The organism is Vibrio qingdaonensis (genome assembly GCF_026191675.1).
GTDB lineage: Bacteria > Pseudomonadota > Gammaproteobacteria > Enterobacterales > Vibrionaceae > Vibrio > Vibrio qingdaonensis.
Genome location: NZ_JAKRRY010000045.1, coordinates 1 through 40,997 on the forward strand (window position 1 = coordinate 1; position 40,997 = coordinate 40,997).

The 40,997-nt window shown below is 46.5% G+C and carries 53 protein-coding genes and 1 pseudogene; 9 read left to right on the forward strand and 45 right to left on the reverse strand.

From position 1 onward, the window contains the following. The 3 genes from MD535_RS22150 to MD535_RS22160 form a co-directional block, all read left to right on the forward strand. On the forward strand, positions 1-245 hold a 245-nt coding region (locus MD535_RS22150; protein WP_265677271.1), incomplete at its 5' end, for a hypothetical protein. A gap of 106 nt (positions 246-351) precedes the next feature. Further along, complete coding sequence (locus MD535_RS22155) at positions 352-1,245, forward strand: ArdC family protein (RefSeq protein WP_265677274.1); 894 nt, start codon at positions 352-354, stop codon at positions 1,243-1,245. A 157-nt stretch (positions 1,246-1,402) separates the two neighbouring features. Beyond that, positions 1,403-1,729, forward strand: coding sequence for a hypothetical protein (locus MD535_RS22160; RefSeq protein ID WP_265677277.1), 327 nt, complete (start codon positions 1,403-1,405; stop codon positions 1,727-1,729). A gap of 456 nt (positions 1,730-2,185) precedes the next feature. Here MD535_RS22160 and MD535_RS22165 read toward each other — a convergent pair whose 3' ends face one another. From MD535_RS22165 to MD535_RS22195, 7 genes are all read right to left on the reverse strand, one after another. Beyond that, positions 2,186-2,401 (reverse strand): hypothetical protein, encoded by a 216-nt coding sequence (locus tag MD535_RS22165; protein WP_029837338.1) that lies wholly within the window; start codon positions 2,399-2,401, stop codon positions 2,186-2,188. A 325-nt stretch (positions 2,402-2,726) separates the two neighbouring features. Further along, positions 2,727-2,882: a hypothetical protein gene (locus MD535_RS22170; protein ID WP_265677288.1), complete on the reverse strand. Its 156-nt coding sequence runs from the start codon at positions 2,880-2,882 to the stop codon at positions 2,727-2,729. Positions 2,883-3,016: 134 nt separating this feature from the next. Further along, the gene (locus tag MD535_RS22175) at positions 3,017-3,244 is read right to left on the reverse strand and encodes a hypothetical protein (RefSeq protein ID WP_265677289.1); all 228 of its coding nucleotides are present in this window, start codon (positions 3,242-3,244) and stop codon (positions 3,017-3,019) included. Continuing rightward, positions 3,244-5,460, reverse strand: a complete 2,217-nt coding sequence (locus tag MD535_RS22180; RefSeq protein ID WP_265677290.1) for a DNA topoisomerase — start codon at positions 5,458-5,460, stop codon at positions 3,244-3,246. Before MD535_RS22180 ends, MD535_RS22175 begins: the two co-directional genes overlap by 1 nt. 65 nt (positions 5,461-5,525) lie before the next feature. Then, positions 5,526-6,275, reverse strand: a complete 750-nt coding sequence (mobC, locus tag MD535_RS22185) for a MobC family replication-relaxation protein (RefSeq protein WP_265677291.1) — start codon at positions 6,273-6,275, stop codon at positions 5,526-5,528. Between the two features lie 2 nt (positions 6,276-6,277). Continuing rightward, positions 6,278-6,793: a hypothetical protein gene (locus MD535_RS22190; protein ID WP_265677292.1), complete on the reverse strand. Its 516-nt coding sequence runs from the start codon at positions 6,791-6,793 to the stop codon at positions 6,278-6,280. Beyond that, entirely contained in the window at positions 6,777-8,915 is a 2,139-nt protein-coding gene (locus MD535_RS22195; RefSeq protein ID WP_265677297.1) for a TraM recognition domain-containing protein, read from the reverse strand. Before MD535_RS22195 ends, MD535_RS22190 begins: the two co-directional genes overlap by 17 nt. Positions 8,916-9,124: 209 nt before the next feature. Here MD535_RS22195 and MD535_RS22200 point away from each other — a divergent pair, with 209 nt between their 5' ends. Next, entirely contained in the window at positions 9,125-9,541 is a 417-nt protein-coding gene (locus MD535_RS22200) for a hypothetical protein (RefSeq protein WP_265677299.1), read from the forward strand. Positions 9,542-9,872: 331 nt separating this feature from the next. On the opposite strand, the gene MD535_RS22205 is transcribed toward MD535_RS22200, so the two are convergent. From MD535_RS22205 to MD535_RS22235, 7 genes are all read right to left on the reverse strand, one after another. Continuing rightward, positions 9,873-10,280 carry an H-NS family histone-like protein gene (locus MD535_RS22205; protein WP_265677300.1) on the reverse strand — a complete coding sequence of 136 codons (408 nt, stop codon included), beginning with the start codon at positions 10,278-10,280 and terminating at the stop codon, positions 9,873-9,875. 9 nt (positions 10,281-10,289) lie between these two features. Further along, a complete protein-coding gene (locus tag MD535_RS22210; protein WP_265677301.1) occupies positions 10,290-10,532 on the reverse strand; it encodes a hypothetical protein in 243 nt (80 codons plus the stop codon). A 42-nt stretch (positions 10,533-10,574) separates the two neighbouring features. Then, positions 10,575-11,486, reverse strand: a complete 912-nt coding sequence (locus MD535_RS22215; RefSeq protein ID WP_265677302.1) for a hypothetical protein — start codon at positions 11,484-11,486, stop codon at positions 10,575-10,577. After that, positions 11,458-11,790: a hypothetical protein gene (locus MD535_RS22220; RefSeq protein ID WP_265677304.1), complete on the reverse strand. Its 333-nt coding sequence runs from the start codon at positions 11,788-11,790 to the stop codon at positions 11,458-11,460. Before MD535_RS22220 ends, MD535_RS22215 begins: the two co-directional genes overlap by 29 nt. Before the next feature lie 155 nt (positions 11,791-11,945). Next, on the reverse strand, positions 11,946-12,716 hold the full coding sequence (locus MD535_RS22225; protein WP_265677306.1) for a hypothetical protein: 771 nt from the start codon (positions 12,714-12,716) through the stop codon (positions 11,946-11,948). Further along, entirely contained in the window at positions 12,706-13,086 is a 381-nt protein-coding gene (locus MD535_RS22230; RefSeq protein WP_265677308.1) for a hypothetical protein, read from the reverse strand. Before MD535_RS22230 ends, MD535_RS22225 begins: the two co-directional genes overlap by 11 nt. A gap of 269 nt (positions 13,087-13,355) precedes the next feature. Continuing rightward, a complete protein-coding gene (locus MD535_RS22235; protein ID WP_265677309.1) occupies positions 13,356-14,387 on the reverse strand; it encodes a CpaF family protein in 1,032 nt (343 codons plus the stop codon). 258 nt (positions 14,388-14,645) lie between these two features. Between MD535_RS22235 and MD535_RS22240 the strand changes: the two genes are divergently transcribed. Next, entirely contained in the window at positions 14,646-14,951 is a 306-nt protein-coding gene (locus MD535_RS22240; RefSeq protein ID WP_265677310.1) for a plasmid fertility inhibition factor family protein, read from the forward strand. Between the two features lie 324 nt (positions 14,952-15,275). Here MD535_RS22240 and MD535_RS22245 read toward each other — a convergent pair whose 3' ends face one another. From MD535_RS22245 to MD535_RS22260, 4 genes are read right to left on the reverse strand one after another with little or no spacing between them, the layout of a single operon-like run. Continuing rightward, entirely contained in the window at positions 15,276-15,785 is a 510-nt protein-coding gene (locus MD535_RS22245) for a hypothetical protein (RefSeq protein ID WP_265677312.1), read from the reverse strand. 12 nt (positions 15,786-15,797) lie between these two features. Beyond that, on the reverse strand, positions 15,798-16,304 hold the full coding sequence (locus tag MD535_RS22250; protein WP_265677314.1) for a hypothetical protein: 507 nt from the start codon (positions 16,302-16,304) through the stop codon (positions 15,798-15,800). Positions 16,305-16,315: 11 nt separating this feature from the next. Further along, complete coding sequence (locus MD535_RS22255) at positions 16,316-16,501, reverse strand: hypothetical protein (protein ID WP_265677315.1); 186 nt, start codon at positions 16,499-16,501, stop codon at positions 16,316-16,318. Between the two features lie 3 nt (positions 16,502-16,504). Continuing rightward, a complete protein-coding gene (locus MD535_RS22260) occupies positions 16,505-17,035 on the reverse strand; it encodes a lytic transglycosylase domain-containing protein (RefSeq protein WP_265677316.1) in 531 nt (176 codons plus the stop codon). Between the two features lie 164 nt (positions 17,036-17,199). Between MD535_RS22260 and MD535_RS22265 the strand changes: the two genes are divergently transcribed. Beyond that, a complete protein-coding gene (locus tag MD535_RS22265) occupies positions 17,200-17,505 on the forward strand; it encodes a hypothetical protein (protein ID WP_265677317.1) in 306 nt (101 codons plus the stop codon). 37 nt (positions 17,506-17,542) lie between these two features. Here MD535_RS22265 and MD535_RS22270 read toward each other — a convergent pair whose 3' ends face one another. After that, positions 17,543-17,752 (reverse strand): hypothetical protein, encoded by a 210-nt coding sequence (locus tag MD535_RS22270; RefSeq protein WP_265677318.1) that lies wholly within the window; start codon positions 17,750-17,752, stop codon positions 17,543-17,545. 1 nt (position 17,753) lies between these two features. After that, a complete protein-coding gene (locus MD535_RS22275) occupies positions 17,754-17,939 on the reverse strand; it encodes a hypothetical protein (protein ID WP_265677319.1) in 186 nt (61 codons plus the stop codon). 1 nt (position 17,940) lies between these two features. Here MD535_RS22275 and MD535_RS22280 point away from each other — a divergent pair, with 1 nt between their 5' ends. After that, a complete protein-coding gene (locus tag MD535_RS22280; protein ID WP_265677320.1) occupies positions 17,941-18,099 on the forward strand; it encodes a hypothetical protein in 159 nt (52 codons plus the stop codon). 111 nt (positions 18,100-18,210) lie between these two features. Here MD535_RS22280 and MD535_RS22285 read toward each other — a convergent pair whose 3' ends face one another. The 25 genes from MD535_RS22285 to MD535_RS22405 form a co-directional block, all read right to left on the reverse strand. Continuing rightward, a complete protein-coding gene (locus MD535_RS22285; protein WP_265677321.1) occupies positions 18,211-18,816 on the reverse strand; it encodes a hypothetical protein in 606 nt (201 codons plus the stop codon). A gap of 113 nt (positions 18,817-18,929) precedes the next feature. Next, entirely contained in the window at positions 18,930-19,124 is a 195-nt protein-coding gene (locus MD535_RS22290; RefSeq protein ID WP_096444153.1) for a YqaE/Pmp3 family membrane protein, read from the reverse strand. Positions 19,125-19,165: 41 nt separating this feature from the next. After that, positions 19,166-19,411 carry an ANR family transcriptional regulator gene (locus MD535_RS22295; protein ID WP_265677325.1) on the reverse strand — a complete coding sequence of 82 codons (246 nt, stop codon included), beginning with the start codon at positions 19,409-19,411 and terminating at the stop codon, positions 19,166-19,168. 3 nt (positions 19,412-19,414) lie between these two features. After that, positions 19,415-20,419 carry a trypsin-like serine protease gene (locus MD535_RS22300; protein WP_265677326.1) on the reverse strand — a complete coding sequence of 335 codons (1,005 nt, stop codon included), beginning with the start codon at positions 20,417-20,419 and terminating at the stop codon, positions 19,415-19,417. Positions 20,420-20,585: 166 nt separating this feature from the next. Further along, the gene (locus tag MD535_RS22305) at positions 20,586-21,032 is read right to left on the reverse strand and encodes a hypothetical protein (protein WP_265677327.1); all 447 of its coding nucleotides are present in this window, start codon (positions 21,030-21,032) and stop codon (positions 20,586-20,588) included. A 17-nt stretch (positions 21,033-21,049) separates the two neighbouring features. Next, positions 21,050-22,000, reverse strand: a complete 951-nt coding sequence (locus MD535_RS22310) for a hypothetical protein (RefSeq protein WP_265677329.1) — start codon at positions 21,998-22,000, stop codon at positions 21,050-21,052. Positions 22,001-22,041: 41 nt separating this feature from the next. Next, complete coding sequence (locus MD535_RS22315) at positions 22,042-22,506, reverse strand: hypothetical protein (RefSeq protein ID WP_265677331.1); 465 nt, start codon at positions 22,504-22,506, stop codon at positions 22,042-22,044. 15 nt (positions 22,507-22,521) lie between these two features. Further along, positions 22,522-23,016, reverse strand: a complete 495-nt coding sequence (locus MD535_RS22320) for a hypothetical protein (protein WP_265677332.1) — start codon at positions 23,014-23,016, stop codon at positions 22,522-22,524. A 68-nt stretch (positions 23,017-23,084) separates the two neighbouring features. Then, the gene (locus MD535_RS22325; protein ID WP_265677333.1) at positions 23,085-24,095 is read right to left on the reverse strand and encodes a type II secretion system F family protein; all 1,011 of its coding nucleotides are present in this window, start codon (positions 24,093-24,095) and stop codon (positions 23,085-23,087) included. After that, the gene (locus MD535_RS22330) at positions 24,055-25,671 is read right to left on the reverse strand and encodes a GspE/PulE family protein (RefSeq protein WP_265677334.1); all 1,617 of its coding nucleotides are present in this window, start codon (positions 25,669-25,671) and stop codon (positions 24,055-24,057) included. Before MD535_RS22330 ends, MD535_RS22325 begins: the two co-directional genes overlap by 41 nt. Next, positions 25,658-26,356, reverse strand: coding sequence for a hypothetical protein (locus MD535_RS22335; RefSeq protein WP_265677335.1), 699 nt, complete (start codon positions 26,354-26,356; stop codon positions 25,658-25,660). The genes MD535_RS22330 and MD535_RS22335 overlap by 14 nt, the downstream gene beginning before the upstream one ends. Continuing rightward, positions 26,328-27,557, reverse strand: coding sequence for a hypothetical protein (locus tag MD535_RS22340; RefSeq protein ID WP_265677336.1), 1,230 nt, complete (start codon positions 27,555-27,557; stop codon positions 26,328-26,330). The genes MD535_RS22335 and MD535_RS22340 overlap by 29 nt, the downstream gene beginning before the upstream one ends. Positions 27,558-27,583: 26 nt before the next feature. Beyond that, positions 27,584-27,739, reverse strand: coding sequence for a hypothetical protein (locus tag MD535_RS22345; protein ID WP_265677338.1), 156 nt, complete (start codon positions 27,737-27,739; stop codon positions 27,584-27,586). Between the two features lie 9 nt (positions 27,740-27,748). Further along, positions 27,749-29,203, reverse strand: coding sequence for a type II secretion system protein GspD (locus MD535_RS22350; RefSeq protein WP_265677339.1), 1,455 nt, complete (start codon positions 29,201-29,203; stop codon positions 27,749-27,751). Between the two features lie 20 nt (positions 29,204-29,223). Continuing rightward, a complete protein-coding gene (locus MD535_RS22355; RefSeq protein ID WP_265677340.1) occupies positions 29,224-29,970 on the reverse strand; it encodes a hypothetical protein in 747 nt (248 codons plus the stop codon). Next, positions 29,970-30,197: a hypothetical protein gene (locus MD535_RS22360; protein ID WP_265677341.1), complete on the reverse strand. Its 228-nt coding sequence runs from the start codon at positions 30,195-30,197 to the stop codon at positions 29,970-29,972. Before MD535_RS22360 ends, MD535_RS22355 begins: the two co-directional genes overlap by 1 nt. A 140-nt stretch (positions 30,198-30,337) precedes the next feature. Then, positions 30,338-31,444, reverse strand: coding sequence for a TrbI/VirB10 family protein (locus MD535_RS22365; protein ID WP_265677342.1), 1,107 nt, complete (start codon positions 31,442-31,444; stop codon positions 30,338-30,340). A gap of 137 nt (positions 31,445-31,581) precedes the next feature. Next, a complete protein-coding gene (locus MD535_RS22370; RefSeq protein ID WP_265677343.1) occupies positions 31,582-32,430 on the reverse strand; it encodes a TrbG/VirB9 family P-type conjugative transfer protein in 849 nt (282 codons plus the stop codon). A 33-nt stretch (positions 32,431-32,463) separates the two neighbouring features. Next, the gene (locus tag MD535_RS22375; protein WP_265677344.1) at positions 32,464-33,183 is read right to left on the reverse strand and encodes a VirB8/TrbF family protein; all 720 of its coding nucleotides are present in this window, start codon (positions 33,181-33,183) and stop codon (positions 32,464-32,466) included. 12 nt (positions 33,184-33,195) lie between these two features. After that, the gene (locus tag MD535_RS22380; protein ID WP_265677345.1) at positions 33,196-34,125 is read right to left on the reverse strand and encodes a hypothetical protein; all 930 of its coding nucleotides are present in this window, start codon (positions 34,123-34,125) and stop codon (positions 33,196-33,198) included. After that, the gene (locus tag MD535_RS22385) at positions 34,122-34,931 is read right to left on the reverse strand and encodes a hypothetical protein (protein WP_265677347.1); all 810 of its coding nucleotides are present in this window, start codon (positions 34,929-34,931) and stop codon (positions 34,122-34,124) included. Before MD535_RS22385 ends, MD535_RS22380 begins: the two co-directional genes overlap by 4 nt. A 26-nt stretch (positions 34,932-34,957) precedes the next feature. Continuing rightward, positions 34,958-37,453, reverse strand: coding sequence for a VirB4 family type IV secretion system protein (locus MD535_RS22390; RefSeq protein ID WP_265677348.1), 2,496 nt, complete (start codon positions 37,451-37,453; stop codon positions 34,958-34,960). A 1-nt stretch (position 37,454) separates the two neighbouring features. After that, positions 37,455-37,760 carry a hypothetical protein gene (locus MD535_RS22395; protein WP_265677351.1) on the reverse strand — a complete coding sequence of 102 codons (306 nt, stop codon included), beginning with the start codon at positions 37,758-37,760 and terminating at the stop codon, positions 37,455-37,457. Next, the gene (locus MD535_RS22400; protein ID WP_265677352.1) at positions 37,757-38,101 is read right to left on the reverse strand and encodes a hypothetical protein; all 345 of its coding nucleotides are present in this window, start codon (positions 38,099-38,101) and stop codon (positions 37,757-37,759) included. The genes MD535_RS22395 and MD535_RS22400 overlap by 4 nt, the downstream gene beginning before the upstream one ends. A 28-nt stretch (positions 38,102-38,129) precedes the next feature. Beyond that, complete coding sequence (locus MD535_RS22405) at positions 38,130-38,576, reverse strand: hypothetical protein (protein WP_265677355.1); 447 nt, start codon at positions 38,574-38,576, stop codon at positions 38,130-38,132. A gap of 911 nt (positions 38,577-39,487) precedes the next feature. Between MD535_RS22405 and MD535_RS22410 the strand changes: the two genes are divergently transcribed. Both MD535_RS22410 and MD535_RS22415 read left to right on the forward strand, forming a co-directional pair. Beyond that, the gene (locus MD535_RS22410; RefSeq protein ID WP_265677356.1) at positions 39,488-40,129 is read left to right on the forward strand and encodes a helix-turn-helix domain-containing protein; all 642 of its coding nucleotides are present in this window, start codon (positions 39,488-39,490) and stop codon (positions 40,127-40,129) included. Between the two features lie 421 nt (positions 40,130-40,550). Continuing rightward, positions 40,551-40,997, forward strand: a pseudogene (locus tag MD535_RS22415) (hypothetical protein); the annotation flags it as partial.

Below are 40,997 nucleotides of genomic sequence, written 5' to 3' on the forward strand. Positions count from 1 at the left end.
TTGCCTTTCCAAATGCGGACGTGGGGTATGACATGACGCCACGCTCTTTGGGAATGGCTATCATGCTGTTTCTTTTTGAGAAGTTCTACCGTAGTGCAAGGAAACACGGTTTAAAAGCCGAAACCAAGCACTTTGAGACTCTGTTAAATCAATTATCAAATTATGTGTACCAACTTCCCAATATGGACGAGATTTTTCGTGTTCATTGGGCGTTGAGTTGGGAAGACCGACTGAAACACGCATAACAACAATCATTTGTAGCGGAACACTCCGCAAGGCAATGCCAGTTCGTCTGGCATTGGCCAGCCGAATTAGCCCTTTATTAAATGACTAATTCAAGGAGTGGTTCTTATGACTACACACCAATCAAAAACAGACTTTTACCAGGAAGTGACAAACCAAATCATAGAAGCGTTGGAGCAAGGCATTAAGCCATGGTCATGCCCTTGGGACGTGTCTCAAGCGTCAGGTATTCCAAGCAATTTTTCGACGCATTCAGAGTATCAAGGCATGAATATCATGCTGCTTTGGATGAGTGCTCAACTGCATCGTTTTTCGTCGTCGCAGTGGCTGACTTTCAAGCAAGCGAAAGCACTTGAGGGACAGGTACGAAAAGGCGAGAAAGGAACGCATATATTTTTTTACAAAACGGTAGAAAAAACGAGTGTGAATGAAAAAGGCAAGGAAGTGGAGGAAAGCTATCCGATGTTGAAAACGTATTGCGTTTTCAACCTTGACCAGGTGGAAGGGATTGAGCGTCCAGCCTCTATTGAGGCAGAGGGCAACCATGACATAGAAACGTTGGACAATGTGGAAGCATTTATTGCACAGACTGGCGCGTCGTTAAGTTATCACGGTCAGAAAGCGTTTTTCAGACCATCGACAGACGAGATAGTGATACCAGAGCGTGAGCGATTCCATCATACGGCGGATTTGTATGCCACAATCATGCACGAGTTAACGCACTGGACGGGTCATAAGAGCCGTCTAAATCGCGATAGCAAAGGTAGATTTGGGAGTAAGGATTACGCGTTTGAGGAGTTAGTGGCAGAGTTAGGCGCGGCGTTTTTAATGGCGGACTTTGGCATAACTGGAGAAGTACAGCACGAATCGTACATTGCAAGTTGGTTAGAGGTATTGAAGAATGACAAGCGTTATATCTTCAAAGCAGCGACCCAAGCGAGCAAAGCACATCAATATTTGAAAGCGTTTCTAAACGACCACAAGACGTTAGAAGCGGCATAATAAAAATGCCCGATAGTTCACACTATCGGGTTTTTTACGTTTGATAGCAGGTTAAATGATATTGAGAATGTTCCCTAAGTGAGTTGATATACATCGGTTGAATGACTGCAATAAGAACGATAATCTAGTGACACTCGTGACTGGTAGGGACTTTGTGATGGCTTTTAATGAAGAAAAATACGATAACATCCAGGATAAACTGTCTTCTGAGGATTTTACGAGCTTGAACCGGCTCGCTTATCAAGCTGGTATCCGTGATCTGATTGACGAAACAGAAATTATGAGTGGCATTGCTCGGAAAGCATTGGATTATGCGCTTGATGAGAACACCAAGTCGCATCTAGAAGACTTACATGAAAAAGTTGAAGTGTTAAGTATGGAGGTGTCAGGGTTAATTGACACGCTTGAAAAAATTAACGAAAAACTGGCCGAAGCTGAACAGGTTCTTCTTGATAATGTCTATGACGATGATGAATGGGATTAACCTATGTGTGATGGGAGCAGGTAAAAAAACCGATAGCGAACACGTAAACTATCGGTTTTTTGTTCAGTGGATTGAGGACCAATGTCACTTTTGTCTTGCAGGCCGCCACTGCCCCTCAGATTTGTGAGCAACAACCAACCCCAAAATGTCCTTAATTGTCGTCGAACATTAAAGTTTGGAACTCGACAATAAAGACTAGAACTATGACAATATAGTTCGAAACTTTTCGATGCTTTTTGTATTCGTTTATTTTCGCTCTGAGAAGGTTTTGCCCTAAGTGTGCTATGATTAAAACTGGTAATTCATATAGTTAGGTATTTTTGCTATACAGTAAGTAATAGCGAAAGGAATTACTTGGTTCATAGTTGCACGTATAGCTAACAACGACAAAAGGGACCTGATGCAGCAGTGAAGAACGCCTCCTCATAGGAGACGTCTTTCATCTACATTTCCGCGTTAAGCTGGATCTTTCAAATTCGGCTTATCGGCTATAACAAAGGGCTTAAATTCAGTGTGTGTAATGCGCGTTTTGTCCAGTTTATTCTTTGCCGTCCATTGAGTGTTATCTCTTAGATATTTTCTGTTGTATTCAGATTTCGATTTACCAACCAGCCCTAAATGATAATCCATTTCATGATCTTCGCTAAAATTCACGTAATCCCAATCGTTCATCGGAAAACCTCTTTTTAAGTTTATGCAATATTGCGTATATGGATATGTGGGGCTTGGAGGGATTTTCAAGGAGGAGCACATGTTTTTTTAAGATGATTATTGATTATATGGAATATTGGGGGGTCCTATACTTGAACTAATGCAAATATTACTAAATTAGAAAGATTGCTATCACGGAAATGTCCAAAAGTGAATTTCGAACTTTGTTACCACACTTTCTTTGGATAGCCACGTTGACTGAGTCTAAGTTTCGATCTTTATTGTCATTATTGGCTTCTAGTTGCCACGATTGGAACACACTTTGGAAGTAGAAAAGTTTCAAACTTTAATGTCCACCGACATTAATTTCGATAAACGCAGCACATTCAGGGGCTGCATTACTGGCTGACGTTTTTGCACCACTTAGCGACTTCATGTGAATTGTTTCTTCACTCAAGTACTGTTGATCTTTATCTCGATAGGTAACGGTATAAGCGGGCATAACTATCCTTATTAACTGAATTTTCCCTGTAATTTATCAGGTTTTCATTGGTATCAAAAAGCAGATTTTGGATAGTGAGGAACACGAGCCGCCCAAAGTGCCCGATAGTTTATACTATCGGGCTTTCTTTTGAGTTAAGCACAGTGGTCAATTGGGGATGGGTAGAGCGTGTGGCCATCTGAAAATGACAAACTGGCTATATGGGATACATTGACCTGATGAAGCAAGTCTTTAGGGAGGGTTGTACTCATAAAAGTACAATACAGATGGCGTGAGGCGGTATCAGCCTGATGGAGCAATCCTTGTAATTGCTCTGGAGTCAGCGCCACAATAAAGTGGCACTCTTCGATAGTGCTAGACATTACAACTCACCTTTGTCTCTATCTGGGCGCCCATCTTTGTCAAAATAACGAACCTGACAACTAGGGAAGCCAGAGCATCCCCACCAAAAGTTGCCAGGCTTTTTCGTCGGACGCTGGATTAACGGTTTGCCACATTGACCACACGCTTCATCTTCACGTACCGTGCCGCTATTTTGTTTGGGCTTGGGGTTAAGATTCGGCTTCCCATTATCGTCAGGAAATGTGGTTTTGCAATCGGGGTAACGATTACAAGCCCAGAATGCCCCGTTTTTGCCGTTACGTTTCAACAATCGCCCTTGTTGACATGTAGGACAAGTGATCCCTTCCTTTGCTGTGATGGGGACGCCATGCTCTTTGACATGCTCGACCTGGTGCTCGATGTACTTATCCACCGCCGCGATAAAGCGCTCTAAGTCATACTCTTGCTTTGCGATTAAATCAAAATCCCCTTCCCAAATCGCAGAGATGTCGGGCATGATGATTTCAGATGGAAGTAGGGCACAAAACTCTTGTCCTGCTTCGGTGGTTTTAAAGACAGGGTTTTTGTAGCCTTTCTCTTTGCCAACCTGTATCAAATGTTTCAAGCTACGCAATTTTTCGATGTGACCACTTCGCGTCGCCTCTGTCCCAATTGAGCCATTTTCTCCACGGGTGTTTTTATCTTTGGCTTCCAATTGCTTACGCAGCGCCACGTCTTTAACGAACTTCGCCGCTTCGGTCATCGCCTTGAGCAAACTGGCGTCATCGAAGAGTTTCGGCGGTTTAGTGTCTTTCTCGATGACCTCGACCGCGTGACAAGGTCCCGTTTCGTCTTTTGACAGCGTAGTGAGATCCCCCTGCTGCGCATTGGGCTTGTCCTGGTGTTCGCCTTTAAAGAGGACTTCCCAGCCTTGAGTGAGCAATGTGGATTGCGTGGCGCGATAGATACGGCTCATGACGCAGCCCACATCGACGGTGGTCTTTTCTCTGACGGATTCAGGATAGAACAACCCAATGAAGTGCTTGGCGACCAGTTCATAAATACGCTGCTCTTTTTCAGATAGCGTTGACGCATCGCCTTGTTTTTCCGTTGGGATAATGGCGTGGTGCGCTTCAATTTTAGAGGCGTTAAACGCCTTATGCGTCGAGCTAAGGGCGGCGCCATGTAATTGAGAGGTAAGACTCGGCATCGTAGCTTTGATCGCATTGAGGATATCAGGCGCCGCCTCTAGGTGGGCGTCACTGAGGTATTGGTTATCACTTCGTGGATAAGTGAGTAGCTTGTGCTTCTCGTACAGAGCCTGAACAATGTCGAGGGTGTCTTTGGGTTTATAGCCCCAACGCTTTGACGCTTCAATTTGCAGTTTGGAGAGATTAAACGGCATAGGCGGCTGACGCGTTTCTTTTTTGGTTTCGACGTGCTTAATGGTCCCTTCGGCTCCGGTGTCGGCTATTTTGATGGAATGAGCTTGCGCTCCATCAATCAAGCGATTGTCTTCGTCTAAAAACAGGTGTTCATTCGGTTGCAGTTTGCCTTTTACTGTTTGATGGCCAAACTGAAACGTCCCGTATAACTCAAAGTAGGTGTGTTTTTGGTGGTTCTGGTTCGCTAAGGTTCGTTCATTGACCATACCGATTAGGGCGCTGATGACTCGACCAATATTGAGCACACTATCAAAGCCTTTTTCACGAGCTTTTAGGGTATAAGATCGAGTGAGGTTATAGCCAAAAGACTGATCGGCCAATGCTCTGGCCATGGCTTTTTGCGTTAATGGCAAAAACTCAGCATTGGGACGCATGTTCGCCAGGGCTTTTTTCACCGGCTTATCGTTTAAGTCGGCGATTAATAGTCGCTCAACGGGTTTGGTGTTGCCTGCATACATCAAGATTTCATCAATCAATAAACAGCCTTCTGGATCAGGATCGCCCGCATGGACAATGCGGTCTGCTTTTTTTATCCAATCGAGCACAATCCCCAATTGTTTTTTTGATTCTTGGCGAGGTTTGAATTTCGGAGGGTAAGGCGTTTTGATGGGTAAGCTGTCCAGAGTCCAGCGTTTAAGGCTCTCGTCGTAGTCTTCGGGATCGAACAATGCCAGTAAGTGCCCGAAACACCAGGTGACAATGTCACTGCCTTTTTGGTAATAGCCGTGTTTCTTTTCTGTGTCAGGGTTGCCGCCCAGTCCTTTAAAAATGGCGGTGGCGAGGGAAGGTTTTTCAGCAATAAATACGCGCATGATGGTGCTCCAATAAAAAACGCTCTACCGAATGGAGAGCGTAATTAGGGTTGATAGGAATAGGGTTATCGAGTGACTTGCAGGTTTTTTAAACCGTCGAGCGTCAGAATGATGAAATGATCATTTCGGTAGTGCTCAAACGGTTGTCTTGATTCGTCAAAGGCGATGTATTTCACGTTATCGAAACGTCGATTGAGGTGTTTCTCAAAATTATCGCCTTTGACGACATACACCGCACCTTGCCAGTAGCCTTTGTTGTAGGCCACGATGTGACTTTTCAAAATCGAGCGATAGCGAGCTGGGGTTTTTAACGTCAATTCCGTTTCGATGGCGTAATTGACACCTGTAGGTGCAGTGAATACAGCATCAGGGCGGTGTTCAACGTCGTATTTGTCTTTGAAGACTTGACGGTCACCGTTTTGCCAACTGTGCCAACCTTGTTTAGACAGCGTCAAGTAAACTCGTTGGTTCATTAATGTGTGGTTAAGAGTGGTAAATTTAACGCGTGAGGGTTCAAACGCTTGCGTGACGGGAGGGCTGCTTTCATCATAATCACATTCTCCCAACCCTTGTTCGGTGATCCCCCACAGTGTAATATCGCCTGACTCAAAATGTAAGGTGTGCTTTTGAATGAGGTTTTCAGAAATAAGCTTTCGAAGTAACCTATAACACCCAGACTTATCAACGATACCTAAGAGCGTAATGATATTATTCAAATTCGAATAACCCTCCATACTCAAAAAGTTCAACACTAGTTGACGTTTTTCTTTGTTTCTGCTTTTTGCGTGGTGAATAGATTCAAAGAGTCCATCCATCGCTATCCTCCTTTTCGGAATTTATGGAATTGAACGGCGGTGTACGACAATCGATTGAGCAGTTTTTTAAGCTGGTTAATATGTCGGCTTTTCTCCTGCTTGCTGATGTGCGTCATCATTTCACCGCTTTTCAGCGCTTTTTCTATGTCTGCAAACAACGCGTCCGTTTCTAAGAAGGCTTTTAGTAGCATAGCGGGGGCGGAGTTGAGCTTCTTTTCATCAAAATGCAACGCGTATTGCTGAAACTGGACGGGAGTGAAGTCGATATCGCCACACGACCCAGATAGGGTTTGGTGTGCTTCTCTAATGCTTTGACGGTACGCCATTAAACTTTCCTCAATATCTTGTAGCGTTGCTTCGGCAAACTTTTTTACCTCTTTGTGCCTAGGGTTGGAAGCAAAGGCCAGAACTGAAAACACACTGTCATAGGTGAACTTTCCATCGATCGAATGCGGCTTGGTTTGGGAATGAGGTGTGTCCCATAAGTAGTGTAAGGTTTGGTTAGAGAGTGTCAGCATCGTCGAATTCCTTCATGGATTGATTGAATTTTTTGATCATGTCTTCTTCACTCAATGGCGACTTTGTTTGATCCCCGCTTCTTCGCGCAGTTTGTTCTTTAGTATTGTTATTTGTCGCTTCCTTCGTTGAGGAGTCTAGCGTCGTGTTTGACAGGGTTGAAGTCATGTCATCATTTTGGTTGTGCTGTTCGTTGCTTCCTGAATGTTTAGTGAGTCCCAATCCTTTTTTCTCTGAATGAATGGTGGGTGTGGTCTTTTCGGTATTGAGTGAACTATTTTCTGATGTCGTATCTTCTTGAGATTCACTGTCTTGTGACGACGCTTCTTGTATGTGTTGTCGCAATGATGAGTTGCTTTCTGGCTCAATAGCTTCGATGTCTTGTTCAGCCTCCTGCTGAACCGACGTGACGTTAGTTGCGTTGTCAGTTGGACTAATTTGATGCACTTGTAACTCAGATTTAGTGACTTTGATGGGGGAGATCAAAGACGGTTTTGGGGTGTCTGATTCGGTAAAAATGTAACTGACAAAGGGCGGTAAGTTCAGCAACATGTTGGTATCCACATATTGCCGCTCTGCTTGTCGAATGTTGCGCTTTGATTCCACCACTTCGGATAATGACGCGTCCGTTTCAATGTAACGGGTTTCGTCATCGACCAAAATGGTCCCTGACATTTTCGCAATCCATTCGGCGGTTTCTGGATCTTGAAGTTTATACACCAATTTGAACTTGGTGTTTTCAACGACAGCGCCAACGACGGCATCGCCATTTAAATCCGCAGGGCATTCGTGCAAATCGGAAACGGATTGGTGTGCCAGTAATAAATGCACGCCTTTATCCCTAGCTACCCCTAATCCTTCCATCGCCGGTTTGGAAATATGGTACTTCAATTCATCCAAGAAAATCGCAATGGGTTTTGGTGTTGTATTGACGCGATCTCGTGTTTCGGCAATTTGAAACAGTCGAATGAGTAACATTTTTTGCGCGATTAAGATCTTTGAGTTGCGCGTACTACCAATGATGTAACAACACCCGCCATTATCGAATATGGTGCGTAAGTCGAGACCTCCTTTAGCATTAATAGCTTCGACGAAAGACATTTCTTCCATCTTGCCAAAAAATCCTTTCACGGTATTTTCTAATCCCTGGACGTATTTTGAATTGAAAATTCCTCGCAGCGTTTTTCTTTCGTCATCGCTTGCTTCCAAAGGCGCTTTCCTCGCCGCCTTTCGGTCATCGATTCGATAGAAGTCAGCCATATCCCCTTTTTCAGCAAAGCTAAATCCTGCGACCAATAATTCTTCAATATGGTCTGGTGTTGCGCCTGCCAGTAAATCCAGTTGAGGTATCCCTTTACGAAGGTCGATTAAGTAAAACGGTTTGCCTGCATCTTCACAGGCCTTGCGCATTAAATGAGGCGCAAATTCGTCGTCTTTTGGATCGAGAACAAACACGCCTTCGTCTGCCTTGATCAACTGGTAAAGAATAAGTCCAGAGGCCACCCCTTTGCCTGCACCGGTGGTTCCAATGATATCCGCGTGCTGTTTTCTGAATTTATCTGTCGGGATGTATTGAGGGTTTCGCTGAGTGTCCAACCCTACAAATATCCCTTTTTTAAGATCAATGTATTGCAGCGGATCGTACTCTGTAGTTTCTGGTAATAACTCTTTTACGCTGCGAACATCGGTGCGAGTTTCGCGCTCGGCTTTGGTGCGTTTGGTGAAGCGTAACTTGAGTTGATTCAGCATTGGAGTGTAAGTACGGCGAAGGTAAATATGACTCACGATGCCAGCAATAAAAACGGGGATGAGTAACCATTGAGAAAGGGGATAATGTACCGCTTGTGGTGAAACGCCATATAGGGTTTTCGTAAGATCAATCAATGCAGGGATCGTCCAATTTGAGATCGTACCAAAGATAAAAAGCAGACACGCCAAAGCGATGAGAAGCCGACGCAACACGGTGTCTTGGTCGCTTCGTTCTGGTCTGTTGAAGTGCAAAATAGGCATGATCAATCCAGATAAAAAACTGAGAATGATCCCAAAGTAATAGGTAAAAACATAGAGCGTTGAAAGGATATTCAACGCCACGAGATAGAGCTGATATTCGATGCGATCGAGCATAGTACGTGTCCTGTTAAAATTACAATTTCGTCTACAGAATCCGTCCACTGTTTCCGTCCATATAAACCGTCAATAGGGTATGGACGGAAACAGTGGACGGAATGAAAGGACGAAAAGCCCTAACTCCCTTCCCTGAGACGTCCAGGAAGTTAGGTTGCCCTTAAGGGGCAATCATTAAAAAAGCCGTGCTTTTTCAATGGATTGAAATTATGATCCTTCGTCCTGAACGTCCTCATGATCACAATCCCAATCTAAGAGCAAAAGAAGCCGAAAACCGTAGCGCTACGCGCGACCAAGCCCCTCTGGAAGGGGAAATAGTCCCCATTTTGCCGCTGCGTAAACTTGCTTGCTCAAATGTGTCCTTTTCCACTAACCAGACGAGCTTGGTCTCGCCTACTCAACGGTTTTCGGGGGCAAGCCCCCAAAACAAAAATCGACCTCGTAGGGAGGTCTCACGGCGCTTGGGCTTGTGTTTTGTTTCGGCTCCCCCGTCTGAATACTTCGGTCGTTGGGCGACCTTGATTCAGATCCTTCACTGGACGTTTCGGATTATCACTTCGTTAGCAATTAAACCCCGCAAGGGGGCGCTTTCTGCGATTGAACGAAGTGATAACTACGCAACCTAAAGTGCGCTCTAAGCTGTCGCTTTCGCTTACTAAGGTTGAAAAAAACGAACGCTTTCAACGCCTCAATCGACGTCTCAAAATGGGGGCGTGAGAACGCCCAGAAGTCCCATTTTGTTCCGTCTCTTTCAGCGTTTCGGCTTGTCGTTTTTTACGCTTCCTCCCATCACGTTCTAGCAATTTAACAATCCTTGGGGATTGAAATTGCACGGTGATGGACGGGCGCGAAAGGGCGATTTTTCGTGCAGGAAAAATCGTTTTTGCGGGTTGAGTTTGGAGTGAGTTAGTGGAAAGTTTTTAGTGAGTGAGCGTCAGTGGTTTGAGATAGTCGGCGTCACTCTGTCTGCAAAAAATCGGCGAGTTCCAATCCTTCATCCAGCATCTTTTGCATTTCTTCGGGAACGTTTCCTTCGCCATTCCATGTTTTGTTGTCACCGTAACGGTAGGTTTTTGGTGCGTCTTTTGTGCTCGTAGATTTGCGTTTTTTGGCTTTTCTTTGAGGCTTCATTAAGCTAACAAGCTTGTCAAAGTCGAGCCCTTTATTGAGGATTTCCTCGCGCATTTCTTCGAGCGCTTTGCGCTCTTGTTGTTCGTGTTCAGCTTGCTTTTGGGCGTCATGTTCTTTCTCGGTTTTGATCTCGGTAACGATGTTTAAAATGCGATCGAGTTGTTCAATGTTCGCATGCTTGAACAGCGCCTTAGCACGTCTTGGTTGAGTCAGTTGTTTGATGATGTCTGTCATTGTCTTTGCTCAGGTTTGTGGGAAAAGATTCAGTAAATGTTGTGGAGAGATAAGTTCTATCGTGTCGTAATAGACGTCGATAGTTTTGTGATTCACTCCGGTGATGGAAACCGTATTTGTCGTTGGGCTACAAGACTCGAAATAGATTTGGCGGAACCTAAACTCGATATGATCGAGTTCATTCACTTTGGCAACTTGTGCCTTGCATTCAGCTTCAAAAAGATGATGAGGGTGTTTAGATAAAAACGTCATTACATTTACCTATGTGGTTATATGAATTTGTTACAGCATGATTTATCTCGTGAAGAAATCTTTACCGAGTTCAATGAGTTTCTTATCTCGGTATGTCGTTTTCGTTGAGTTAATCAAATTGACAAAATGAATAGGGTCAAACGTGATGGTTTCACGATAAAATTCGTGTCCATTGTCATCCGACAAAACAAGGTCAAGGGACTCTTCCAAATGCTCGTCAACGGTCTTACGATTATGTTTTTCGAAGCAAAAGCAAGGGTCTATATATTGGGATTTTGGGGCACGTTCCAGTTTGAAGTATTTACCTGCAAACTGAGCGTTAGGATAATGCGCTTGGATAGCTTCTCTTATGCTTTTGTTTGTGATGGACTGGTACATTAGCGATGTCGAACGCGAGAAGTAACCAAAAATCCACGGAATATTCATCACAGTAGCCCCCGCATATTTCCAGCCTTCGGCTTGTTTATATCGCGTTAGCATCTCTTTGGCCTTAGAGTGAGATATCTGAATGCCAGTGGATTTTGTTAGTAAATACAAAACACGATCAAAGTCTGTCTCTATAATTGCTAATACCTTTGACGGTATCGGACTTTTGGTTGAATGTTTACTACCTGGAGACAGCTTTTTTTTACCCGAATAAGGACAGTTTTCATACGCCTCTCTATCTAATATTCCTAAGTTATCCAGTTGTTTGAATAGATAATGACGACCATGAGGAGGACGATTGTCTTTAGGTTGAATATCTCCAGTTTCTTCATTAACCTCAGTGTCACTAGAATGGAGACCTATGATTGATATTGTATTGTCGCAAGCAGGACAGACCGCTAGGTGTGATTCATTTCGTTCGTCTAATGATTGATACCAAGGGGGTTGTTGTTTGGTATAGTGTTCAAAATTTTCTCTGCTAATGGCAATGCTATTCGCATCATTCACTTTTAGTTTGAATACGTCCATCTAGGTGTATCTCCACAGGATATTGTTTTATAACTTTTAACCACCATCCACTTTCTAATGGTGGGATGTGGTGAGTGTGTTCAGCGATTTTTAAACACTGTAATAAGGTGAGCATATCAATAAAGACAGGGGAGCCATTATAACTCAGTTCAAATTTTGGGCTGCTGTCATCCTTTGGGCTGCGTGACCACTCTTCAAAATCTTCTATTTCTTCAGATGTTAGGGAGCCTACAGGCGCTTGTTTCTTTAACGATTGCAGTATCTTTTCTTGTGACTCGGTAAGTTGATGGTTTGGCTTGATCATAAGTGTATGTCCTTTAAATGACGGATTCTATGGGGTTAATTTTAAGCGTTCGCCGTAGGCGTACAGCTTGCTTGAAAAACGGCTGAACAAAGCGGTTGCAAGTAGTAGGGATCATCGGGCTTTTGCCTTTATTTACGGCGTGCCAATTGAAAGAATTAACCCGAAAACCAATTGTGTCCATTTAAATTTTGAGCTTGATAATCTTGATTTACTGGAAATTCGAAGTCTTTCTTTATTTGATCATTTGAAACGAAAAAAGGCATCGTAAGCGCATAAAAACGTGTCAGGGTCTTTAGGGTTTTGTCTATATGGGCTATTAATAAATTCGTTTGAATAAGCAGTAAAAACGGGTTCAGCTCTAGGTGGTGTCGCAGTTTTTTTAGAACGATGATAAGTCTTATTGATGACACCCAAACACCATGCTCGGAAATGTTTGAGTCATAATCATAAGCGTATGGGGCTAATATAGAAGAAAACTTAGGATTCTGTAACAGTGCTTTTGTTTGGCTCTGTCGCAGTGCAAGTACTGATGTTTTTAGTGGTAAGCTCAATGGGCAGAAAGAGACCAAGTCATGATTTAAGTGAAATGAACACACGTAGAGATAGAGAGCGTCGATTGCCTTTCTTAATTGTAGAAGCCAATCGTCGCTTACTAATTTATTGTTAAGTCGTATTGGTGTTGAGTGATGCTGGCCGTCAATTAATATTCCCCCGTAATTTAATTGAGCTTCGAGTTTGCCCCGATCAAAGGATGACAAAGCATGATTGATGTCATTGATGAAGCTTCCACAAATTAGCCATAACTCCTCAGCGGTGTCTTGTTCATTTGCCCACCTGTATTGACACCCCATTGGGTGCAATACACCTGGTTGATTCAGTAATTCGTTCACTGTATCTGTGTGTTGTTGGATGGTTTTATTGGTCATTGGCCTCTCCGTATTGCTCGTCATGGTGTTGATAAGAATAAGTAAGGTGCTCGTTCTTTTCCTTCAAGGCTTTGAGCAGGTGATTAATTAGATACGTAACGTCCATGCTATCAAATACTCCTATTTGAATATGGCCAGTGCGTAAGTAATCTAAACAATGAGTCTTGTCTGGAATGTCCGCTTGTCCATCGGTAATGGTAATTTCAAGTTGGTCGTCCAGCTTTAAGACGTGGAAGCATCCACGCCCTATTCGGTAGGCATAGATGGTGACTTCATTTGGAGTGAACTGTGTCGCAACGATTTCTGTAAAAATGCTGAGTGACTTAGCATGTGCATCGCGAACGTTGGGTGTGAAAATTGGATCAAACATAGGGAAGACCTTTGTGTTGAGTTCAGTAAAAAACCGGCGGATAAGCCGTTATCTGATATTTTGGGGTTTTAAGTGCTCGCCGCAGGCGTACTCTTTTCGCCTCTACAAGAAGTTGATTCTTATAGCAGGCAAAAGCGAGCTGCTTTCGAATGATGGTTGGGCTTAGTGCAATCCGATACCGAAAAGTAAGCCAATAACAATCCCAAGCATAAATCCTATGGAAAGAATACGTGTGTTGTTGGTATGGAACTGTTTACGAGTAATGTGCATTACGAGCCTATGTGAGTGTTTGCTGCAATATGGTGATGATCCTGTTGGTCAAAAAGAAATTTGGGAGTGAGAGTGCCATTGACCACTTCCGCTATCTCTGTCACTTTTCGACCATAACTTTCGTGCCGGCTTGCGTGAACAAAGATATCAACGTTGCCAACGATTTGTTGGTAAGCCAAATCAAAACTGATATTGCCCTGGGAAGCGATAAGATACTGAAGCCTGGATAAGGCGTCGTCACAACCATTAGCGTGAACCGTAGTCATGCATCCACTGTGACCGGTATTAATCGCTTGTAAGAAAGCATCTGCCGCACGGCCATTTCGAATTTCCCCAACCCATATTCGGTCTGGGCGCATACGAAGCGAGGTTTCAATCAAGGTTTTCATCTCTACGTCACTGCTTGAGCGTTTTGGGGATTCCATTGAAATCAGAAAGGGCAGCCAATCAAGATAGAGCTCTTGAGTGTCTTCACACACAACGATGCGCTCTTTGAGTGGTATGTACCTGGCAAGCGCGCGAAGGAGCGTTGTTTTCCCACTGCCGGTATTCCCCGAAACAATGATGTTTTTTCCAGACTGAATCGCTTCAATCAAGTAGGTCAGCATGGGGGCGGATAGAGCACCAAACTCAACAAGTTGCTCCGCACTGATATGATTAGTGGGCGCGATTCGCAGCGTCATGCTAGCCCCTTGCGGTGTTACTGCAGGGAGGGTGGCACAGATTCGAGAGCAATCCGGTAGCCTGGCATCGAGGATGGGACTTTCTTCCGTTAAGGTTTGATTAAGGCACAGAGCCAACTGCGTTAATAACGCTTGAAAGCTCTTCTCACTGTCAAAGCGGCAGTCAGTTTTCTCGATGGCGCCATTGCGCTCGATGGCGATGGTATCGAATCGGTCAACGAAGATTTCGGTAACGTCAGGGGTTTGGTAAAGGTCGGCAATCGGTTGAAAGTGTTTTTCTACCCATTGCCATTCGTATTGTTTAGCGATAGGCACATCGCCAAAGAGGGTTTTTATTGTGTCAAACAAAGTGACTCCTTAATATTTAAGTACTGCTCTTAACGAAGCTTTTATCAAGGGGAAATATGAAGATTGAAAAAAGAAGAATACTTGATTGCGACTATGCCGTATTCGAGGTGCCAATTCGGGATAACATCGTATTTATGAAAGAAGCGTTATATTTGTCTGATAGTGATAAATATTTTGTTATTTGGGTTGACCGAGCGAGGTTCGAATCGGTTTGGTTTAAGTATGGTTGTTCGGTTGCTCCTGAGTTAGCGAGAGGCAATGAAGATACTTGGCGTAATGACTATAAAGTTTCATTATGCTGAAAAGGGGTTTAGCTTTGGAGTTGAAAATCCTGTGCCCCTGGCAAATATGACAACAAATAAAGACTATCCAAGTGTCGGTTTTATTAATGGCATCACTAGAACGATTTGGTTGTTGGCCAATGGTGCTCAATATTTTCCGGCGTTTGTTTTCGATAAGGAAGTCGCGAACAAGCTACATCGTTTTTTTGGTGTAAAAGGTTCGCGGGTACTTTCGAATAACGAACTATTTTTTCAATTGAATGAAAGAGGGTTTAGGACGTAGATAGGTTTGTTTCACGTTATCGTCAGGACTCTTCCCATACTTTAATGTGTAAAGGTGGGACAGATAGTCATCTAGTGTTGCGGCATTCATGGCTGAAAATTGTCCTTGCTCGGTGCTGAAGTATCCAGTGTGCTTTTCTATGGTCTCCAGAAGCTCTCGATATTCGTCCAGTTGTTTCTCAAGCCCTCTACCTATATCAAGCTTGTGTATGCTTATCGTCTTTGACTTACAGACGGCTTTGTCAGTGAAAGAAAAACATTGTTTAAGCCATATCATTATTTGTTCTCGCATCGATACTCCCCTTAGTTGATTGATAAAGTGGAATTACTGCACCGTTTCTGGCGTTGGCTGGGTGAGTTTCCTGTCTCCCGTAGGGTAGATGATAATTGGCTGGTTTTTCCTTAATGGTTCTTGTAAGAGCTTGATAAGAAGCTCTGGCCCTGTATCGTCCGGATAGGCGATGACGTAAGGTCTCTTCAATCCTTGTTTTACAAATTGGTCATGAATGAACTCGCGGTGTTCACCCATAGAGAAAGCCATTTGAGAAGTTTGAAGTGCTTTGATATCACCCCAGTTCGTGATGCTATTGCCGATGTTCTTAACCTTATCGACGTAAAGCGCAATCAAAATGTCATCCGGCAACACAATACCAAATCGCTTGAGAACAGCTTCAAATAGGTCAAAGACTTTTGGGTGAGGCGTTGGCTCATCAAGATTGGAGTAAATGGGGTCATCCTGGTCTTTGTCCTCGATGACGAGAAAGTAACCTTGCAATGGTCTGTCCCAACCGCAAAGAATGGAGTACTGATGGGTTTGAAAAGTACGTTGTGACATAAATCGTTTTCCTTAGTAATAATGAGTTTGGCCAAAAAGCTGACCATTACGGTACACCTCGGTGTAACGCAGTGTTTTGGTGCAGTGAGCAGGGGAGCGAGTACGGTTTTCTCTATCGATACGACAGCGAACCCCTTTAATGACCGTTGCTGGTACGGTCCTCCAAGCTACGCAGGTCTCTTGCCACTCTCCACCGCTTCGAATGGGTTTGGTTTGTGAGCAGACTTTATGGCTAGCGATTTGGGCCGCAATGCCATTTTGAGCGGTAAAATTATCAGCGCTTTGGGCTTTGGTGTTTGGAGAGTTTGTTAAGCATTCATGAAACCCTGGAAGGGGGGACTTAAAGCTTTTTATTCGGTCCCAAAAGGCGCTGTGTGCTTCGCTACAACCAGTGGTGAAGCCTGTAGGTAAACATAACCATATGCCGCACTCCGCGTCACTTGCTGCGCTGACGTTTGGGCTGTATATAGCGGATAGGGTGAGTAGCACTGAGCACCACTTGATGAGCATTATTCGCATTCATCTTCTCCTTAGTTCTTGTTGTTCCCAAGTCGTGTTAAGGCTTCTTTCCTGACCTTGCGCCAGTACTCGATGTAATCCGGTGAAGGCGGTGTCAGTGAAAGTTTGAAACTGATATTGTCAGGAATGACGGTTTTATCGATGTCGCTAAGCTGCATAGCTACTTGAACATCGTGTTCAAAGGTTCGCTGTATCATGGGTTATCCTCGATGGAGAGTGTTTAATTGTTGATAGGTTTTCAAAACGTCAACGACATAACGTTGAGTTTCTTTATAAGGTGGAATGCCATTATATTTTTTAACGGCGCCTTCACCTGCGTTATAAGCCGCGAGAGCCAGACGAATGTTGTCGTACTTGCGAAGCAAGCGGCCAAGATGGGCGGTTCCTACCTCAATATTTGAGGCAGGATGAAGTGGGTTGATGCCAGCCTTGATTGAGTGTACGTCCATCAGTTGCATCAAACCTTTGGCGCCTTTGTGGCTCACTGCGTTAGGGTTAAAGCCGCTTTCCTTCTTGATAACGGCGATAACGAGATTTTCAGGCACTCGGTATTGCCGGCTGAAAAGAGCAATGGCATCACAATACTTTGGGCAGCCTGATACTGGCCTTTGATAACTGGAGGTCCAGGCTTCTAAGTTTCGGGCTCCGGTATGGATACCCGCGAGACTCTCGGTGTTGAATAAGAGCAGCAGTATCCAGGGTGTAAAATACTGGCATAGTAACGGTGTCATGGTTACCTCTCTGTTTGTGCGTGAATTGGACTTTTAGTCGAGGGTTGATATGATAGAAGGACAAAGCATCAAGCTTTGGGGCTGTCAGTTATGGCAGCAACAAGCTTTGCCAACTGACGATATTCACCAGGAAGCAAAGCTTCACGAACGAAAGGAAAACGAACATGAGTGATGAGAAAAAAATCGAGTTCTCACAATCAGATGTACTCAATGCGCTTTTACATCAACGTAACCATGAGCAGCATTACGCGACTCAAGACAACGTCGATAATGTGAAAGACAATCTCGCTCGTTTCGAAAAACAAACCAACAAGCAGTTTGAAAGCGTTGAGCAAGAAATCAAAGACGTCAAACAGGAAATAAAAGACGTTAAACAAGAAATCAAAGACGTAAGCTCTAAGTTAGACAAGCTTTTATTTGCGCTTCTTGCCATGTTCTTTGCGGGGTTTGCTGCGCTTTACTTCAAATAATCTTCATTTGACGTTATTACCAAATTGCGGGCAGTCTTTACTGCCCGTTTTCTATGGGAGTCACCAGAAAACCTCGATGTTCATCACGCGCTAAATAGCGGTGAAGGCGGTGTTTAGGGACGGTCCAGCGACGAAGCTCTGACCCAACCAGCATTTCCAAGATCACGAGTGGGGCGGTCGGCTTTGCTTTCGTTTTAATCGGTCTGCGTCTAGCTTTTCGCTTTTGTTTGGTATGGATTGAGGTCATCTCATAACTCCCATTGTTTTCTCAATGCTTGCTCCTCCAGAATATCTTCAATCCGTCGCCTGGTTATCACTGAGCACGCAGGGGGAGCGCTGTCTTTTTTGAGGTGGATAATCTCTTTGTTATCAACATTATCCATTGGGATGTCCATATCTGGTAAAGCGGTTGTGTCAAACGGTGTGGTATGCATAATGAGCGCTCCTTGTTTGGTCAAGGTGAGTAAAGAGAAGTTGATGTCAGGACTCAATACCGTCCTACGCCCTAACGGGCTACCTGCTAAGCCTCGCTTCCCATTCAATGCTTTGGCATTGAACGTAAAGCGTGACTCTATGACATTGAGTCATGAATAGCGGCGGTGCTATTGATGTGCTGAGTGGTTTTCGGTATGGTGGGTTCGAATAGACAACCAGACTGACGAAGTCTGTTTTGGCGAGCAGGGCCCAACAACCCGCTCGCTTTTTTTATTGGCGTGTGAGCAACAGTTGATATCGTCGTTTGATGTCGCTGTCTTTGAAAACTGGACTCTTCTTCCAGTATTTGTATCGATAGAGTGTGAACGCTTGTAAAGGGGCGCGCCAATGTGATGACACTTTGCTTTCAACCGTCACGCCATACATTTCCAACATATCGGTATTTCGAAATTCCCCGTTCTTGGCCAAAAGTGGCGAGGTGAGGATTAAACGATGAACTCGATACGAAGGCATCGTGTTAATAAGCGCGATTAAGTCTCGATAGACGCCGCGATTAAATGGCGTCTCAATGTCGGTCAAATGGACGTTCAACTCTCGTTTGAATAGAGAAGGAATGAACGTCAGGTTTGGGTGCTCGGGTAATATGTAAGCAAAGCCGTATAAGTAGACCAGTCCCATCAGCGTAACGAGTAATGGCCAAGTAACGTTAGGGATGGCTAAAGTCCCTCCCCAAAGCAAAAGCAAACTATTTACCGCCGTGGTTTGTAACCGTCGGCGTAGAAAATAATGAGGTGAGAAAGCTTGTTTTTTAAACGTGATAGCGAGCATCAAACCAACCAGCACGGTCAAAAGCGCATAGGCAAAGAGAATGTCCATGAGAAGCCTCAGAGATAAAAGCGGTTTTGGGTTTGGCAACGAGTATTGTTTGGTCTTGGGGTATAAAAAAATAGGCGGTAATGCGCCTATTTTTCAATCAATCTAGTGTTGGTTTATCCTTGGTCCATTTTTATATGCTTGAGCTTTTCGTCGGTTTTATAGTTACTGAGTGCATAAACGGACCAAAGGCTCGCAGGTATCCAGCCAATCAACGTCAGTTGAAGTATTAAGCAGAGAATACCCGCAATGGGGCGTTTGATGGTGAAGAACTGGAGCCAAGGGATAAAGATGGCTAAAAAAAGTCTCATATTAATGGTTTCCTTGTTATGAGTTCGTTGTCATTCTGATGCTACGTGGTGACATCTTGTGTTTTTGGGCGTCCTCGTTTTGGAGAAGAGGTTATCGGTTTGTACTTTAAACAAAACTCATGACGATTTTCTGCCCATTTGATGTTGATGCTTTTGGTGGCGATGTCTGAAACGCGTTTCCAAGCTATCGCGGCTTTTTGATATTCTTGATTGCGCTCTAGTTCAGCCGCTTCTCGTGCGAGATCATAATAGCGGTTTTTCATTCCAGGTTGTTGATGAAAGTGCATATCTTATCCTTTCACCAGTCGGCGACGAAGTCCTAAACCTAGCAAAGCTAATCCAGACAGCAAGCCTAGAGAGCCGCCGCCACTTCCACCGCCTGAACTTTCGTTGCCACTATTACCACCGGAATTTGTTTGAGGGTTAATTGAGATGGTTTCCGAATCACTCAAATGCAATGTGCCACTGCCATTAGTTTCAACTTCATAAGTACACGTCTCATAAGCATGGATGGTGTTATTCCCAAGACAAGTACCACCAACAATAGCTACATTGCCGTCGGACCAAGCACTATCGGATGTTGGATTGATATGAAGTGATTGGACGGTAACCGTTTGGGTTCCATTACCATTAACTACGGTAGGATAATGCCAGCCATCAATAGTGTTACGAATGAAGTCTTCGACATAGTGTAAATTAACTGCAAAGGTGTAACGGGTGATTTCACCTGTAAGTGATTCATCAGCAATTATTGAGTTAGTCAATGCAGAGATTTCATTACTATCGTTTAAGTCAGGTCCGCCACTATCGCCATGTTCATTATAGCCATTGATAGCAGTTGTCTTTGTATACATGGGATAAGCTATGTTGTTGTAACTACCGTCCACTGTTAGTGTTGATTGCCCCAGTGAAGAACTGGAGCCAAATCCTAGAGCTCGCAGGGTATCTCCATCACCGATAGTATCTTGCGTTAAGTCTGCAAAGAAGTGGATGTTAGTAGTATTGTGATTCTTAGGTAACGTCCAAATGGACACGTCGTAGCCATCATGGTTTATGTACTCTGGGTGATCATTTCGTGAACTGGCTGCTTGTTGCGTACCATCAGAAAATTGAATTATTCCGTCGTCTTTGCAGTGTGCGGCGGTCAATACATACCGCCCAGCAATAATGGTCCCAGTACAGTTGGCTTCTACAAGGTCATCATAGTTGTCCCAGATTAAAGGGGTGCCATTAACTACGGCCAGAGCATTAGCTGATAGTAATGAGGTAAGTAGGGGAATGAGTACCTTTTGCATGCTGACGTTCCTTATCGGTTATTGTGTAAATATTATACAATAAAGTGCGTATTGAATCGAGGCTAACAGTTTGTTTTATCTATGATCGTTTGGTCTAAAAACGCCGTTCATATGATCGATTGGAATAGTAAAGGTAACACGATTACCTTTACTATTATTGGACGGCTTACTTTTTATAAGCTTTTATTTCATAGGTAAAATTATAATGTCGAGCACTTGTGTAGGCCGCACATATTCGAGTATCACCATCATGAGTGAGTTGCTGAGCTACTCCTCTTGTGTGTGATGCTTCGTGGTTGGTTTGATCTTCATACACGCCATTAATGTAGACGTCATGTGTCCGCACACTGGCGCCCGATGGCGGTCGAACGTTAGTGCAACTCGAACCTGATACACCATTGTAAATAATAGGGGTGTTCGATAAGCCAGATACAGGGTCTAGCGCCCTCACATCAATTCCCTCTTTAGGGATATTGACAGTTGAAGCGTTGTAGCTGTCGGTGATGGCTTGTTCACTTGCGTAGGCATCGGCTAAGGTCACTTTAGCTGTGACTGTTGTGGATGACAAAGCGCTAGCAAGTAGCGCGATGAGTAATGCAATATTGGGTTTCATGATGAAGCCTCCTTGTGTTATTTGCATTTGATGAGGGCAGTAATCACGCCCGTGTGGATGAATCGTCTATCTCCTGTAGTGTTATGGGTGACTAAAATATCTAACCCTAACTGCCATCGGTTGTTGGTAGTATCGTCGACTTGATAGGCTTTTTGAGAGCCAAGTAGGGTGTAGTCTGAGCTCACGTTGATTTCGGTAATGCTGGGATAGATGTCAGGGCTTTGGCCTGTGATGCAGGTAGGTTTGTTAACCCAGTCGCCGTGTTGTCCAACAAAAATTTGTACCAACTTATTGCTGACGGATATTTGTCCGCCTTGGCTGTCAGCAAGGGTGAACTCTTTCGCATTAGTAATGGCGAACTGCCCACCCACATCCCAGTCGCCTAACAGCGAAGAGTTATCCCCACTGCGTTTCACCAGACCATCAAATGCAAACGCCAAATCTGCGAGGTCAATGCGATACGTCATGATGTTGGCCGTTTCATCCCAAGTCATACCTGATATCGGACTTAAGAACTCGTGCATGGCGTTGTATTGCGTTTTAAATAGGTCATCACCTTCATCAGGCACACTGAACTCTAATTTTGCGTAATAGCTTCGAAATCCAGTTGGCGTGATGTAGGTCTCTACGCTGTACGTCATTTTCCCCCAAGGGGTGTGGTCAATGGGGGTACAACGTCCATTGTCGGCATCCGTGGTGGTGCAGGTTGGCACGTAGAGGTTTTCAAAGGCTTGTAGGTGATTTGGCCAAAGGCTGCGGTCATGAATGTTCATACCAGCGGTGTATTGGGCTTGATGCCAGGCGTGCATCATGGTGCGAATATCCAGTAGCCGGAGTGAGAATTTTTCAACGGGTCTTGAAAGTTGTACTTGTCGGTTAAAGTCAGCTACGCTCAATCCCAACATGGCAACAAAACCAATGACGATGAGCATGGACAGCAAACTGAAACCACGAGAGGCTTTTCTCATGATGAGGTTTCTCCTTTAAAATTGAGCAAAAAAAACAGGGGTTAGATGTGGCAATCGACGACTGAGGCGGTAGTGTTGACGGTTTGCGTATCTGGATGGAGATAGAGCAAAGGGACGTCCCACTGGTAATCGAGGCCGTTTTGCCTATCCGCACTGAGATAAGGGCCAATATCTTGCGCGTAGTCGGCATCATCAAAGGTGAACGTCACCGTAAAGTAACGAGCGAGTCCTCCTGCATAGTCATAGCGGTAGTGTCCAAACTCGTGAGTGGCGTTGCCAGTTTGAGCGCCTTGAAAAAAGCAGCGATGGCGCATCGCTTGTTCATAGAACTGCGAGTTAACATCACCTATCACCTGGGTGATGGTGTTATCTATCGTTTGTGCAATGTGAACATGATAGAGGTGGCGACCTAGACTCAAAGCGGCGAGAAGGCCCAGCATGGTAAAGCTGAGCCAATACGCCATAGACAGAGAGAGGGCCCCTCGCTGATTGGCGATGGTGGGCATGGACTATCTCCTGGTTTAATAGGTCATAGTGACACCGGTCGCTGACGTGGACAGCGTCGAGCAACCTGTGGACTCTTGACAGTTACCGCGCGTGCTCGGTGCCATAGTGTCGGCAATATCGATGATGCGATTGGTGTCATTAGGCAGGGTGCCCGTCACATCAAAGAGACCTGGGTTGCTGTTCGCTGTCACGCTCCAGTTGCCACCAAACGGGTTCGTGGCCACACCATTATTGCCTGGTCCACAAATCTTGCGGTCGAGGTCAGTGGTGGCGCAGACTTTACTGATATCCACCGTGGCGAAGTTCGAGCGCCCGCGCTGCCAATCGCGGGTGTACTTTTCAATGGAGGCCGCTTGTTGGCCATATTGAAATTTGTTCCAGGCGTAGGTGAGTTTTGGCGCTTGGGAAATCACAAAAATCAGCGCCAGTATTACCACACCGATAACAATCAGTGCGTCTAGAGAGATGGCGCCGCGCTGTTTGCGAGGCTGTGTGGGTTGTTTAGACATAACAAAGGGTTCCTTTTATCAAAAAGTCAGTCGTGCTCGATTGAGCGATTGGGTTATAAAAACGGGGGTTATAAAAATTGAGTAGCGATATCAAAAACCAAAGTGACAATGCCGAATATCAGTAGGCTGCCTAAGATGGCACCGAGTATTTTGATGGCGCGCATAGCGTTGGTACTCAGAGAGGTCAGTGAGCGAGTGAAGGCTGCCTCACACAGTGAGGCGCTTTTGAGTAACACCTCGCCCGTTTGTCCTGTCTCTCCCATTAATTTCAGTAGGTTTTCATCTTCGCGGCGCAGCAAGCCGCTGCTTAATACGTCTCCTATATTGGTTTTGCCCTGACTGATGCGCGTGAGCATGATGTCAAGATGGGCTTTGAGATACGGGGTGGCGTTTTTATGGCTGTGATTCAGGGCTTTTTTTACACCCATCCCTGCACTGATTTGGTTTCCGAGTGCGGTCATGAGATTGACCGATTGCAGTAAGCGGTAATGCCAAAAAAGGGGCAGGTGCTCAATGAGGTGCTGTCGCCGTCCAGACCAACGTGGCAGTGCCAGGGTGATGCCAATACCCAGCGCAATAAGCAAAGGTATCAAAATAGGAAGCGTCTGCTTTGCCAGCAGGCCCAATTGATACGCAAACGTAGCCACACTTCCCCACCGGCGCATTGGCATTTGCTCGGCTAAGGCGGGAAACACAAACGTGCTGCACAAGGCGGCAACACTGAGTAGCATCACACTGATAGCGATGGGAAGGGCCATCGCTTTTATCAGGGTAGACGCCCCTAAGTTTTGAGTGCTGAGTACGCGCTTTGCGTCTTCAAGCCCTTGCTGTGGGTGACCCGTGGATTCACCGGCGAGCAGGCTTTGAAACGCGAGTTCTGAGAGAAAGGGCTTTAAGCTGTGCGCGAGGCTCAGTCCTTTCCCCATCTCGTTTAAGGCGTACTTCGCCACCGTTTGCTCGGACTTGCCACCAAACTTTTGCAATTGCAGTAAGATGTCTTTTTGTCCAAGGCCGGCGCTATGAAGGCCAATAAGCTGGTCAAACAGCATCAGCTGGGCTTTGAGTGGCAGTGGTGTCATCAAATTGCTCCTCTTGTTCGCTTAAAATGTGGTCATACCATGTACTGACATCCGGTTGATTGAGTCCGTCAATGCGACTGGCGGCGGTGAGAATATCCATATCTCCACGATAGATTTTTAATTTGGCGTGGTCGGTGATGGGCTTAAAGCCTTTTGCCGCTAACGCCTTTCGCCAGCCTAAGTAATCTTCTTTTAAGATGAACTCTCGGTCTTCGTCATCGAGGAGTAAGATTTCTGCCACGGCTGTCCGGCCTCGCTCGCCTTCTACGCAGTGCTCACACCGATTAGGATTGCGATAGCGCACCGTAGACACATCGTGACCCGCTTCTTCTTCCTCTAAGCGCCACTGCGTTAACCGAGCTAACTCATCGGGTGCGTTGCCCTTTGCAAGGCGCTGTTCCCAGGTCAGCTTGCAATGAGGGCACAGGACACGAACTAAGGTTTGGTAAATCCACACCTTCATTAAGTTGGGTGCGGCGATAACCGCCAGTGGGACGTGCATTTGCTGATTGAGCGTATGGGCGATACCAATGGCGCTGGAGGTGTGAATGGTGGTAAAGAACAGCTGACCGGTTTCGGCTTTTCGACAGCCACTCATGGCGCCTTTGTGCTCCCTGAATTCGCCGTGCATCTCGATATCAATGTCCATGCGAAGCAGCGCTTTGGCGTAGGTGAAAAAACCGTCTTCGTCTTTTTCACGATTGATGACCAAGGTTTGAGGCACGCCCAAATCAAACTCAATCGGGTCTTCAAGGGAGTGCATGGCCCGCCCAGTGCCTTTCATGGCTTCAAAACACGAGGCGAGTAGCGTGGATTTACCACTTCCGACTTGACCGGCAATAATGCAAGCGCCAGAAGGACTGTGTAAAAAGGCTTTCAGGGCTTCAATTTGCCCGTGGGTTAATCCCAGCTCATCCAGTGAAGGAATGGTTTCTTCTTTGTTGAGCCAGCGCAGAACACATTTTCCACCGTCATCTTTACAAGGTGCATAAGCCGCTCGCCAACGTGTTTCTCGCTTTTTGGTCTCTCGGGCCTGGCTATCTTGAACCATCAGGTCAAGCAGGACTCGACCATTATTGATGTTCTGTTGGTAGAAATCGCCATCGGTATCGGTGGCGAGGTCGTTAAACAGATAACCAAAGAGCTGCATCCCGTAGTCTTTATCTGGAATGCGGGCTTGCAGTTCAATCAGGCGTCCGTCCACACGGGCTAACAGTCTGGTTTCACTTCGGTACACTTCAATGTGAATGTCAGAGGCATTCAGTGTGACGGCTTTTTGAAACAGTTGCTTAATGAACTTGGCCACATCTGAGCTGCTTTGGATGTTTTGAGGGTCCTCCTCGATGCGCGTGGCATCAATGAGTCCTCGAACCACGCTTTTTTCAGCGAATGAAACGCTGCTCACGTGACCGTTTAAAAGCTCTGAGTGGTCCTGGCAATAGGTGTCCAGTAGCGCAATCGCTGGACTGTCAAAATCACACGTCAGAATGTCGCCAGGCTCTATCAATACGCTGTCTTGATGTTGGTAGTAAATGGATTTGAGAGTTTCATCCAAGAGGACATCATGAGTTTGCATCGTCGACTTCCTTTTCTGGCAGTAATGGTTTTTTTAGGTATCGAGTGGTGCGTTTTCCTGCTTCCTCCAGTACCACACTGTTGCGATGGATGGCCTTAACGGTGACATCCATAATTCGAGTGCCAACGGTGGCTGGAATGAATTCATCGTCAAGCGCGAGCCATGCGGTGCTGCGTTTCCCTGTTTGGGTGATGCTGCGAACTTCAAGTCTCGTGGCGATGGTTGGGTTATCGCTCACGTGCTCGGCTTGTGTTTGGACCACGGCTTGAGGCGTCTTGAGCGCTTTTAGAGTCTGTGCTTCGCTAAGTTGCTGACGTTCAGCACTTTGTTTGCGTGCTTTGAGCCGTAGCAGGGCTTCTTCTTCCATCAGTGTCAGGGCCTCAGAAGCGTTGTCGGAAAGAGGCAGAATCAGTTTGGATGGCGCTGGCGCCGCTGGTACTGGCGCATACGTGGTGGTCACGGGCGCTGCCTCAAGGGTAGATGATGTGTCTTGGGGCTCATCTAGAGGTTGGACCGATGGTCTTAGATTCACTGGGGTATCAGACGCTGCGGTGAATGACGGCGGCGTTTGAGTCTTGTTATTGAGCATATCCCAAGCAATGGTTGTGCCCGTGGCAAGGAGCAGCAAAGCAAACAGGGCCAGTAAGCTTTTTTGTTTAGTGGTTAAGGGGGCCTTTGTCTTCATGGTCAAGGGTTCCTTGTAAAGTTAACGTGAGCGAAGCGGGCTGCGTTTCGCCAGAGTGTGTCTTTGTGGTGAGCGAGAGCAGTGCGCTGCTATCCATCTCAAAGTGAGTCAGTGACAGGGCAGGGCTGTCTGTCAGCTCGATTAAGACAGGGAGTGTTTCGAAGAAACGGTCGGTGTCGAGTTCCCACTCGGTGACCGTCAGTGGCGCGGCCTTCTGCTGACGTTCTTTAATGGTGTACCCCATGCGTTCAAGTGTGTGCCTCAGTGGGGCTTGAAACCCACTGATGTCATAAATGCGCTCGGTGTTGTGCGTCTTAATAGGAATGACGAGGCGAATGGTGTCATCGCTAAGGTGAGCGTACTGGGCGAAGTTTGAATGGCGCTCTGCGAACGCTTCCCACAACCGGTGTTGCAGGGTGGACGCTTTGATGAGCGTGACATTCCATGTCGCATTGACGGGAGACAGAGTAATACTGTCAGGCGTTAATCCGTCGGGTAGAAACGGTAAGTAGGCCAATACACCAGAAAGGGTACGCAGTGCATCACTGGGTTTTACTTCCGTTTGGTACGCCTGCATTCGCAGCTCATAAGCACTGGGTGGTACGGGCGGTGGCGGTGGTGACGTTGCGGTTGAAAAATGCCATAAGGCCAGGCTTCCTAATATCAACAGCGCACCGCTGGCCGCAAGTGTCATGGAGATGGATGTAGCTTTGCCGAGCTCGCACGCTTTTTCGTCGATGTCTGGCTGGCTAATCACAATGGGTTCGTGAACCGCTTCAAGGCGTGAGGACAACGCTGGCAAACTTGATGTCAACACCGGTGTCCCTTGGTGCCAGTCAAACGCCAAGGCATTATCCACTTCACTCCATGACCCTAGCCACTCTTTGACGACGGTAAGGGCGCTGCCAGGGTGTAGCTTAACGGCGTACCATTGCTCTTCCCCTAAGTGTTCGAGGTAAAGAAAAGGCGCTATAGAGTCAGCAAGGCCCAAATGATGAAGCTCGGACAGAATATCCTCTTTTATCCCTTCTCCGACGCAGAGCGCATTAGGCTCATGGCTGTGATAAAAATGATATCCATCGGTATGTTTTACCGAGCGATGAAAAGGGGCGCGATGGCGTTTTTTGAGACGCAAGAGTTCAGCCCGAGTACGTGCCACGCTTAAGTGTGGGAGTACCCAAGGCTTATCTGGGTTTCTCATAGGAAAAATCCTTGGTTTATTGTCGGTTATTGATGGGGCGATTGATTGAGTATCGCCTCATGAATTCGAAGTAAATCCAGATGAATGGTGTCAAGCTTCTCATCGGTCTTTGAAGGCGCTTGAGTGGAGGTGCATCCTGCTAACGCAAGGGTTAACAACACGGAATAAAAGACAATTTTCATTTTATCTCCTTATTGCGTTTTACGAGGGGTAAGCAGAACGAGGGTTTCGGTCGTGTCAGATTTAGAACCGGTGCCACCAAAGAGCGAGGTCCAGAAGTTTTTGGTTTGCTCCGCCGTGGTGGACGTTTGCTTGACCGAAGCAATCACCATGGTCTGGCCGTATCTCAATTTGTTGGCAAAGGTGATTTCACTTTTTTCCACGGTAAGGAATTTTAAATTGAGGTTTTCAACCGATTCCGTTTCTTCACGAACAATTTTCCGAAGCTGCCCTGAAATGCGAAGCCAAACGTGGTCTTGTTGCACGTTGGCATTAATCATCATATCCACGCCTTCCATCTCTTTTTCGCGAGTCACGCTGGCACTCACGACGCCTTCACTGGACTCACTGGAGACATCATAGAGATAGGGCACTTCGCGCTCTTGTACGACACGAGCCGGTTGATTGGAGAGCATGAGTGCCGTAATAGGCGTTTGGGTTGCGACACTGCCTTGTTTTTCCAGCACCTTAATGAAGGTTTCCGTCCCATTCCATGCCCCGCTGCCGGTAAAGGCCAATCCATATCCGGTACCTTCTGATATCGTATTGGTGCCAGGGACAAAAAATTGAAGGGCACCGTTTGAGGTCTCTTTGACAATGTTCCAGTCAATGCCGCGCTCAGTGCCAAGGTTAGAGCGAAACTCAATAACGCGAATATCGAGACTGACCTGTTTTTCTAACATGGATTGGTATTGGTTTATTAAGCGTCTGACCGAGGCCATTTGGTCCGGTGTCGCTTTGACGGTGATGCTGGACAGCGCTTTGGAAGTGGACACCAAATGTTTGGCGACCTCCTCACCGCCGAGTAGGTTTTGCACCGCTAGCGCAATCTCATTGACGATTTCTACGCCGTCATACTCAATGTTAAGATATTGGCCTTCAACGCGAGAGCTGTCTTCGCCGGATGTGTTGCCTTGAGAGCCAAGTTGTCCGGTGACTTTGCCAGACGGTAAGTTCAGCGTGAAGGTTTCGGTTAAGTATCGAGTGATTTCAAGACGTTCAGGCGTGGCTTGAATACCGTATCCGGTTTCTCTGGAGAGCAGGTTTAACACCGCTTGGCGAGAGGCTGAAAAGTTGAGCGTGACTTTCTTGTTGGGGCTGACCTCTTCCGATAACCAGATAGGGACCCCCGTTCCTGCCATCATATCTTCTAAGACCACAGAAAGGGGCATATCAGAGACATTAACGGTGATGGTTTCATCAAGGTATCGCTGCTCTAATTTCTCCTCTATCGGCACGATGGCGATTGGCGGTTTGGTAATGTGTGAGACTTTTGATACGTCTGGCACCGTCGAGAGTTGGGTGATTTCTTGATGAATGGCGTCATTGGCCTTAAGGTTGGCGTGATAATCCTCAGAGGCACAGCCTGCAAGCAGCACGCTAAGGAGCAACCCTGGATACAGGGCGGCTTTTTTGAAAAAAGTCATTGGGAATTTCCTTGTGTGGCTTAATCTTCGACGATGAATACTTGCCCTGTGGAGGCTAAGATTTGCGCTTTGACAGGGTAAGCATCAAGGATGGCGGTGAGCGCCCCGTCGATGTCATTTTCAGTGGTTAATAAGTAGTAGTCTGCGCCAAATTGGTAGTCTCGCTTGGCGAGGTAGCTTCGAGCGCTATCATCACCCTCTACCCAGCGATAGCCGTAATGCAGCACGACATCTCGAAGCACTTGCTTGAGAGAGCCCCCTTTGACGTGGGTAATGAGCGGTAAATCTTCAAAGTCATAAATGCCGGCGACCTTGGCTTTATGGTTAACCGTCAGACGTATCGGTGTGTCTAATTCGCCAGAGAGTAAGGTGATGGCCGTTTTTAAAGTGCCTTGGCGGTTAAATACGTGGGGGGCGGTTTGGGCCAGAGCGAGCTCAGCTTTGCTTGAGAGGTTCCATGCGATGTTGTCGTAGCCTTCGGATTTGAGCCAGCGCCTTAAGCCGTCGCGATAGGTTTCACCATTGCGCACGATATAACGTTTACCAGTGGGGGCTGTTGCCTTTTGAGGGGCTTTTGGGGTGACGGCGAGGGTGGCGCCCTCGGTTTGTCGTATTTGCGTCTCTTTAAACGGGGATAAGTCTCGCTCAATGACATTGCGTCTGGTGAGTTCAAAGTATTCGCCTTGCCCTTCATAGGACGGCGTCGCGCAGCCGATAACCACAAGGGGGACACACAATAACAACGTCGAGCGGAATGCAAGTTTCATTAGCTGCCTCTCTGTACAGTAATAAGACGGTGGGTTTTATCGACAACGATGGTGTTATCGAGTCCAATTAAAATTTGAATCGCATCCAGCACAGGCATGGTGCGATGCAGCTTTGCTGCCGCAGGGATGGGCTGGGCTAGGACTTCCACCGCACTAGGAGGGGCCGGGAAGTCGGTGATGAGCGTATAGCCCAGAGGCTCGGTTATCCAAATGATGGCGTCTTTCACCGAAGTGGCCTCCACCGGCCAGACAGTTCGAACGCTGACAGAGAGCGTATCCACCGGCTCTAGTCGCGGTGCGGCAAGGCTTGAGGTGGACAATGAACTCAATACTAAAAGCGTACTGAGCAGGAGAGGTTTGATGGTCATTAAAGATACTCCTCGTAGAGATAGCGCCAGGGCGTGAGATAAATATCGTCTTCCACCATGACATTGATGCTTTGGCCAGCACGAATGGTGACCGTGGGTTTGAGAGCCAAATATTTTTGAGCAATGGGAGCGGCTTGATTTCTTAGACTGGAAGATATCGCGCTAGTGTAACTTTGGTCGGTTTCACCGGTGCCTTCCCAACTGGTACTAGAGGCCAGAAGCGCGTAGGCGGCGACCCCAAAGAACTGGGCCAGATAATGCCGATCGACTTGGTCTCCCACGGCGCCAATCCCTTCACGGTCAAGCCCGGATGATTTGGATAAATCGACGCGGTTGCCGTTAGGAAGAACCACCCAAGGCACGGTCAATCCCATTCGGCGGTTGATGACTTCATTGACATTGCTGATGGTGACGGACTTCAAAATCACTTCTGAGCCTTTTGGTATCAGGACGTATTCCAAATCCACATCAAAAATGTCTTGAGAGACCACTGCTTTAAACGTACCTGGATGGTCACTGTTGGTTTTCATCATGGTGACGGCTGGGATAATGGTGCCGACGGGGATTTTTAATTTGCCTTCAATGCTGGCGTTATAGGCATTCTCCTCAGTAAAACCCGCAATGTTGGTTGGCGGTGTGTCAAAGCGCTTTGAGAGAGAGTTTAGCTCAGCCGTTTTTTGGGTGAGCGCTTCGGGGGTATAGTCGCCTCGTAATATCTGCGCTTTGAGCGCTTCGGCTTCTTGAATGCGCTTAGCAATCATCTCTCGCTGCTCATCACTGGAGCGCACTTCATCACCGACCTGGCGGGTGTGAAATGAAGGAGACGTTTGAGACGCTTTGATGTTGTGGGACTGTATTGGTTCACCGCCTACCCAGCGCGTTTTCAGTGCGCTTAACGCTCGGCTGAGCTCTTCGACCTCATGCTGCTGTTTTGCCTGCTCAAAAGGGTCAAGGACCACAGGAAATGCCTGGCTAGATACCGGCGTGTGCTCCGGCTCGATATTGGCTAAGACTTCATCCGTATCTTTGGCTTGCTCACGCGGCGTCGTGATATCGTTGACGGCCTGTGTAAAGTCTTGTGGCGATGAGCGCTTTTGCTGGGACACGGTGGTGTCATTGACTTTTGCCACGGGCGAGGGTGGGTTTTGGGTCAGCATGAGCACCAGAAAGAGCAAGGCAATGACCCCGAATGCGGCGCCAAGCGTTAATCCTAATTTCTTTCGGTCTGTTGGGCGGACTTCACTCATAGGTTCCCCCGTGTTTGATTGTCGCTTCTTGTGACGCTGAGCGTGACATCGTCAATACGTAGAGTGAAACTGGGGTAAATGCCGGTGACGCGGTACATGGCGTAGGCATCTTCGTACTTCACTGGGGCCACCGCGTTTTTACCGCCAATCTGGGTTTCCACACTCAAGATACCGCGATTGGGGTTAGCCAGACGTATGTAGGTAAATTGACCATCGTCATACACATCGGAAATGGTGTTTTGACCAACAAAAGCTTTGCCTTCATCCCACTGATAGCGGGTATAAATGCGATAACGATACTTTTTCAGTGCCTCGACCACAGCCTGTTTGCGACTTTGCTCTGTTTTGGCCGTTTGTTCACTCAATGCCGTTTGCAGCTGCGCTATGCGAGCGGATTGTCCGCCTTCTGACAGTCTTTTCGTGGAAATAAACTGACCCAACGCTTGCTTTTGCGATTCAGAGTAATAGTGGTTTTCTCCTGAAACCACGACGCAAGGGCTGGCTTTGTTTATTGGGACGCGCCGCGCCACAATGTCATAGATGCGGCCATCGTCGGTATACGCATAAACGGCCGCTCTCTCGCCTTCATCAAGCTTTGAGTTGGGCTTGATCAAAATGCTGTTCGTACCAGGCATGGCATCGACATCCCAGAGCAAGCCATTGGAGGTGGTGGGCGTAGTGAGCAAATTGCCAGGTAAAGAGACGCGGGTGCCAACGCTGAGCGCAGACGACACCTCAATGACATGGTTAGGGCGATATTTGACGGGGGTGCAGGTGGCCGCATGGCTTGCGCCCGCGGCAAGCAGGCAGCACAGTGCCCCCCATTGTGTATAGGATAAGCGCATAAAGTTTCCTTGTAGGGTCAGTTGAGCGCGGGGTTATTGGCGCTCTACATTGAGTTGGGCGTCGGTAATTTGGATACCGATGGGGTTGAGTCTGAGAAAGCTCATGCTTTGTTCAGAAAGGGACGCTTTGTCCATCAATTGCCACTGAAGGCTGAGGACGAGCGATTCCGTGGTTTGGCTTCCTGCGCGTTCGCGCGAGAAATACACATTACTGCGTATTTGAGTGTGTGTTTGTCCTGATAAATCCGTGGCCGTGACTTGATCGTAGTGCTCAATATTACGAACATGGATAGTGATGTTATCTCGACTCTTGGCAAGCTTTGCGGCTTTTTCAATGGCATTAAACCCGTTTGGTGACACAAAATGGGTCGCCATAGCCGGCGCCATGAGCACTTTGGCTTCTGCCCAGTCATCAGCAATGGTGGCCGGTGTGACTCCATAACGACTGATAGCAAAGCGGGTGAGCAGCGCATCAATGGTGGTTTTGAAGTAGAGCTGAGAATCGTCAGGTTGATAATCCACCACAGACCAAGCGCCATTCGGCGCTAGCTTCACGTAAATCAGCTCTTTATTATTTTGCGCTTTTTGAAAGGCAAAAAAGCAAAACGCCAACGCCAGGCAGACCGAAAGTGCTAATACGACACACAAGATATAGAGTCGGTTACGTTCACTGCGTAATAGAGCGTGAGGGTTGACGATGTTTTCTTCTTCCACCGGTTCAGTGGCGGTTGGCGTTAAAGGGGAAGGGGTCATTGCTAGTCTCCTTTATACTGGGCTTCCCATCAATTTGGTGGCAATTTTGGCGGCCATTTTCCCCGCGCCTCGATTCAGAGCTTTACTTGGGGAAGCGACGCCCCCAACCAATTCTTTAGTGATACCAAGGACGCTGAGAATTAAAATCATGCACAGCACTATCATGATGAGCATGTCAGTGGCACCAATATGGGTCACATCATCAGTAAAGGCGGCGCTCAGTGTTGGATTGTCTTGCCGACATCCTGAGAAATCCAAACCAGAGCCACAGTCTAATAGCTTAGAGGCGGTCAGTTGGGCTTTAAAAGCAATGGCGGCGATAACGCCAGAAGCGCGAAGTAAAATCAGCAACATCAACGCCCCTAAAGTGAAACGAAACCAACCATCAAAAAAGGGACGAGTAGCAGGGTGGGCGAGCAAAGGCACAAATAACGGACCAATCATTTTTGCCAATGCGACGAGCAAGACTCCCCACGCCCCGACCAACCACATTAAAAGCTGCAAAATCGCGGTCGATAACTCCCACAATATGGCAATGACGGCGGTGCCCATGGTCATTTGGAAAATGGACAGATCTTCGATGTAAATTTGATTGATGGCATGAAAAAAATACTTTGATAGGAAAAAACCGTCTCGATTGCCGGTGCCGACATCAAGCATGATAAGGCCCACTTCATCAAAAAAGGCGTGTGAAATTGAAAACACGGTATCGTAATTGGCCCAAAGTAAGAGTGTCGCCATGACCATCAAGCACGATTGCACGATGGAGGGGGCGTCCAGTCCGGTTAGCATGAACTTGGCCACTTCGGTAAAGAACACGATAACCACAAGGGTGACTAACAAGGCGCGAATGAAAAACGCCCAGTCAGGGTGCGCCGATAATTGGTCAATAAAAGCACTGACGGTCGCAAAAAACTCGTTGAGAAAAAGACTGTTATTCATCGGTACACTCGCTCATCAATGGAGATGCCTTGCGCTTTCACCGCGTCTATTTTCTTCAATTGAGCGACTTTAGCCGAGAGCACGGCGTGTGCGGATTGCTGCTCAAACTGGTTGCTGTAACTCATAGAGGACAGCTGCATCTCGTTGAGGTTGGCAATTTGTTCCATGAGGATTTGATTTTGCTCCACAATAAGCTGCAATGTCGCCAGTTCGCTTTGGGAGCCTAAACCCAGCCTTTGTTCATCAAGGTGGGCGATATCTGCGCGAATTTGAGCGTTAGAGCGGCGATAGTAATCCCGTTCACTGGCACTGGTGTGGCTGTCACTGGCTAAACGATACGCTTGATTAAGGTGGCTGGGCGTTGCCCCAATCGCGCGCTCAGACAGTGAATTTACTTGATGTTTATCTGGCACACTGGCGTAGCGCTGAGTGCTGGCGACAGGCTGATTGGGCGTGTCTTCTTTAAGGTGATCCTCGTAAAGCTGATTAATATCTCGATGAAGCCCTGGATAGTCACGGCGCTCTAATTTACGCTCAAGGGCGCTCACCTGATTGAGAAGTACTTGATACTCTCTCATGGTTTGCGTGTATTGATCGAGGAGCGTCGTGAGCTGATTGATGTTGAGTCCGGTTTGCGCCAGCATTTGCTCATAATCTTTGAGTATCTGCGTGTATTGCACAACGGATTGAAGTAAGTTGGCCACGTCTACCACGGGGAAACCAGAGGCTTTGACGGGTAGAGGCTGTGTGGCCAGATGAATACTGAGTGTCAGTAGGGTCAAGGAAAGGCGGTGCGACGTTCGCATAACGGCTCCTTTTTCGGGGGTTAAGGTTAAAGGTCAAGCGTGTCAATGATGCTATCAATGGCTTTATCGATATCAGGCTCAGTGGCAAAGACGCGATTGGCGATAGCCGCTTCATGGGCGGTGGACGTCGCAATGACGTATTGCTCTTTTTCCACAAAGAGGTTGATAACGGTCTTAATGCCAAGTTCAGGTTGAAGGATATAGGCTTGTTGGTTTCGTTTTAGCCCTAAAATGACCTCACAGTCTTCATCGGTCAGAAAAGGAAACGCGGATTGATAGGCGTCTTTATCCATTTCTCCATCGGCCATAAAGAGGAACGTGGTGCAAGCGCTTCTAAGGACATCCCATTCTTCCAAATCGTGATAGTGTTTGGGGGATTGCGTCCAAAAGCCCATGCCGCCTCCGTGTTTGAACCAGGTTCTGGCTTTGGCAATTAAAAACTCAGCGGCACCTGGCTGGGCTAAGATGTATTGGCACTCATCGACATCCAGGAACTTGGCTTTTTCTCGATAGTCTGGATGTTCAAACAGTCTGACGGTGCGAAAGAACACTTCCGTATTGACCAGCGCGCTGAGGGTTTTATCGTCTTTGACACCTTGAATGTTGTAGACCGAGAACGGTTTATCTAAGGCGCCAATAGCGTCCACATCGTTATCAAACAGATTGCCGTATTTACCGCCTCGCTTAAACTGCGCGAGTTTTTTGTTCAAGCCAGGGCCGCATTGTCCCAATAACGCCGACAAGGTGTTAAGAGGTGGCGCTGCGCTCATGGTGAGGCGAATCGCATGGCTGAGCTCGTCTTGTTCACTGGCAGTGAGCACTCGAAGCTCTGGGGATTCGTTTTTTTCAAGCATGAGTAATATCAGGTGCGTGATGTGTCTGGAAAAGTGGTCATCATCACCGCCGGTGCACAGCTCAAACGGGTTAAAGCCTTGAGTGGTCTGCGCATTATCTAAGCGGAAAATGGCCCCGTCGTCTCCAAAAAATCGCGCGGCGGGCTCGGAGCCTGCATCGACATCGAGCGCACAATATTGCCCACCGAGCTTAAAGAAGTGACTGGCGATACACAGCTTTAAGAAGGTTTTCCCGCTTCGGGTTGGACCCACACAAGCGATAAGGCACTTTTCACCGACAAAAGGCGTGAAGTGGAAGGGGACGCCATCGTCGGTTTCAAATACGTAAATCGCTTCTTCTTGTTTCAGACCATGCATCCAAGTTGGAACGCCGGAGCTGGAACGGAAAAAGAGTGATAAGGCCGCCGCTTGCGTGGTGCTTAAGACGCTTTGCCGGTAAGGCAGAGAGCGTGCGCCAAGGAAGAGCGATTCGTAAGCCCGCAGAAGTCCGACATTTTCCCACAGCAATTGGAAGTCTGAGTTTTCCATGACATTACTCAGACGTTTGACACTCGCCTTTAATGCCTCTGGAGAAGACTCAAACACCACGAGCATACTGCTGTAATGTCCGTAATGGTCATCATCGTTTGAGATGGCTTCTAAGGCTTTCAAAGCCCTGTTTAACGCCGGATTGGCTTCGAGTTTTTTGCGCACATCCAAAGCCCCTGACTGACCGGTGACCAAATCCATGAAGGAGAGTTGTGAGCGGTAAAGCGCTCCCTCTTTATCGGCAATCATTTGACGCTTTTGTGCGCGGCTAAGCGGACTGAATCTGGAAAGCAGCAGGTAATTGCCTTTTTCCATCACGGGGTTGAGTCCAGACACAAAGGCAGCTTCTGGCAGGGCATCATGGCCGCACCCTGTGATTGACGCGATGCGTGCGTAGACCACTTTTTCGCCTTCAATCTTTAAGGTGTGAATACCTTGATGCAAGATGGGGGTGACAGTCACATTCGCGAGTAAATGGTCCCAATGCCTATTTGGGGCCGTAGCGTTAGCGCGCGATAATCTTTCTGGATTGAGTTCGATTAACATGCGCTGCAACGCATAAACGTTGCCGGTAGAGAGCCGGTGGTTTTGAAGGCTTTTAAAGCCCAGTCCGATATCGAGACCGGCTAACGTATCATCAAGGGTTTCAAGCTGCGCCAACAGCGCGTTTTCTTCAAGTAGCGTACAACCACGGTAAGAAAGAGCTTGGAGCAGCTGCGCGCGTTTGTCGCTGTCCACAATGGCGCTTAAACACAGGGTGAAAAAACCACGTCCCCAATCATTAAAGCGCACGTGAGGAGGAATGGAGACCGCCCAATAGAGCTCGCTTTGGTTAAGGTGACGCTCCTGATTTAAAAATTGTGCGCGGCGTGTTGAGAGTAGTGCGGCTCTAGGGTGCGCTCTGGGTTTAAAGTGTAATGGTGGCGAATCAAAATGGAGGTAATATTGACTGAGTGTGACTTCAAAAGGGAGCCGTTGAAGAATATGGCGAAGCAATAAGGTAATGACGGTTTTTTGCTTGGCATTGAGTCTAGGTTCTATGCCAGAGAGCGATAACACGCCAAGTAGGTCGCCAGTGTCAGTCAGAACGCCTTCATTGATACTCGCCACCGTCGGGATAACGGTATTGAGTGCGGTCATATTAAAAACTCTGTATCCAAGTGATCACGGTGCCAATGCTAAAGAGCGCGATGGCGCCAATGCAGCCACGAAATACCCAACCGAGCGCACTGCCTGCTTGCTTTGGCATAAAGACCCAAAGCGCAATACCGCAGCACAGTGCCATAAAGACGACAAATAAGGTGCCAGGTCCGCCCAGAAAATCAACGATGGCTTGAAAGAAAGCGACGACTTGGCCAAACGGCCCTGTACTGGTGCCAAGTGATACGCGAGCAAAGGCAGGTGCGCTTAATAGCCACATCAGTGGCAAAGTAAGTAAACGAATCATAGTGATGGTGTCCATTGTGTTAAAGGGCGTGTTCCCCTTGGAGTGATAATGCGAATGTCTTTCGGTAGTGTGTGCTGTGTGCCAAGTTCGGTGTGGTTAAGAATATCCATCCATAACCTCCAAGCGTGAAGGTCATCTTTGTGAATCGCGTTAAGCGGTACAAAGAGGATAGCGACATACACCAAAGACAGTATCAGTCCCGTGAGCCATCCGGCTAAGTAAATGAAAAGTCCGATACCAAAGCTGGCGAAGAGTACGACCATTGCGAACAGTTCGACAGGAAGCCCTAGGACGGTGGTCGTATTGTCTAACGTTCGATGCCGTTTGAGTTTGGGGTTCATCGTTAGTTCCCTAGTGTGGATGGTGCCTTCAAGAGCATCGGCTTAAAACATTGACGATAAAGCTTTCGGCGGATTCAGGCTCCATGTCTAGCGTCTCCACGATTTGAGAAAGGATCTGTTCTTTCTCTTTTAAGCTGAGATCATTGTTATCAAAAGAAATGCTCATGCCATAGTTTCGACACATAGCGGCAAATTCGCTTAATGAGTTTTTCATGCATAGTCCTTTTCGGTGTGGGTCCCTCGAACGAGCATCGTTAAGGTGAGTAAACGGATGATAAGGGTAGATGGTGTGAGCGTTTGCGAAACTCACGCTTTTTACCTTTTTCTCTTTCAGTGTCACCAAGTGATGGTGGTGCATGGCTTCTTTTTGAAAATAACAAAAAAGATGCGCTTCAACACAAGGTCGTTTGAGGTATTGCTCCAGGTCAGCCAAGGTTTGGATGACATAAAGCGGTGGTCGATGTGATGTTTTCATTCGATGCCGTCTCCTCTAGCTTGAGGAGCGCACCAAAGTCAGATTTGATATGCCAAATTGACGAGTACAAGCGTTCAAAGCACAGCCACCACATGGATTACTGTGTTTTAAATGAGAAATTTGTGCCATAAGAGTTTTCCTTTCGAGTATGCCAAAAGCCGCGATAACCCTTATTCTCGTAGGTTTATCGAGGTCGTGACAACGTTGTCGATGCCATGCATGCTTCCCAAATAGTTATATGGGAGATGCTGCGCCACATGTGGCGAGATGTCATGAATGAAATGGTTCTGGTGTGACCAATGCCAATGGTGTTTTTTCAAATTCCAGGTACAAAAATCCGTAGATAAGAACGTGCTACATATCACCCAGAATGAGCAATTCTTTCTCAAGAACGACTTTAAATGAGTCAGATTGTTGTGACGTAGAGCACAAGCCCATTGTCTTTAGGTGGAGTGTGTCCACATTAGAACAAACGGCACGTTCTACTTTTCTTCTGGGAGCTCTTGCGCAGAGCGAGCGGTGTTCATCCTTTGGATAATAACAACGTACTTTCCCTGTCATAATGAAAATCTCTTTGAAATTTAGTGCCTTACACTTGAAGCGGTTCAGGCATTTCCGCACCCAGCCTTGACAGGGCGTGATTGAGAAATATTTTTTCCATGAATGTTCATGTGGCTTCCTCGTTGATGTCCCTATGCAGTGTCGTGTCGTTATCCAACGAGACGGTTGCGGCGGACTATCTGCCGTGGCATTGGTTGTTAAAGAACGGTGCATTCAGAAGAACAGTGCTTGAATGCAATGCTGAGTTTTTGAACAGCATGTGTCAGAGTTGATATTACAGAGGCTTTAAGGCACATACAAGTGTGAATTGTAACCACTTTGTGACATATAGGAGAAAAAGTGCAAAATAAATGAAAGATATAGGCAAAAAGATAAAAAGCTCTAGAACTGGAAAGGGAATTAATCAGACGCAATTAGCTAATATGTTAGGGGTTAAACCACAGACGGTTTCAGGTTGGGAAAGAGGGATTTCAAGACCTGATGTTAGTATTTTGAAAAAGCTATCGTCAGTTTTAGACATGCCTGTAGAGTTGTTAATTGATGAAACGAAGATTAACTTCGACGGCGTAGCAATTCCCATGTTGAGAGATATTTCCAGTTTGTTAGATCCACATTTTAATGTGCTATCGGTTGATGACTTTTACTCAATGCCTAGAAATGCCTCAAAGAAAACTAATAAAAACAGTAGGCTTATTTGCTTTGAGCAAAATGCTAATCCATTAATAACACTTACGAAGCACAAAGTTATTAAACATGTTTTTATCGCAGATTTATCAATGCATACTGTCCCTCATGATGGGATTTACCTAATAAAAATACATAACCAAATACATGTAAAATCAATAACTATTTCAATTCAAGGTTACCTTGTGAGGTCTTTAGAGTCGCATGACGATGTTGAACGCATTTCTCATCATGAATTTGAAAAAAGTATGAATGTAAGTATATTTATACTTGGTCGAGTGGTATGGTTTTCAGTTGATTTAACGTAAAAACAAATTGAAATTGTAGGGTAAATGAAGGATAATTTAGCCAACTCATCAAAGCTAGTGCATTACACTAAGCGCTATTGTCTATACAGAGTTTTTTGTGTAGTGGATTAGATTGAGTAGAATGTGTCAAGGGTGGTACCTTGACTAAACAGCATTCGCAAAAAGCCGTTCTCCCACAAGTGAGCGGTTTTTTTGTATCTAAAATTTGTATTTGATCTTTAAAGAGATCTTCTGTAGATTGGAGTTCTACTGTTTGGCTTACCAACCCAAACAATCTTAGAAACCTTGTGGAATCAAAGTATGACTCATCAATATCAATGTATCAGTACGATACATTCTAGACACAAAACCCGTTACTTAAGCCCTTCTAGACTCTTAGGATTGAGAGTATCTAGCGCTTTGTGTGACAGGGATGTGTCAAATGTTCTTATCTGAAGACGCTTCTCTAACTAAAGCTCAACAGCGTAAGGCTTACGATAAGCAATATCGAGCTTCCCGTAAGGCGCGTAAACGCGAGCTGGTTGACATGCATCAAACGGTTCTTGATGCCGAACATGCTCGCAAGCCGGGCTCATCTGTCGAAATTGGCTTCAAAGCAAAGCGCATTAACCGTAGTGGAGAATGTAAGAATCTTCCTTATGAGTACGCTTATATCCTTAAAGCTTGTGAAGAGTTCATTGATAACCCTAAACGTTTCCCGTCGCTACAAACCAATGATGGCCAAGCGGTCAATAACATCCAGTGTCGTCGCTTGATTGCCAGAGTTATGGCCACAATGCTTCCTTATACGGATTTAATCGGTGGTCGTGTTGGTGAAGCCAACAAAGCTCATTTTGATACCATCAGTTATGACTTCCTCCAGGAAGAA

What these genes read in the sequence shown, in the direction of transcription:
- MD535_RS22155 (WP_265677274.1), top strand. Translation starts at nt 352, where the DNA reads ATGACTACACACCAATCAAAAACAGACTTTTACCAGGAAGTGACAAAC.
- MD535_RS22160 (WP_265677277.1), top strand. Translation starts at nt 1,403, where the DNA reads ATGGCTTTTAATGAAGAAAAATACGATAACATCCAGGATAAACTGTCT.
- MD535_RS22165 (WP_029837338.1), bottom strand. Translation starts at nt 2,401, where the DNA reads ATGAACGATTGGGATTACGTGAATTTTAGCGAAGATCATGAAATGGAT.
- MD535_RS22170 (WP_265677288.1), bottom strand. Translation starts at nt 2,882, where the DNA reads ATGCCCGCTTATACCGTTACCTATCGAGATAAAGATCAACAGTACTTG.
- MD535_RS22175 (WP_265677289.1), bottom strand. Translation starts at nt 3,244, where the DNA reads ATGTCTAGCACTATCGAAGAGTGCCACTTTATTGTGGCGCTGACTCCA.
- MD535_RS22180 (WP_265677290.1), bottom strand. Translation starts at nt 5,460, where the DNA reads ATGCGCGTATTTATTGCTGAAAAACCTTCCCTCGCCACCGCCATTTTT.
- mobC (WP_265677291.1), bottom strand. Translation starts at nt 6,275, where the DNA reads ATGGATGGACTCTTTGAATCTATTCACCACGCAAAAAGCAGAAACAAA.
- MD535_RS22190 (WP_265677292.1), bottom strand. Translation starts at nt 6,793, where the DNA reads ATGCTGACACTCTCTAACCAAACCTTACACTACTTATGGGACACACCT.
- MD535_RS22195 (WP_265677297.1), bottom strand. Translation starts at nt 8,915, where the DNA reads ATGCTCGATCGCATCGAATATCAGCTCTATCTCGTGGCGTTGAATATC.
- MD535_RS22200 (WP_265677299.1), top strand. Translation starts at nt 9,125, where the DNA reads ATGATCCTTCGTCCTGAACGTCCTCATGATCACAATCCCAATCTAAGA.
- MD535_RS22205 (WP_265677300.1), bottom strand. Translation starts at nt 10,280, where the DNA reads ATGACAGACATCATCAAACAACTGACTCAACCAAGACGTGCTAAGGCG.
- MD535_RS22210 (WP_265677301.1), bottom strand. Translation starts at nt 10,532, where the DNA reads ATGACGTTTTTATCTAAACACCCTCATCATCTTTTTGAAGCTGAATGC.
- MD535_RS22215 (WP_265677302.1), bottom strand. Translation starts at nt 11,486, where the DNA reads ATGGACGTATTCAAACTAAAAGTGAATGATGCGAATAGCATTGCCATT.
- MD535_RS22220 (WP_265677304.1), bottom strand. Translation starts at nt 11,790, where the DNA reads ATGATCAAGCCAAACCATCAACTTACCGAGTCACAAGAAAAGATACTG.
- MD535_RS22225 (WP_265677306.1), bottom strand. Translation starts at nt 12,716, where the DNA reads ATGACCAATAAAACCATCCAACAACACACAGATACAGTGAACGAATTA.
- MD535_RS22230 (WP_265677308.1), bottom strand. Translation starts at nt 13,086, where the DNA reads ATGTTTGATCCAATTTTCACACCCAACGTTCGCGATGCACATGCTAAG.
- MD535_RS22240 (WP_265677310.1), top strand. Translation starts at nt 14,646, where the DNA reads ATGAAGATACTTGGCGTAATGACTATAAAGTTTCATTATGCTGAAAAG.
- MD535_RS22245 (WP_265677312.1), bottom strand. Translation starts at nt 15,785, where the DNA reads ATGTCACAACGTACTTTTCAAACCCATCAGTACTCCATTCTTTGCGGT.
- MD535_RS22250 (WP_265677314.1), bottom strand. Translation starts at nt 16,304, where the DNA reads ATGCGAATAATGCTCATCAAGTGGTGCTCAGTGCTACTCACCCTATCC.
- MD535_RS22255 (WP_265677315.1), bottom strand. Translation starts at nt 16,501, where the DNA reads ATGATACAGCGAACCTTTGAACACGATGTTCAAGTAGCTATGCAGCTT.
- MD535_RS22260 (WP_265677316.1), bottom strand. Translation starts at nt 17,035, where the DNA reads ATGACACCGTTACTATGCCAGTATTTTACACCCTGGATACTGCTGCTC.
- MD535_RS22265 (WP_265677317.1), top strand. Translation starts at nt 17,200, where the DNA reads ATGAGTGATGAGAAAAAAATCGAGTTCTCACAATCAGATGTACTCAAT.
- MD535_RS22270 (WP_265677318.1), bottom strand. Translation starts at nt 17,752, where the DNA reads ATGACCTCAATCCATACCAAACAAAAGCGAAAAGCTAGACGCAGACCG.
- MD535_RS22275 (WP_265677319.1), bottom strand. Translation starts at nt 17,939, where the DNA reads ATGCATACCACACCGTTTGACACAACCGCTTTACCAGATATGGACATC.
- MD535_RS22280 (WP_265677320.1), top strand. Translation starts at nt 17,941, where the DNA reads ATGAGCGCTCCTTGTTTGGTCAAGGTGAGTAAAGAGAAGTTGATGTCA.
- MD535_RS22285 (WP_265677321.1), bottom strand. Translation starts at nt 18,816, where the DNA reads ATGGACATTCTCTTTGCCTATGCGCTTTTGACCGTGCTGGTTGGTTTG.
- MD535_RS22290 (WP_096444153.1), bottom strand. Translation starts at nt 19,124, where the DNA reads ATGAGACTTTTTTTAGCCATCTTTATCCCTTGGCTCCAGTTCTTCACC.
- MD535_RS22295 (WP_265677325.1), bottom strand. Translation starts at nt 19,411, where the DNA reads ATGCACTTTCATCAACAACCTGGAATGAAAAACCGCTATTATGATCTC.
- MD535_RS22300 (WP_265677326.1), bottom strand. Translation starts at nt 20,419, where the DNA reads ATGCAAAAGGTACTCATTCCCCTACTTACCTCATTACTATCAGCTAAT.
- MD535_RS22305 (WP_265677327.1), bottom strand. Translation starts at nt 21,032, where the DNA reads ATGAAACCCAATATTGCATTACTCATCGCGCTACTTGCTAGCGCTTTG.
- MD535_RS22310 (WP_265677329.1), bottom strand. Translation starts at nt 22,000, where the DNA reads ATGAGAAAAGCCTCTCGTGGTTTCAGTTTGCTGTCCATGCTCATCGTC.
- MD535_RS22315 (WP_265677331.1), bottom strand. Translation starts at nt 22,506, where the DNA reads ATGCCCACCATCGCCAATCAGCGAGGGGCCCTCTCTCTGTCTATGGCG.
- MD535_RS22320 (WP_265677332.1), bottom strand. Translation starts at nt 23,016, where the DNA reads ATGTCTAAACAACCCACACAGCCTCGCAAACAGCGCGGCGCCATCTCT.
- MD535_RS22325 (WP_265677333.1), bottom strand. Translation starts at nt 24,095, where the DNA reads ATGACACCACTGCCACTCAAAGCCCAGCTGATGCTGTTTGACCAGCTT.
- MD535_RS22330 (WP_265677334.1), bottom strand. Translation starts at nt 25,671, where the DNA reads ATGCAAACTCATGATGTCCTCTTGGATGAAACTCTCAAATCCATTTAC.
- MD535_RS22335 (WP_265677335.1), bottom strand. Translation starts at nt 26,356, where the DNA reads ATGAAGACAAAGGCCCCCTTAACCACTAAACAAAAAAGCTTACTGGCC.
- MD535_RS22340 (WP_265677336.1), bottom strand. Translation starts at nt 27,557, where the DNA reads ATGAGAAACCCAGATAAGCCTTGGGTACTCCCACACTTAAGCGTGGCA.
- MD535_RS22345 (WP_265677338.1), bottom strand. Translation starts at nt 27,739, where the DNA reads ATGAAAATTGTCTTTTATTCCGTGTTGTTAACCCTTGCGTTAGCAGGA.
- MD535_RS22350 (WP_265677339.1), bottom strand. Translation starts at nt 29,203, where the DNA reads ATGACTTTTTTCAAAAAAGCCGCCCTGTATCCAGGGTTGCTCCTTAGC.
- MD535_RS22355 (WP_265677340.1), bottom strand. Translation starts at nt 29,970, where the DNA reads ATGAAACTTGCATTCCGCTCGACGTTGTTATTGTGTGTCCCCCTTGTG.
- MD535_RS22370 (WP_265677343.1), bottom strand. Translation starts at nt 32,430, where the DNA reads ATGCGCTTATCCTATACACAATGGGGGGCACTGTGCTGCCTGCTTGCC.
- MD535_RS22375 (WP_265677344.1), bottom strand. Translation starts at nt 33,183, where the DNA reads ATGACCCCTTCCCCTTTAACGCCAACCGCCACTGAACCGGTGGAAGAA.
- MD535_RS22380 (WP_265677345.1), bottom strand. Translation starts at nt 34,125, where the DNA reads ATGAATAACAGTCTTTTTCTCAACGAGTTTTTTGCGACCGTCAGTGCT.
- MD535_RS22385 (WP_265677347.1), bottom strand. Translation starts at nt 34,931, where the DNA reads ATGCGAACGTCGCACCGCCTTTCCTTGACCCTACTGACACTCAGTATT.
- MD535_RS22390 (WP_265677348.1), bottom strand. Translation starts at nt 37,453, where the DNA reads ATGACCGCACTCAATACCGTTATCCCGACGGTGGCGAGTATCAATGAA.
- MD535_RS22395 (WP_265677351.1), bottom strand. Translation starts at nt 37,760, where the DNA reads ATGATTCGTTTACTTACTTTGCCACTGATGTGGCTATTAAGCGCACCT.
- MD535_RS22400 (WP_265677352.1), bottom strand. Translation starts at nt 38,101, where the DNA reads ATGAACCCCAAACTCAAACGGCATCGAACGTTAGACAATACGACCACC.
- MD535_RS22405 (WP_265677355.1), bottom strand. Translation starts at nt 38,576, where the DNA reads ATGAAAACATCACATCGACCACCGCTTTATGTCATCCAAACCTTGGCT.
- MD535_RS22410 (WP_265677356.1), top strand. Translation starts at nt 39,488, where the DNA reads ATGAAAGATATAGGCAAAAAGATAAAAAGCTCTAGAACTGGAAAGGGA.